Origin of the sequence: Verrucosispora sp. FIM060022 (assembly GCF_003977705.1) — a bacterium.
In the GTDB taxonomy this organism is placed as follows: Bacteria; Actinomycetota; Actinomycetes; order Mycobacteriales; family Micromonosporaceae; genus Micromonospora; species Micromonospora gifhornensis.
Map to the genome: position 1 here is coordinate 402,877 of NZ_RQIV01000004.1, position 50,648 is coordinate 453,524.

The 50,648-nt window shown below is 71.9% G+C and carries 46 protein-coding genes and 1 tRNA gene (1 of these 47 running past the window's edge); 31 read left to right on the forward strand and 16 right to left on the reverse strand.

The window, feature by feature from the left end:
* From eno to EG812_RS15255, 18 genes are all read left to right on the forward strand, one after another.
* Positions 1–1,046 carry the 3' portion of a phosphopyruvate hydratase gene (eno, locus tag EG812_RS15170; protein ID WP_126711883.1) on the forward strand. 238 nt of this gene lie to the left of the window's left edge, so the window shows 1,046 of its 1,284 coding nt (coding positions 239–1,284); its start codon lies beyond the left edge, outside the window; it ends in the stop codon at positions 1,044–1,046.
* Between the two features lie 30 nt (positions 1,047–1,076).
* Entirely contained in the window at positions 1,077–1,715 is a 639-nt protein-coding gene (locus tag EG812_RS15175; RefSeq protein WP_126711884.1) for an FtsB family cell division protein, read from the forward strand.
* 22 nt (positions 1,716–1,737) lie between these two features.
* Complete coding sequence (locus EG812_RS15180; protein ID WP_013731626.1) at positions 1,738–2,295, forward strand: DUF501 domain-containing protein; 558 nt, start codon at positions 1,738–1,740, stop codon at positions 2,293–2,295.
* Positions 2,292–2,825, forward strand: a complete 534-nt coding sequence (locus EG812_RS15185; RefSeq protein WP_013731627.1) for an amino-acid N-acetyltransferase — start codon at positions 2,292–2,294, stop codon at positions 2,823–2,825. Before EG812_RS15180 ends, EG812_RS15185 begins: the two co-directional genes overlap by 4 nt.
* A 112-nt stretch (positions 2,826–2,937) precedes the next feature.
* A complete protein-coding gene (locus EG812_RS15190; protein WP_126711925.1) occupies positions 2,938–3,879 on the forward strand; it encodes a Ppx/GppA phosphatase family protein in 942 nt (313 codons plus the stop codon).
* A gap of 36 nt (positions 3,880–3,915) precedes the next feature.
* Positions 3,916–4,119: a ribbon-helix-helix domain-containing protein gene (locus EG812_RS15195; protein ID WP_126711885.1), complete on the forward strand. Its 204-nt coding sequence runs from the start codon at positions 3,916–3,918 to the stop codon at positions 4,117–4,119.
* A complete protein-coding gene (locus tag EG812_RS15200) occupies positions 4,116–4,493 on the forward strand; it encodes a type II toxin-antitoxin system death-on-curing family toxin (RefSeq protein ID WP_126711886.1) in 378 nt (125 codons plus the stop codon). The genes EG812_RS15195 and EG812_RS15200 overlap by 4 nt, the downstream gene beginning before the upstream one ends.
* 210 nt (positions 4,494–4,703) lie before the next feature.
* On the forward strand, positions 4,704–5,390 hold the full coding sequence (locus EG812_RS15205) for a dienelactone hydrolase family protein (RefSeq protein ID WP_013731634.1): 687 nt from the start codon (positions 4,704–4,706) through the stop codon (positions 5,388–5,390).
* A complete protein-coding gene (locus EG812_RS15210; protein WP_436278290.1) occupies positions 5,383–6,123 on the forward strand; it encodes a uracil-DNA glycosylase in 741 nt (246 codons plus the stop codon). Before EG812_RS15205 ends, EG812_RS15210 begins: the two co-directional genes overlap by 8 nt.
* An 18-nt stretch (positions 6,124–6,141) precedes the next feature.
* Positions 6,142–6,930, forward strand: a complete 789-nt coding sequence (locus EG812_RS15215; RefSeq protein WP_502697191.1) for a DUF4129 domain-containing protein — start codon at positions 6,142–6,144, stop codon at positions 6,928–6,930.
* Positions 6,927–7,511: a hypothetical protein gene (locus EG812_RS15220; protein WP_126711887.1), complete on the forward strand. Its 585-nt coding sequence runs from the start codon at positions 6,927–6,929 to the stop codon at positions 7,509–7,511. Before EG812_RS15215 ends, EG812_RS15220 begins: the two co-directional genes overlap by 4 nt.
* On the forward strand, positions 7,511–8,518 hold the full coding sequence (locus EG812_RS15225; protein WP_013731638.1) for an AAA family ATPase: 1,008 nt from the start codon (positions 7,511–7,513) through the stop codon (positions 8,516–8,518). Before EG812_RS15220 ends, EG812_RS15225 begins: the two co-directional genes overlap by 1 nt.
* A gap of 6 nt (positions 8,519–8,524) precedes the next feature.
* Positions 8,525–9,901 (forward strand): DUF58 domain-containing protein, encoded by a 1,377-nt coding sequence (locus tag EG812_RS15230; RefSeq protein ID WP_013731639.1) that lies wholly within the window; start codon positions 8,525–8,527, stop codon positions 9,899–9,901.
* A 117-nt stretch (positions 9,902–10,018) separates the two neighbouring features.
* Positions 10,019–10,582, forward strand: a complete 564-nt coding sequence (locus EG812_RS15235; protein WP_050814694.1) for a hypothetical protein — start codon at positions 10,019–10,021, stop codon at positions 10,580–10,582.
* Between the two features lie 153 nt (positions 10,583–10,735).
* A complete protein-coding gene (locus EG812_RS15240; protein ID WP_013731641.1) occupies positions 10,736–12,049 on the forward strand; it encodes an NAD(P)/FAD-dependent oxidoreductase in 1,314 nt (437 codons plus the stop codon).
* A gap of 243 nt (positions 12,050–12,292) precedes the next feature.
* Positions 12,293–12,373 (forward strand) — tRNA-Leu (locus EG812_RS15245).
* 103 nt (positions 12,374–12,476) lie between these two features.
* Positions 12,477–13,355, forward strand: coding sequence for a Bax inhibitor-1/YccA family protein (locus tag EG812_RS15250; protein WP_013731642.1), 879 nt, complete (start codon positions 12,477–12,479; stop codon positions 13,353–13,355).
* Between the two features lie 232 nt (positions 13,356–13,587).
* Complete coding sequence (locus EG812_RS15255) at positions 13,588–13,908, forward strand: hypothetical protein (protein WP_126711928.1); 321 nt, start codon at positions 13,588–13,590, stop codon at positions 13,906–13,908.
* A gap of 38 nt (positions 13,909–13,946) precedes the next feature.
* Here the strand turns inward: EG812_RS15255 and EG812_RS15260 are convergent, their stop codons facing one another.
* From EG812_RS15260 to EG812_RS15270, 3 genes are read right to left on the reverse strand one after another with little or no spacing between them, the layout of a single operon-like run.
* Positions 13,947–15,206, reverse strand: a complete 1,260-nt coding sequence (locus tag EG812_RS15260; protein ID WP_126711888.1) for an acetyl-CoA C-acetyltransferase — start codon at positions 15,204–15,206, stop codon at positions 13,947–13,949.
* A 40-nt stretch (positions 15,207–15,246) separates the two neighbouring features.
* On the reverse strand, positions 15,247–16,047 hold the full coding sequence (locus EG812_RS15265) for an SGNH/GDSL hydrolase family protein (RefSeq protein ID WP_126711889.1): 801 nt from the start codon (positions 16,045–16,047) through the stop codon (positions 15,247–15,249).
* Between the two features lie 52 nt (positions 16,048–16,099).
* The gene (locus tag EG812_RS15270; protein WP_013731646.1) at positions 16,100–17,149 is read right to left on the reverse strand and encodes an SGNH/GDSL hydrolase family protein; all 1,050 of its coding nucleotides are present in this window, start codon (positions 17,147–17,149) and stop codon (positions 16,100–16,102) included.
* A gap of 140 nt (positions 17,150–17,289) precedes the next feature.
* Between EG812_RS15270 and EG812_RS15275 the strand changes: the two genes are divergently transcribed.
* Both EG812_RS15275 and EG812_RS15280 read left to right on the forward strand, forming a co-directional pair.
* A complete protein-coding gene (locus tag EG812_RS15275; RefSeq protein WP_013731647.1) occupies positions 17,290–17,646 on the forward strand; it encodes a YkvA family protein in 357 nt (118 codons plus the stop codon).
* A gap of 85 nt (positions 17,647–17,731) precedes the next feature.
* Positions 17,732–19,102 carry a cystathionine beta-synthase gene (locus EG812_RS15280; protein WP_013731648.1) on the forward strand — a complete coding sequence of 457 codons (1,371 nt, stop codon included), beginning with the start codon at positions 17,732–17,734 and terminating at the stop codon, positions 19,100–19,102.
* Between the two features lie 116 nt (positions 19,103–19,218).
* On the opposite strand, the gene EG812_RS15285 is transcribed toward EG812_RS15280, so the two are convergent.
* The 9 genes from EG812_RS15285 to EG812_RS15330 all read right to left on the reverse strand — a co-directional run bounded on the left by EG812_RS15285 (position 19,219) and on the right by EG812_RS15330 (position 30,231).
* Positions 19,219–19,749: a GNAT family N-acetyltransferase gene (locus EG812_RS15285; protein WP_126711890.1), complete on the reverse strand. Its 531-nt coding sequence runs from the start codon at positions 19,747–19,749 to the stop codon at positions 19,219–19,221.
* Positions 19,746–20,675, reverse strand: a complete 930-nt coding sequence (locus tag EG812_RS15290; RefSeq protein WP_126711891.1) for a ribonuclease Z — start codon at positions 20,673–20,675, stop codon at positions 19,746–19,748. The genes EG812_RS15285 and EG812_RS15290 overlap by 4 nt, the downstream gene beginning before the upstream one ends.
* Before the next feature lie 323 nt (positions 20,676–20,998).
* Complete coding sequence (locus EG812_RS15295; protein WP_013731651.1) at positions 20,999–22,192, reverse strand: osmoprotectant NAGGN system M42 family peptidase; 1,194 nt, start codon at positions 22,190–22,192, stop codon at positions 20,999–21,001.
* Positions 22,189–24,069: an N-acetylglutaminylglutamine synthetase gene (ngg, locus tag EG812_RS15300; RefSeq protein ID WP_126711892.1), complete on the reverse strand. Its 1,881-nt coding sequence runs from the start codon at positions 24,067–24,069 to the stop codon at positions 22,189–22,191. The genes EG812_RS15295 and ngg overlap by 4 nt, the downstream gene beginning before the upstream one ends.
* Positions 24,070–24,071: 2 nt before the next feature.
* The gene (locus tag EG812_RS15305) at positions 24,072–25,856 is read right to left on the reverse strand and encodes an N-acetylglutaminylglutamine amidotransferase (RefSeq protein ID WP_126711893.1); all 1,785 of its coding nucleotides are present in this window, start codon (positions 25,854–25,856) and stop codon (positions 24,072–24,074) included.
* 273 nt (positions 25,857–26,129) lie between these two features.
* Complete coding sequence (locus tag EG812_RS15310; RefSeq protein WP_126711894.1) at positions 26,130–26,561, reverse strand: hypothetical protein; 432 nt, start codon at positions 26,559–26,561, stop codon at positions 26,130–26,132.
* A gap of 205 nt (positions 26,562–26,766) precedes the next feature.
* Complete coding sequence (gene msrA / locus EG812_RS15320; protein ID WP_126711895.1) at positions 26,767–27,429, reverse strand: peptide-methionine (S)-S-oxide reductase MsrA; 663 nt, start codon at positions 27,427–27,429, stop codon at positions 26,767–26,769.
* A 175-nt stretch (positions 27,430–27,604) separates the two neighbouring features.
* Positions 27,605–28,030, reverse strand: coding sequence for an HIT family protein (locus tag EG812_RS15325; protein ID WP_126711896.1), 426 nt, complete (start codon positions 28,028–28,030; stop codon positions 27,605–27,607).
* Positions 28,031–28,065: 35 nt separating this feature from the next.
* Complete coding sequence (locus EG812_RS15330; RefSeq protein ID WP_158632511.1) at positions 28,066–30,231, reverse strand: S8 family serine peptidase; 2,166 nt, start codon at positions 30,229–30,231, stop codon at positions 28,066–28,068.
* Between the two features lie 147 nt (positions 30,232–30,378).
* Here EG812_RS15330 and EG812_RS15335 point away from each other — a divergent pair, with 147 nt between their 5' ends.
* From EG812_RS15335 to ilvA, 3 genes are all read left to right on the forward strand, one after another.
* Entirely contained in the window at positions 30,379–31,521 is a 1,143-nt protein-coding gene (locus tag EG812_RS15335; RefSeq protein ID WP_013731657.1) for a cystathionine gamma-synthase, read from the forward strand.
* Positions 31,522–31,536: 15 nt separating this feature from the next.
* Complete coding sequence (locus EG812_RS15340; RefSeq protein ID WP_043719734.1) at positions 31,537–32,952, forward strand: amidase; 1,416 nt, start codon at positions 31,537–31,539, stop codon at positions 32,950–32,952.
* Between the two features lie 112 nt (positions 32,953–33,064).
* On the forward strand, positions 33,065–34,285 hold the full coding sequence (gene ilvA / locus EG812_RS15345) for a threonine ammonia-lyase (RefSeq protein ID WP_126711898.1): 1,221 nt from the start codon (positions 33,065–33,067) through the stop codon (positions 34,283–34,285).
* 60 nt (positions 34,286–34,345) lie between these two features.
* Here the strand turns inward: ilvA and greA are convergent, their stop codons facing one another.
* Both greA and EG812_RS15355 read right to left on the reverse strand, forming a co-directional pair.
* Positions 34,346–34,843 (reverse strand): transcription elongation factor GreA, encoded by a 498-nt coding sequence (gene greA, locus EG812_RS15350; protein WP_013731660.1) that lies wholly within the window; start codon positions 34,841–34,843, stop codon positions 34,346–34,348.
* Between the two features lie 144 nt (positions 34,844–34,987).
* On the reverse strand, positions 34,988–35,422 hold the full coding sequence (locus tag EG812_RS15355) for a DUF4307 domain-containing protein (RefSeq protein ID WP_126711899.1): 435 nt from the start codon (positions 35,420–35,422) through the stop codon (positions 34,988–34,990).
* A 272-nt stretch (positions 35,423–35,694) separates the two neighbouring features.
* Here EG812_RS15355 and mca point away from each other — a divergent pair, with 272 nt between their 5' ends.
* From mca to EG812_RS15395, 8 genes are all read left to right on the forward strand, one after another.
* Entirely contained in the window at positions 35,695–36,576 is an 882-nt protein-coding gene (mca, locus tag EG812_RS15360; protein WP_081476022.1) for a mycothiol conjugate amidase Mca, read from the forward strand.
* Between the two features lie 48 nt (positions 36,577–36,624).
* The gene (locus tag EG812_RS15365; RefSeq protein WP_013731663.1) at positions 36,625–36,918 is read left to right on the forward strand and encodes a hypothetical protein; all 294 of its coding nucleotides are present in this window, start codon (positions 36,625–36,627) and stop codon (positions 36,916–36,918) included.
* 176 nt (positions 36,919–37,094) lie between these two features.
* Positions 37,095–39,623, forward strand: a complete 2,529-nt coding sequence (locus EG812_RS15370; protein WP_502697192.1) for a putative bifunctional diguanylate cyclase/phosphodiesterase — start codon at positions 37,095–37,097, stop codon at positions 39,621–39,623.
* Between the two features lie 75 nt (positions 39,624–39,698).
* Positions 39,699–41,738: a thioredoxin domain-containing protein gene (locus EG812_RS15375; protein ID WP_126711900.1), complete on the forward strand. Its 2,040-nt coding sequence runs from the start codon at positions 39,699–39,701 to the stop codon at positions 41,736–41,738.
* Between the two features lie 51 nt (positions 41,739–41,789).
* Complete coding sequence (locus EG812_RS15380; RefSeq protein WP_126711901.1) at positions 41,790–42,980, forward strand: 5-(carboxyamino)imidazole ribonucleotide synthase; 1,191 nt, start codon at positions 41,790–41,792, stop codon at positions 42,978–42,980.
* Positions 42,977–43,468, forward strand: a complete 492-nt coding sequence (gene purE / locus EG812_RS15385; protein ID WP_102659661.1) for a 5-(carboxyamino)imidazole ribonucleotide mutase — start codon at positions 42,977–42,979, stop codon at positions 43,466–43,468. Before EG812_RS15380 ends, purE begins: the two co-directional genes overlap by 4 nt.
* A gap of 175 nt (positions 43,469–43,643) precedes the next feature.
* Positions 43,644–44,330: a HEAT repeat domain-containing protein gene (locus EG812_RS15390; protein ID WP_013731668.1), complete on the forward strand. Its 687-nt coding sequence runs from the start codon at positions 43,644–43,646 to the stop codon at positions 44,328–44,330.
* A gap of 54 nt (positions 44,331–44,384) precedes the next feature.
* Complete coding sequence (locus EG812_RS15395; RefSeq protein WP_126711902.1) at positions 44,385–45,386, forward strand: MerR family transcriptional regulator; 1,002 nt, start codon at positions 44,385–44,387, stop codon at positions 45,384–45,386.
* A gap of 5 nt (positions 45,387–45,391) precedes the next feature.
* On the opposite strand, the gene EG812_RS15400 is transcribed toward EG812_RS15395, so the two are convergent.
* Together EG812_RS15400 and EG812_RS15405 are read right to left on the reverse strand one after the other, a co-directional pair.
* Complete coding sequence (locus tag EG812_RS15400; RefSeq protein WP_126711903.1) at positions 45,392–50,326, reverse strand: SCO7613 C-terminal domain-containing membrane protein; 4,935 nt, start codon at positions 50,324–50,326, stop codon at positions 45,392–45,394.
* 146 nt (positions 50,327–50,472) lie between these two features.
* A partial coding sequence (locus tag EG812_RS15405; protein ID WP_502697195.1) for a UDP binding domain-containing protein occupies positions 50,473–50,648 on the reverse strand: 176 nt, incomplete at its 5' end.

The window sequence follows — 50,648 nt, forward strand, 5'->3', positions numbered from 1 at the left end:
TCGGCTACGAGGCCAGCGAGCAGCGGGTCATCGACCAGAAGATGCTCGACATCGACGGCACCGACAACAAGGCCGAGCTGGGTGCCAACGCCATCCTCGGCGTCTCGTTGGCGGTGGCCAAGGCCGCGGCCGGCAGCGCCGGGCTGAGCCTGTTCCGCTACCTCGGTGGGCCGAACGCGCACCTGCTGCCGGTGCCGATGATGAACATCCTCAATGGTGGGGCGCACGCCGACAGCAACGTCGACATCCAGGAGTTCATGATCGCGCCGATCGGCGCGCCGAGCTTCCGGGAGGCGCTGCGTTCCGGCGCCGAGGTCTACCACGCGTTGAAGTCGGTGCTGAAGAAGAAGGACCTGTCGACCGGGCTCGGTGACGAGGGTGGCTTCGCCCCGAACCTGCCCACCAACGCCGCCGCGCTGGACCTGATCGCCGAGGCGGTGGAGAAGGCCGGCTACCGGCTCGGCTCCGACATCGTCTTCGCCCTCGACGTGGCGGCCACCGAGTTCTTCTCCGACGGGACGTACACCTTCGAGGGGGTCGCCAAGACCGCCGAGGAGATGAGCGAGTACTACACCAAGCTGGCCGACGCGTACCCGATCGTGTCGATCGAGGACCCGCTGGCCGAGGACGACTGGACCGGCTGGCAGACGCTGACCGCCGCGATCGGTGACCGGATCCAGATCGTCGGCGACGACCTGTTCGTCACCAACCCGCAGCGCATCGCCCGGGGCATCGCCGAGAACGCCGCGAACGCCGTCCTGGTGAAGGTCAACCAGATCGGCTCGCTGACCGAGACGCTGGACGCGGTCGACCTGGCCCACCGGGCCGGCTTCAAGTGCATGATGAGCCACCGTTCCGGCGAGACCGAGGACACCACCATCGCCGACCTCGCGGTGGCCACCGGTTGCGGCCAGATCAAGACCGGTGCCCCGGCCCGCTCGGACCGGGTGGCCAAGTACAACCAGCTGCTGCGGATCGAGGAGGAGCTGGCCGACGCGGCGCGGTACGCCGGCGCGGGCGCTTTCCCGCGCTACCGTTCCGCCTGAGCCGATGCGAGACCTCGGGGGAGGGGTGTGATGCACCAGCGCCGCACGCCGGGTGGTCAGCGACCGGCCCGCCGGCCGGCTCGCCCTGGCACCGGCCGGGGCACGGTCCGCGACGGCGGGGTGCGCGCGCAGCCGCGTACCGCCGGTCGCGCGCCGTCGGCCGCTCGCGGTGCCGAGGGCGTACGCTCCGCCAAGCGGCCTGCCGCCAGGCGGGCGGCGGCCGGCGGGGTGACCCGGCTGGCCGCCCCCCGACCCCGAGGTCTCACCGGACGCGCCACCGTCCTCATCGCGGTGTTGATCGCGTTGGCGCTGGCCTACACCTATCCCGTCCGGGTCTACCTGGATCAGCAGGCCGACATCGAACGGATGGAGGCCGCGCAGGCGGCCCAGCGCGAGTTGATCGCCGAGCTGACCAGCCAGGCCGAGAAGTGGCAGGACGATGCGTACATCGAGACGAAGGCCCGGGAGCGGTTCTTCATGCGTCGGCCCGGCGAGAAGATGGTGATCCTGCTGGAGGATCCGGCCGGGGCGGCCCGGGACGCGGGCGAGAGCGGGCAACCGACGGCACCGGTCGAACCGGACGCCTGGTACGAGACCCTCTGGTCGAGTGTGCGGGCCGCGGACGCCGCGCAGACCGACGCCGAGACCGCCCCGCAGCTGGACGAATGAGCACCGAACGAGAGATGGCACCGTGACTGTCGTACCACCGCCGGAGCCGGCGGCGGCTTCCGTACCCCCGCCCGAGCGTGAGCCGGCCACCGACGCCGACCTGGCCGCGGTGGCCGCGCAGCTCGGCCGCCCGCCCCGGGGGACCCGTGCGGTGGCCCACCGCTGCCCCTGCGGCCTGCCCGACGTGGTGGAGACGACCCCCCGGCTGGCCGACGGCACCCCGTTCCCGACGCTGTACTACCTGACCTGCCCCCGGGCGACCGCCGCGTGCAGCCGACTGGAGTCGGCCGGGCTGATGCGGGAGATGGCGGACCGGCTGGCCACCGACCCGGAACTGGCCGCCCGCTACCGCGCCGCGCACGAGGACTACCTGGCCCGCCGGGACGCCATCGCCGAGGTGCCGGAGATCGCCGGCATCTCGGCCGGCGGCATGCCGGGCCGAGTGAAGTGCCTGCACGTGCACCTCGGCCACGCGCTCGGCGCCGGGCCCGGAGTCAACCCGTTCGGTGACGAGACCCTCGACCTGGTCGAGCCCTGGTGGACGGCCGGGCGCTGCGTCGACGTGCCGGAGAGCGAGTGACCGCCGAGGCGACGCAGGCGGTGCCCGACGACATCGTGATCCGGCGGGCCCGCACCGCCGACGTGCGGGCCATCCGGCGGCTGGTGGACACCTACACCGACGACCGACGGCTGCTCAGCAAGGCCACCGTGACCCTCTACGAGGACGTGCAGGAGTTCCGGGTGGCCACCCGGGTCGGCGACGGCCGGGTGGTGGGCTGCGGCGCGCTGCACGTGATGTGGGAGGACCTGGCCGAGATCCGTACCGTTGCCGTCGACCCGTCCTGCCGGGGACGGCGGATCGGGCACCGGATCGTCGCCGAGCTGATCGACGCGGCCCGCGAGCTGGGCGTGGCCCGGATCTTCGTACTGACCTTCGAGACCAGCTTCTTCGCCTCGTTCGGCTTCACCGAGATCGACGGTGCGCCGGTCCCGCACGCGGTCTACGAGCAGCTGCTGCGCTCCTACGACGAGGGTGTCGCCGAGTTCCTCGACCTGGAGCGGGTCAAGCCGAACACCCTGGGCAACACCCGGATGCTGCTGCGGCTCTGACGCCGGCGAGGCGGCACGCCCGCGAGCGCGGTCAGGTCGGGTCGCGGCCCGTACCGGCGAGCAGGCGTTCGCGGCGCGGCGGCGCTATAGGGTGACCGACGTGACGACGCGTGTGGCCGCCATCGACTGCGGAACCAATTCCATCCGGTTGCTGGTCGCCGACCTGCCCGACCCGTCGGCGGGCTCGACCGCACCCCTGGTCGACCTGACCCGGCGCATGGAGATCGTGCGGCTCGGTCAGGGGGTCGACGCGACCGGCCGGCTGGCGCCGGAGGCCATCGAGCGGACCCGGGTCGCGCTGGCCGACTACGCCGCCGACATCGCGAAGCTGGGCGCCGAGCGGGTGCGGATGTGCGCCACCTCGGCCACCCGGGACGCCGAGAACGCCGCCGACTTCCGGGCCATGGTGGAGCAGACCCTCGGCGTACCGCCCGAAGTGGTAAGCGGCGACGAGGAGGCCCGGCTCTCCTTCACCGGCGCGGTGCGCGGGCTGCCCGCCGACGCGCAGTCACCGTACCTGGTGGTGGACATCGGCGGCGGTTCGACGGAGTTCGTCGTCGGCAGCCGCGACGCGGGTGTGCACGCCGCGATCTCGATGGACATCGGCTGCGTCCGGATGACCGAGCGGCACCTGCACGGCGACCCGCCCAGCCTCGACGAGGTCGCCGCGGCGCAGGCGGACATCGCGGTCGCGGTGGACCGGGCGCTGACCGCCGTGCCGGGACGCGAGGCGTCCACCCTGGTCGGGCTCGCCGGTTCGGTCACCACCGTGGTCGCGATCGCCCAGGACCTCACCGAGTACGACCCGACCCGCATCCACCACGCCCGCGTGTCGTACGACCGGGTGGCCGAGGTGACCGCGCGGCTGCTGACCCTGACCCGGGAGCAGCGGCTGGCCATCCCGGTGATGCACCCCGGCCGGGCCGACGTGATCGGTGCCGGGGCCCTCGTCCTCCGCGTGATCATGGAGCGGGCCGGCATGGATTCGGTGGTCGCCTCCGAGCACGACATCCTCGACGGCATCGCCTGGAGTCTCGCCGGGACCCCAGGATAGGTGGTTCTCCCTGCGTATGGGCGGTATGATTTCCATATGGTCACCACGGTCAATCTGCCTGACGGGCTGCACGAGCGGCTCAAGCAACTCGCCGAGCAGGAGCACCGCTCGATGAATGCCACAATCGTCGTGGCGGTCGAGGAGTATGTCTCGGCCCGCAGTCATCGCGCCCGCGTTCGGGACCTTGCACGGGAGGTTGCCGGGCGCGACGCTGAACTGCTGCGACGGTTGGCGGAGTGATCAACTACCTTGAGGTCGATGACCTCGTGGAGATCGCCTCGATCGTGTTGGGCGAGACACCGCAAGTCCGCGACTTCGGTCTGCTCTCGTCGGCGGTGGTCCGCCCGGCCACCGTCGTGTTCGGCCAAGAGGCTTACCCCGATATCTGGAGCAAGGCCGCCGCGCTACTGCACTCGGTCTGCATGAATCACGCCCTGATCGATGGGAACAAGCGTCTCGCCTGGGCGGCGGCACGTGTGTTCCTGGCCCTCAACGAGGTGCCGATCCAGGATGTCGACGTCGATCAGGCTGAGGCTCTTGTGATGTCGGTGGCCGGCGGCACCCTCACCGAGGTTCCGGACATCGCCCGCGAACTCCGCAAACTTTACGTCTGAACATCGCAGGTTGCGTCGCAGTCATCGATGGCATCGCCTGGAGTCTCGCCGGCTGAGACGTCCTCCGCAGCGGCCAGCGAGGATGCGAACGGGAGGTGAATGCCACTGTTTCGGCATCTTCCGGCAGGAGGTCACCGCGTGGCAGGCTACCGGCACGTAGGACCACTGGGCGACCAGCCAACGATGACTGACCGCTAGGAGGACGGGCCGATGGGCGAAATGGTGACCTACCGTGGCGGTGGCGGTACGGGTGAGGGATACCTCGCGATACCGGCCACCGGTACGGCAAGTCCCGCGGTGATCGTCATCCAGGACTGGTGGGGGCTCGCGCCGCACATCCGGTCGGTGGTGGACCGGTTCGCCGAGGCGGGCTTCGTCGCCCTCGCCCCGGACTTCCGGCACGGTGAGCCGGCCGGCAAACCGAGCGAGCCGCAGCAGATGTTGAACGGGCCGCAGATGGACGAGGCGGCGCGGGAGATCGCCGCGGCCGCCGAGTACCTCGCCGGCCGACACGAGGTCACCGGCAAGATCGGCTGTGCCGGGTTCTGCGCCGGGGCCAGCCTGGCCCTGTGGGCCGGGAACTTCTCCGAGCGGATCGTCGCCACCACCGCGTTCTACCCCCGCCTGCCCTGGGAGGGCATGCGGTCGGAGTGGACGGAGTACGCCGGCAAGGACGCCCTCGTGCACTGCTCCGAGGCGGACGGCACCTCGGCCGACCCGGGGGTGCAGACCGTACGCCGGGCCATCGAGAACGCCGGTGGCACCTGCCACCTGCACGACTACCCGGGCACCGCGCACGCCTTCTTCAACGAGGACCGGCCGGAGCACTTCGACCAGCGCGCCGCCACCAGCGCCTGGGCCCGCAGCCTCGAACTCTTCCGGGCGAAGCTTGGCTGAGTCGCGTACCCCTGCCGAGGTGGTCGCCCGCGCCGCGCGGGCGACCGACCTGGCCGACCTCGACGCAGCGGTGAGCGACTGTTTCGCCTGCCCGAGGTTGGTCCAGTGGCGGGAGGAGGTGGCGCGCACCAAGCGGGCCGCCTTCCGGGACCAGGAGTACTGGGGCCGACCGGTGCCCGGCTTCGGCGACCCGGCGGCGCGGATCGGCATTCTCGGGCTGGCCCCGGCGGCGCACGGCGGCAACCGCACCGGGCGGATCTTCACCGGTGACCGTTCCGGCGACGTCCTCTTCGCCGCCCTGCACCGCGCCGGGCTGGCCAACCAGCCGACAAGCGTGGCCGCCGACGACGGGCTGACCCTGCGGCACACCCGGATCTTCGCCGCCGTCCGCTGCGCCCCACCGGACAACAAGCCCACCCCCGCCGAGCGGGACACCTGCGCGCCCTGGCTGCATCGAGAGGTCGCTCTGATCCGACCGACGCTGCGGGTGGTGGTCGCCCTGGGTGCCTTCGCCTGGGCCGCGTGGTGGCCGGTGTCGCGGGACGTCTATGGCGTCGCCGCGCCCAGCCCGCGACCGTCGTTCGGCCATGGGGCACACTGGTCCGGCACGGCCGTACCGGAACTGCTCGGCTGTTACCACGTCAGCCAGCAGAACACCTTCACGGGACGACTGACACCAGGGATGCTGGACGACGTGTTCACCGAGGCGAAACGGTTGGCCGAGGTGGACTGAGGCTGCGGGGTGGTGGCGATGACGGACAGGACCCCTGACCTGCCCGGCGTACGCCCCGGTGCCCCGGAGGCAGACCGAATGGACCTCGTACGCAGGTGGTGGCCGGTCGCGGTGGTGGCCGCGTTGCTGGCTGCCGTGGCGTTGGCCGCCACCCATTCCTCCATCGGGGCCAGCCGGATCCCGCCCGCCGTGCAGGACGCTCCCTTCGTGCTGGAATACCCGACCGGCGACCCCAGACCCTCCATCCCGGCCGAGCCGCGGCAAGCCGCCGAGCAGGCCAGCACGGCCCTCCCCGCCTGGCTCGGCACGGTGGCCGTGGTGCTGCTCGGGATGGCGCTGCTGGCCGCCCTCAGCTATCTGGGGTGGAGCGTGATGCGGTCGGTGGCCCGGCGGGTCACCCGGCGGCTGCCGGTCGGCGTCACCCGACGCAACGCCGAAGGCACCGCCCGGGAGGTCGTCGCCGCGGTCGAGGCCGGTCTGGTCGAACTGGACGACCGCTCCACCGACCCCCGGACCGCGGTGATCGCCTGCTGGGTACGCCTCGAAGAGGCCGCCGCCGCGGCCGGGGTGCCCCGGCTGACCGGCGACACCCCGACCGACCTGGTCACCCGGCTGCTGCGCGGCGACCCCTCCGCCGGTGTGCCGGCCATCGTCAGCGCCGATGTGCTTGCCGAGTTCGCGAACGTCTACCGGGAGGCCCGCTACGCCACCCGACCGGTCGACGAACACACCCGCGACCAGGCGCGGGCCGCCCTGCGCCGGTTGCGCGGTGAACTCGCCGCCACGGTCGAGCAGGTGACGACATGAGCAGCACCAGCATCGACGACCTGCTCAGCTTCTCCGAGGACCGGCCGGTCCAGCCCGAGCAGCGCCCGGCCGGGTGGGTACGGTCGGTCGTCACCTTCCTCGGTGTCGCCGCCGCCAGCACTGTGGTGCTCGTCGCCGGGCTCCGCGCCGTCGGCCTGCGGGTGTCGTTGCTGGTGCTGGTGGCTGCGGTGGTCACCCTGCTGCTGGTGCGTCGCATCGTCGTCCTGCTGGCCCCGCCGTCGAGGCCCGCGCGTTCCACCTCAGGTGCCGGTGGCGAGGAGGACGGCATGTACAACTGGGATGCCCGGGACGCGTTGCGTACCGCGGTCAAGCGTTGGGAAGTGCCGCTGGAGTGGTCGAAGTCCCGCCCGGAGCGGTTCGGCGAGGTGGTCCTGCCTCGGCTGGCGGAACTGGCCGACGAGCGGCTCCGCCTCAAGCACGGCGTGACCCGTGAGTCGGATCCGACCCGGGCTCGTGTTCTGCTGGGTGACCGCCTGTGGATGTTCCTGGAAACCCCGCCTCGTCGTACCCCCTCACCGCGCGACCTCGCGGTGATCGTCGCCGAACTGGAGAAGATCTGATGAACGACACCGCCCGGACCATGCCCCCCACCGAGGTCGGTCACCTCGCCCGGGCGGTACTGGACGCGGTGGGCCAGGTCGTGGTCGGCAAGCGGGACGCCCTGGAACTGGTGCTCGCCGGCATCCTCGCCGGTGGCCACGTGCTGCTGGAGGACCTGCCCGGCCTGGGCAAGACCCTCACCGCCCGGTGCTTCGCGCAGGCGCTCGGGTTGGACTTCCGGCGCCTGCAGTTCACCCCGGATCTGTTGCCGGCCGATGTCACCGGCTCCTTCCTGTACGACCAGCGCAGCGGGGACTTCACCTTCCGGGCCGGGCCGGTCTTCACCAACCTGCTGCTCGCCGACGAGATCAACCGGACCCCGCCGAAGACCCAGTCGGCCCTGCTGGAGGCGATGCAGGAGAAGCAGGTCTCGGTGGAAGGCGTGACCTACCGGCTCGACGAGCCCTTCCACGTGCTGGCCACCGCGAACCCCATCGAGTACGAGGGCACCTATCCGCTTCCGGAGGCGCAGCTGGACCGGTTCCTGCTGCGGGTGTCCTTCGGCTATCCGCCGCAGGACGAGGAGTGGGAGGTGTTGCGCCGCCGGATGGCCCGCCGCCGCGAGGAGGCCGACATCAAGCCGGTGGTCGATGCGGCGACCCTGCGGGCCATGCAGGCCGCGTTGGAGGACGTCACGGTGGAGGATTCGGTGGGCCGCTACATGGTGGCCTTGACCGCGGCCACCCGCGAACATCCCTCGGTACTGGTCGGCGCCTCGCCGCGTGGCTCGTTGGCGTTGCTGCTGCTGGCCCGGGTACGGGCGGTGCTCTCCGGGCGGGACTTCGTGGTGCCGGAGGACGTCAAGGAGGTGGCGGTGCCGGCCCTGGCCCACCGGATCACCCTGCGACCGGAGATGTGGCTGCGTCGGGTCGATCCGTCCTTCGTGGTCGGTGAGGTCCTCGACCAGACCCCGGCACCGGCCAGCGGGGCACTGCCCAGCTACGCCGCCGGGCGGCAGGGGATCTGACCCGACGTGAGGCTCGCGGATCGATCGGCACCGGCCAACTGGGCGCCCACCTCGGCGCTCGGTCGGGCGGTGCTGCTCACCGGGCTGCTGCTGGTCGCGGCGGTGCTGCTGGGCCGGGTGGACCTGATCGTGCTGGCCGCCCCCTTCGCCCTCGGCACGGCGTACGCGCTGCGCAATCGCCCCACCGAGCTGCCCCGGGTGTGGGTCAGTGTCGACGAGGGGCACCTGGTGGAGGGCGGTGAACTGGTCGGCCGGGTCAGCGTCGGCAACCCGGACGCGACCCCGTACGACGTGGCCGTGCTGCGTACCCGGGTCTCGCCCTGGTTGCGCATCGAGCAGGCCACCCTGGCCGGTGGCGCGGTCAGCGGGCGCAGTGGCGACCGCCGTTCGGTGACCGACCGGCCGTTCGTCACCTCGGTGGACCCGGACACCGCGGTGGATCTGGAACTGACCGGCACCGCCCTGCGCTGGGGGCGGCACCCGTTCGGACCGGCCGGGGCCCGGGTCGCCGCCGCGCAGGGCCTGCTGGTCTCCCGCGCGGTGATCGCCGAACCGGTCGTCAATCGGGTGTACCCGAAAACCGAGCCTTTCGAGGCGGTCAACGCGATGCCGCGGGCGGCCGGGCTGGTCGGCGCCCACCATTCGCGGCGGGCCGGAGAAGGGGGAGAACTGGCCGGGGTACGGGTCTTCGCCCCCGGCGACCGGCTCCGCCGCATCGACTGGCGGGTGTCGCTGCGGGCCCGGCAACTGCACGTGGCCGCCACCCTCTCCGACCGGGACGCCGAGGTGGTCGTCCTGCTGGACGTGCTGGCCGAGGCGGGCCGCTCCGGCGGCATCGCGGGCGCGGCCACGGTGCTGGACACCACCGTCCGGGCTGCCGCCGCCATCGCCGAGCACTACCTGCACCGGGGCGACCGGGTGGCGCTGCTGGAGTACGGCCCGAACGCCCGGCGACTGCGCCCGGCGACCGGCCGGCGGCAGTACCTGACCGTCCTGGAATGGCTGTTGGACGTCAAGGCGCAGCATTCCCCGCACGAGCCGTACGACCAGGTCTTCGGCTCGCAGCTGCTCTCCGCGGACGCGCTGGTGGTGGTGCTCACCCCGCTGCTGGAGGAGCGGTCGGCGCAGATGCTGGCCCGGCTGGCCCGCTCGGGACGGTTCGTGGTCGCCGTGGACACCCTGCCGGCCGACCTGTCGCCCCCCAAGGACCGGGGCTGGGCCGAGGTGGCGTACCGGCTGTGGCGGCTGGACCGGGACACGATGATCGCGCAACTGCGCGAGCACGGCGTGCCGGTCGTACCGTGGGCCGGCGCCGGCAGCCTCGACCAGGTCCTGCGCGACGTGGCCCGCCTCGCCACCGCCCCCCGGGTCGGTGGCCGGTGAGCGCGAGGAACGCAGCGCAGCGGAGTCCCGCAGTCGCGAACGTAAGGTGGGCCCGGTGAGCGCGAGGAACGCAGCGCAGCGGAGTCCCGCAGTCGCGAACGGAGAGCCAGCTCAGTGATCGGAAACCTCACCGGCCGGGTCCGGGGGTTGCAGACGGTGGCGAGCCGGGTCGCGCTGGCCCCGGTGCTGATCCGCCTCGGGATCTTCGTCAGCTCGCTGGCGGGCCTGCTGCTCGCGTACCCGGCCGAGGTCGTCGCGGGGCAGGCCCTGCCGGCGTTGCTCGGGGTCGCGGCGCTGCCCGCGCTGGCGCCGCGCCGGTTCTGGCCGACCTTCGCCGCGCTGGTCACCGTCGGCGGCTGGCTGATGGCCACCGACGGGTACGACCGGCCGGTCGCCCTGTGGCGGTTGACGGCCGTGGCGGTGCTGCTCTACCTCACCCACACCCTCTGCGCCCTGGTGGCGGTGCTGCCGTACGACGCGGTGGTGGACCCGGATCTGATCGTGCGTTGGCTCACGCGTACCGGCGGGGTGTTGCTCGCCACTGCCGTGCTCGGGGTGCTGCTGCTGGAACTGGGCCGCCTGGGGGCGGGCACGGCCGGCTGGCAGTTCGTCACGATCGCCGGTCTCCTCGTCGCGCTGGCGGTGACTGCGACGCTGGCCTGGCTGCTGAAACGCCGCTGACGGCGGGGACGAGCGACCTTTGGGGCGGTCCTACCCGGGTGCCCGAAGTGCCGCGAGTGGCCTGAGTAGTCCAGGTCACACAGAGGTTGTGCTCGGTCACAGAAGGGGGCCGGGAACGGGATTAGCGCCGTCGCTGGGGGAAAGATGGTAGGCGTGAATCCGAAGCGGATCCTTGTGGTGGGTGCCGGGCACGTCGGTCTCTACGCGGCGCTGCGCCTGTCGAAGAAGCTGAGTTCCCGTGAGGCTGAGGTCATCGTCGTCGACCCCCAGCCGCACATGACGTACCAACCGTTCCTGCCGGAGGCGTCCGGCGGCAACATCTCCCCGCGGCACTCCGTGGTGCCGCTGCGGCGGGAGTTGCGCCGGTGCACCGTCGTGTCCGGTGCGGTGACCCGCATCGATCACCACCGCAAGACCGCCACCGTGCAGCCGATCGTCGGCCCGCCCCGGGAGATCGCGTACGACCATGTGGTGGTCGCGCCCGGTTCGGTCTCCCGTACGCTGCCGATCCCCGGTCTGCACGAGCACGGCATCGGCTTCAAGACCATCGGTGAGGCCATCTATCTGCGCAACCACGTGTTGGAGCAGTTGGACGTGGCCGCCGCGACCACCGACCCGCAGGTGCGCCGCCGGGCGCTGACCTTCGTCTTCGTCGGTGGCGGGTACGCCGGCATCGAGGCGCTCGCCGAGATGGAGGACATGGCCCGCGACGCGCTGCGGTACTACCCGGAGCTGAAGGCGTCGGACATGCGGTGGGTGCTTGTCGAAGCCACCCAGCGGGTACTGCCCGAGGTCGACCGGGACATGGGCGCCTACACGGTGCAGCAGTTGCTGAAGCGGGACATGGACATCCGGCTGGACACCCGCCTGGAGTCCTGCGTCGACGGGGTGGTCAAACTCTCCGACGGCGACAGCTTCGCCTCCGACACCATCGTCTGGACCGCCGGGGTGAAGCCCTCGCCGATGCTGGACGCGACGGACTTCCCCCGTGACGACCGGCGGCGGGTCACCTGCCTGCCGACGCTTCAGGTGGTCGACGGCGACCGGGTGGTCGAGGGCGCGTGGAGCGCCGGCGACTGTGCCGCCGTACCGGACCTGACCAAGGCGCCGGGCAACTTCTGCTCGCCGAGCGCACAGCACGCGGTGCGCCAGGCCCAGCGGATGGCCGACAACATCGTCGCGGTGATCCGGGGCCGCGAGCCGGTCGCCTACAAGCACAAGCACGCCGGCAGCGTGGCAAGCCTCGGCCTGCACAAGGGCGTGGCCCAGGTGTACGGCATCAAGATGACCGGCTGGCCGGCCTGGTTCATGCACCGCACGTACCACATGAGCCGGATTCCGTCGTTCAACCGGAAGATCCGAGTGGTGGTCGACTGGACGCTGGCGTTCTTCCTCAAGCGTGAGGTGGTCGCCCTCGGCCAGCTGCACGACCCCCGCGAGGAGTTCGCCGAAGCCTCCCGCAAGTAGGGGACGCAAGTAAGGAAGGGCCCCTTCTTAACGCCTCGCGTAGAGCAGGGGCCCCCTTTTAACACCTGCGCCTATGCCGCATCTAGCAGCGTCCGCCCGGTTGTCGTCCGATTGGGGCCGGGGTGCGTTGACGTGTGTCGTTTCGGATTGGCGCTGGAGTGGTCGGCGCACGGGACGTCGTATCGGCCGGGAAACCGCTACCGTGGCACTGCACCGCCGCGTGTCGGCGCGTCGGGGTCACCCGCCCGGGTGGTGGAACGGCAGACACGGCCGCCTTAAAAGCGGCTGCCGCAAGGCGTGCGGGTTCGACCCCCGCCCCGGGCACTCTCAGCGTTCCCTCAGCCTTCCGACGTCCAACCCCCTGTTCCGGCCGTTTACTCTTATAGGGCGCGTTGACGTGCCACGACCCCCTTAGGGAGGCCAGACAGTGAAGACTTCGAACCCGGTACTCGCTCGGCTCGGCCAGGCGGCCGAGCGGGAGCGTGCCGCCGGGTACGCCCCCACCGGGCCGTACGGACAGCCCGGTTACCCCCAGCAGTACCCGCAGGCCGGTTACCCCCAGCAGCCCGGTTACCCCCAGCAGTACCCGCCGCAGGCGGGCTACCCCGGTGCGCCGGGCTTCCCGGCGGCGCCGCAGGCGGTCACCCCCATGTCGATCGACGACGTGGTGGTCAAGACGGTCATGCTCCTGGCCATCGTCGGCGTCTCCGCCGCAGCGGCCTGGATCCTGGTACCGGACGCACTGCTCGGTGTCGCCTGGATCGGTGCGGCCATCGTCGGCCTGGTGCTCGGCCTGGTCATCTCGTTCTCGAAGATGGCGAATCCGGCGCTGGTCGTCGCGTACGCCGTCGTCGAGGGTGTCCTGGTCGGCGCGATCAGCAAGTTCTTCGAGGCGCGTTACCCGGGCATCGTCATCCAGGCGGTCGTCGCCACCTTCGGTGTCTTCTTCGTGATGACCATGCTCTACAAGGCGCGGGTCATCCGGGCCACGCCGAAGTTCACCAAGGGTTTGATCGCGGTGATGGCCGGCCTCTTCGCGGTCATGCTGATCAACCTGGTGCTGTCGCTGTTCGGTGTCAACACCGGTCTGCGCGACGGTGGTGCGCTCGCCATCGGCTTCAGCCTGGTCTGCATCGTGGTGGCCTCGCTGAGCTTCGTGCTCAGCTTCAAGGAGGTCGAGGACGGCGTCCGGATGGGCCTGCCGCAGCGCTACTCCTGGGTCGCCGCGTTCGGCATCCTGGTCAGCCTGATCTGGCTCTACATCGAGATCCTGCGACTGCTGAGCTACTTCCAGGGCGACGACTGACCTCACCGCCCCACGACCGACCGGCGCCCGCTCCCGCCAGGGAACGGGCGCCGTCGTCATCCCACCCCACCCGTCCCCACCCGTCCCCGCCCCACCCGCCCTCGCTGCCGGCGATCATGCACTTTCTGTCCCGGCAAAAGGTGCACAAGGGGCTATTCGGCGACCGGAAGTGCAAGATCGACGGGTTCCGGAGGGTGGGGTGGGGAGGGTGGGGGTGGGTAGGGTTTTGGGGGTGGGGGATGTGGAGTTGGAGCGGGGCGTGGAGTTGCTGGTGCGGCAGGTGGGGCACTGGCAGCAGGGGCGGTGGTCTGGTGTCGCCTCGGCCAGCGAATTGCCACGGGCCGATCTGGTGTATCGGCTAATTCAGGACATCGCTGATCTGGCGGCCGATGCGGAAGGGCAACCACGGCGGGTCGTCCCTCGGCTCGACAACGACCTGGCTCTGGCCGACCAGCTCCGGGTGGTCGCGGCCGATCTGCTCGCCGCCGGCCCCGCCGACGACGTCCTGGCCCGGGCCACGGCCGAGGTGGCCGCGACCCGAGCCGCGCTCTGACGGAACGCCGCCGAGCAGGCAGGCGAGCCGCGTACTGCTCAGCTGAGGCGTTCCAGCACCATGGCCATGCCCTGACCGCCGCCGACGCACATGGTCTCCAGGCCGATGGTCTTGTCGTGCCACTGCAGGGCGTTGAGCAGGGTTCCGGTGATCCGCGCGCCGGTCATCCCGAACGGGTGGCCGACGGCGATCGCCCCGCCCATCACGTTCAGCTTCTCCTCGGGGATGCCGAGCTGACGGTACGACGGGATGACCTGGGCGGCGAACGCCTCGTTGATCTCGACGAGGTCGACGTCGTCGATGGTCATGCCGGCCCGCTGGAGGGCCTGCCGGCTCGCCTCGACCGGGCCGAGTCCCATGATCTCCGGGGACAGCGCGGTGACGCCGGTGGAGATGATCCGGGCCAGCGGGGTGACGGCCAACTCCTGCGCCCGCTGGGCGCTCATGATGACCACGGCGGCGGCCCCGTCGTTGAGCGGGCAGCAGTTGCCGGCGGTGATCCGGCCGTCCGGCCGGAAGACCGGCTTGAGGGCGGAGACGGCCTCCAGGGTCACTCCGGCACGCGGGCCGTCGTCGGTGCTGACCACCGTGCCGTCCGGGGTGGTCACCGGGGTGATCTCGCGGTCCCAGAAGCCGTCCGCGATCGCCTTCTCGGCCAGGTTCTGGCTGCGTACGCCGAACTCGTCCATGTCCGCGCGGGAGATGTCGTACACCTGGGCCAGGTTTTCCGCGGTCTGCCCCATGGCGAGGTAGACGTCGGGGAGCGCGCCCTCGTCGCGCGGGTCGGTCCAGACCGGTGCCTCGCCCTCGGAGCGGGCCTTGGAGCGCTTGCGCGCCTCGGCGAAGCGCGGGTTCTCCCAGCGGCCCACGAGGGCCTGCGCTTCCGGTGGCAGGCCGTCGGAGCTGCCCCGGGCGTACCGGGAGACGGCCTCGACCCCGGCGGAGATGAACACGTCGCCCTCGCCGGCCCGGATCGCGTGCATCGCCATCCGGGTGGTCTGCAGCGACGAGGCGCAGTAGCGGGTGAGGGTCGCGCCGGGCACCTGGTCCAGGCCCATCAGGATGGTGACCACACGGGCCATGTTGAAGCCCTGCTCGCCGCCGGGCAGACCGCATCCCAGGTAGAGGTCGTCGATCTCCTGCCGGTCGAGCTGGGGGACCTTGTCCAGGGCGGCCTGCACGATGGTGGCGGCGAGGTCGTCGGGGCGGAGGTCACGGAGGGAGCCCTTGTGTGCCCGACCGATGGGCGAGCGGGCGGTGGCGACGATCACGGCATCGCGTGGCGACTCAATCGGCATGACCCAACGTTAACGCGCCAGTAACTTGTGAGGGAAGCGGTCAGCGGCGGGGAGAGACGGCCGCTGCGGCGGCCACCGCCGGCAGGAGCGCGTGCGCCCAGACGCGGTAGCCGTCGGCGGAGGGGTGGTAGCCGTCGTGGCAGAACGTGCCGGGGTCGGCCCGGAACACCTGGCCGGTCTCGGCGGCCAGATCGACCACCGTCCCGCCGGCGTCGAGAACCGCCTTGGTCTGGGCGCGGCCGACCTGACGGCCGACCCAGCCGACGACCTGCCGCAGCGGTGGGGCGATGGCGCGTACCGCGCCGAGGTCCGGGCAGGTGCCGACGACGACCTCGACGCCGGCCTGGCGGAGCCGGTGCACGGCCGCGCCGAGATAGGCGGCGGCGTCGGCCGGGCGGCGCAGGGTGGTGGCGTCGTTCGCCCCGATCAGGATGACCGCCACGTCCGGCTGTTCGCCGAGCAGCGCCCGGGCCACCTGGGTCGCCAGGTCGGTGGAGCGTGACCCGGAGACACCGACGCTTGACAGCCGCACCTGACGCCCGGCCGGGCCTTCCGCGAGAAGCTCGGCCAACTGCCCGCCGATGGTGTCGCCGAGCCGGTCGACGCCGACCCCGAGGGCGGACGAATCACCGAGCAGCACCAGACGCAGCTGCGGGGCCCCGGTGCGGCCGACCGTGGCGCGCAGCGCCAGACCCAGCTCGGGCTGGGCGTAGCGGCGGCTGCGGGCCACCACGGCCTGCCCGGCGAGCACGGCCGCACCGCCGATCGTGCCGGCGAGCAGGGAGGCTGCGGCCGTACGGGCCAGCCAGCCGGCGAGCCGGCCGCCGGGGGTGCTGTTCATCGTGCTGCCCCGGCCCGGGTAGCGCGGGTGAACGGGAGCATCGTCCGCTCGGTCATCTGAGTTCCTCCACTGCGGGTGAGTCGGCACCGGCCGGTTGTGACACCGCACCGACACCGAACAGCCCTCGGCGACGCAGTTGCGCCCAGCGGCCGCCCGGACCGCTCTCGCTGCCACGGACCTGCGTGCCGCTGACCTCCGTCCCCGGATGCCTCGCCGCTTCGTGAGCGGCCTTCGGCAACGACCGTACGCCTTCGACGCGGGTTGGCGAAGGCCTGCGTTCCGCTCCGTGGCCGAGTGCGGCGAGCGCGGTGGGCAGAATGGCGGCGGCTGCCACCGCGTACCCCTCAGCGGAGGGATGGAACCGGTCCCAGGCGAACATTCGCCCCGGCTCGGCGGTGAAACGTGGCCCCAGCAGGTCACCGAGGGAGACCGTCCAGCCGCCGGCCGAGACCACGGCCACGGTCTGGGCGGCGGCGAGCTGGCGGCTCCACCGGCGGGCCAGCCAGCGCAGCGGTGGCTGGATGGGGCGGATCGTGCCCAGGTCAGGGCAGGTGCCGACGACCACCTCGGCCCCGGCCGCACGCAGTGCCCGGACCCCTTCGACGAGGTGTCGCACGGCCAGACCGAGGGGGGCACGGTTCGTCACGTCGTTGCCACCGATCAGGATGACCGCGACGTCCGGGTCGCCCTCCAGGGCCGCCTCGACCTGGAACTTGAGGCCGGCGGAGATGGCACCGACCACCGCGAAGCAGCGCAGCCGCACCGGGCGTTGAAGCCGCCGGGACAGCCCGGTGGCCAGCAGGGAACCGGGCGTCTCCCGGCGGCGGTGCACGCCGTAGCCTGCGGCGGAGGAGTCGCCGAGCACGACCAGGTTGAGCGCCGGGCCGGGGAACTTGGCCCCGTAGACCCCGTCACAGCGCGGTGGCGGTGCCTCGGCCATCGGGATGGTGCGGCGGGCCTGACGGGCCTGACCGAGCAGAATGCCGGTGGCGGCGGCCGCAGCCGCCGCGGTGGCGCCGGTGCCGAACGCGGCCAGTCGGGCCACCCGCCAGGCGCGCTGCAAACGCGGACGGTCCGGTACGACAGAACCAACGGCCCCCATAGGGCGACATTAGCGCGCCGGTACGACGTTCCGCGGTGCTCGCCAACTGCACCGGTGGGCCTGGAAACTGACAGCTCTGGGTATTTGATTGCAGGGTGTTGCGTCGGGTCGTCACGCTGCACGTGGAGAGGAGCAAGACGATGGCTAGGACGTTGAAGCGGGGTGCCGCCTTCGTGGCTCTGGGCAGGGCATTGACTGCCGGTGCGCGGGGCGGACCGTCGCTCGGCGCGCGGATCGGCGCGCTGCCCAGGATGATCGCCGCCACGGCCCGCGGCCGGTACGACGGGGGCCTTCGACTGGCCATGATGACGGCGGCGACGGCGTACATCGTCTCCCCGGTCGACGCGGTCCCGGAGTTGTTCCTGACGGTGTTCGGGTTGATCGACGACGCGGTGATGGTCACCTGGCTGGCCGGGGCCGTCCTTGCCGAGACCGAGCGGTTCCTGGAGTGGGAGGCCCGCACCAGCACCGTGGTCCCTGGCCACGTCGTGCCCTGATCGACGTACCCTTGGCGCGGGAATTTCACGCCAGACACCCCCGCCAGGCCTGCGGCGCCGGCGTCGAAGGAAAGGGCACACCGAGGTGCAGTACTACGACAACGTCGTCGAGTTGATCGGCAACACCCCGCTGGTGCGGCTGCGCAACGTGGCCGAGGGCATCCAGGCCACCGTGTTGGCGAAGGTGGAGTACCTCAACCCCGGCGGGTCGGTGAAGGACCGGATCGCGCTGCGCATGGTGGAGGACGCCGAGGCCGCGGGCATCCTCAAGCCCGGTGGCACGATCGTCGAACCGACCAGCGGCAACACCGGTGTCGGGCTGGCCCTGGTGGCCCAGCTCAAGGGCTACAAGTGCGTCTTCGTCTGCCCGGACAAGGTCAGCCAGGACAAGCAGGATGTGCTGCGGGCGTACGGCGCCGAGGTGGTGGTCTGCCCGACCGCCGTCGCGCCGGAGGACCCCCGCTCGTACTACAACGTCTCCGACCGGCTGGCCCGGGAGATCCCCGGCGCCTGGAAACCCAACCAGTACGCCAACCCGGCCAACCCGCGTTCGCACTACGAGGTGACCGGCCCGGAGCTGTGGAAGCAGACCGAGGGGCGGATCACCCACTTCGTGGCCGGCGTCGGTACCGGCGGCACCATCTCCGGCATCGGCAGGTACCTCAAGGAGGCGTCCGGCGGGACGGTGAAGGTCATCGGCGCGGACCCGGAGGGCTCGGTCTACTCCGGCGGCACCGGTCGGCCGTACCTGGTCGAGGGGGTCGGCGAGGACTTCTGGCCGGAGACGTACGACCGCAGCGTGGCCGACGAGATCATCGAGGTCTCGGACAAGCAGTCCTTCGAGATGACCCGGCGCCTGGCCCGCGAGGAGGGGCTGCTGGTCGGCGGCTCCTGCGGGATGGCGGCGGTGGCCGCGCTGGAGGTGGCCCGTTCCGCCGGCCCGGACGACGTGGTCGTGGTGCTGCTGCCGGACGGCGGCCGGGGCTACCTCTCCAAGATCTTCAACGACACCTGGATGGCCCGGTACGGCTTCCTCGACAACTCCGGCTCCGAGCCGACCGTGGCCGAGGCGCTGGCCGGTAAGCCGGGTGGCCTGCCCGAACTGGTGCACGTCCACCCGACCGAGACGGTCCGGGACGCGGTCGACTACATGCGCGAGTACGGCGTCTCGCAGCTGCCGGTGCTCAAGGCCGAGCCGCCGGTGGTGACCGGCGAGGTGGCCGGCTCGATCGCCGAGCGGGACCTGCTCGACGCGCTGTTCACCGGTCAGGCCCAGCTGCACGACACCATCGAGCGACACATGGCACCGCCGCTGCCGATGGTCGGTGGTGGCCAGCCGGTCAGCGAGGCGGTCAACCTGCTGGAGAAGTCCGACGCCGCCCTGGTGTTGATCGACGGCAAGCCCAAGGGCGTTCTCACCCGCCAGGACCTGCTCGCCCACCTCGGCGCTCGCTGAGGTGTAAGGAAGGGCCCCCTTTTAACGCCCCATGCATAGCAAGGGCCCCTTGTTAACACCCGGCCGCCCGTTGCGGGATCGAGTGTTAACAGGGGGCCCTTCCTCTACTGCAGGCGTTAACAGGGTGCCCTTCCTTGCATCAGGTCGCGGGTGTAGCGGAGTTGGCGCACGGGGAACCGGCCGACCGTCTCGTCGCGTTCCAGCCCGGTCCGTCGCCAGCCGCCGCGCTCGTAGAAGCGGCGGGCGTGTGCGTTGTCGCGCAGCACCCAGAGCACCGCGCGGCGCCAGCCGCGCCGCCCCATCGCGGCCAGCGCGTCGATCATCAAGGCCCGACCGACGCCGTGACCACGCTCGGCCGGCTCCAGGTGGATGGCGTTGAGCAGGCCGGTGTCCGGGTCGTCCTCGTCGTCCGGCCCCAGGTAGCTGAAGCCGACCAGGGTGCCGTCCCGCTCGGCCACGGTCATCCGGTGGTCGGCCTGCTCATAGCTCCACCGGAGCGTCCAGTACTCGGCCAACGCCTGCGGTGTCGGGTCGGCCAGTGCCTCGGGCGGCAGGATCGACGAGTACGCGGCGACCCGCGAACGCTGGTGGAGCCGGCCCACCGCCGCGATATCGTCAGCGGTCGCGGCACGCAGCGTGACAGTCACCCAGCCGAGGGTACCCGCCGGGGTGGGACCTGCACGGTGGTGAGGTCCTCGGCGATCACCAGGTCACCGTCGAAGTGGGCGCGGGCCTCGTCGGCGAAACGGCGCGGGTCGGCGTACCGCTGGGAGAAGTGGGTGAGCACGAGACGGCGTACCCCCGATTCGGCCGCCACCCGCGCGGCCTGGCCGGCGGTCAGGTGGCCGACCTCGGCGGCGAGCGCCGCCTCCGACTCCAGGAAGGTCGACTCGATCACCAGCAGGTCGGCCTGCTCGGCCAGCGCGTACACCCCGTCGCAGAGGCCGGTGTCCATCACGAAGGCGAACCGCTGCCCGGGTCGCGGCACGCTCACCTCGTCGCGGGTGACGCGATGCCCGTCGAGGTCGAGATGGCCGACGCGCTGCAGCTCACCGACCGCCGGCCCCTCGATGCCGTACGCGGCCAGCCGCTCCGGCAGCATCCGGCAGCCGTCCGGTTCCACCAGCCGATAACCGTACGTGTCGATCGGGTGCCGCAGCCGGCGGGCCTCCAGCGTGCCGCAGCGCAACGCGATGCGCTGCCCGTCGGCCTCGATCGGCGTCACCGCCAGCTCGGCGGTCTCGTAGAAGGAACTGGCGTGCCGTAGCCGGGCGAAGTACTCGGCGCCCTCGGCCGGGAAGTGCACCGCCACCGGGCGGGAGACCCGGTCCAGGGAGAGCCGCTGAATGGTGCCGGGCAGGCCGAGGCAGTGATCGCCGTGGAAGTGGGTGACGCAGATCCGGGTCAGGTCGGTGGCGGTGACCGTGGTGTGCAGCAGTTGCCGCTGGCTGCCCTCACCCGGGTCGAAGAGGATCACCTCGTCGTCCCAGCGCAGCACGTACCCGTTGTGGTTGCGGGCCCGGGTCGGGGCCTGGCTGGCCGTACCGAGCACCACCAGCTCACGCATCGACACGGCGGCCTCCCGTGGAATGAAGCGACCCCCGGGGCTTCCGCGCGGACGCGGGCCGACTGGACTGGGTCGGCACCCCGGGGGTCGGGTGGCTTGTCGTGGTTTCGCCGCACCGCTGCCACACGGTCTCGACGACTTCTTACTGCCCGCCTGGGATCAGACGGTCACTGTCGAGGACAGCGGCTAGCGGACAGCCACCTCACGAGTCCGATTGCTATACAAGTCTGGACCACCTCCTTTCCCGTGTACCGCCACGCTATCCAGCGCCGAAGCCGGCGGCAACGGATTTCGATCACAGCCGCCCCGGGAATGCCGGGGCCGGCGGGTCACGAGCCGGGGGCGATGCCGATCGGACCCTCGCGGGGGCCGTCCTCGCTGGCCGGCTGCACCGACAGGGACGGGAAGTTCGCCAGGTCACCCTCGGGCTCGGCGTCCCACTCCGGGAAGACCAGATCGCTCTGCAGGTAGAGGCAGAGCAGTTGGGCCAGCTGCCGCAGCCCCTCCAGGTGGGTGCGTTCGTGGCCGTGGGTGGCGTCGACGCCGAAACCGAGCAGCGCCACCCGGGCGTGCGCGCCGGCCTCCACCGCCGCCGCCACGTCCGAGCGGTAGTAGTCGAAGACGTCGCGGACCAGATCCACGCCGTGCTCCCGGGCGATGGCGGCCAGGTTGCGGGTCAGGTGGTAGTCGAACGGGCCCACCCCGTCGCCCATGGCCAGGGTGGCGGCGTCCTCCCGGGACTGCTGGCCGGGGGCGACCACCGCGGCGTCGACCGAGACGATCTCCGCGACGTCCGGGTCGAGACCGTGCGAGGCACCGTGGCCGATCTCCTCGGTCACGGTGATCAGCAGGTGCGCGGTGACGGCCGGCTGCACCCCCGCGTCGACCATCGCCTTGATCGCGGTGAGCACCGCGGCCACCCCGGCCTTGTCGTCCAGGTGGCGGGACTTGACGTACCCGCTGGGCGTGACCGTCGGGTTGGGCAGGAACGCCACGAAGTCGCCCGCGTCGATGCCGAGCGCCCGCAGGCCGTCGATGTCCTCCACCGGCTCGTCGACGCGTACCTCGACCTGCTCCCAGCCGATGCCCTGCAAGTCGACCGCCTCGTTGTAGCGGTGGCCGCTGGCCTTGAGCGGCAGCACCTGACCGGTGATCACCCGCTCCAGGTCGTCGGTGAAGATCCGGACGTGGGCCCCCTCGGCGAACCGGGCGCTGTGCGTACCGATCGGCTTGAGTTCGAGCCGGCCGTTCTCCTTGAGCCGCTTGACCATTCCGCCGATGGTGTCGGTGTGCACCACGATTGCCCGGTCCGCCCCGTGCTCCCGAGGGCCGGGCAGGCAGGCGCTCAGCGCCCCCCGGCGGGTCAACGTCGACGGGATGCCGAGCGCGGACAACCGCTCGCCGACGTACTGCTGCACGTGGTCGGTACGCCCGGACGGGCTGGGAATGTCCAGCAGTTCGATAAGCACCTGGCGCAGGTACTCCAGGTCGAGCGGCAGCGGAATGGTCTTGCGTACGGTCATGCCCCAGATGGTGCCGCACCCGCCGGGGTCCAGAGCCGTTGCGGTGCCCGCGTCCCGGGAAAGAGGAGATCCACGAACCGTTCCGCGGTGGGTTGCGGCTCATGGTTGGCCAACCCGGGCCGTTCGTTGGCCTCGATGAAGACGTGCTCGGGCTGGTCCGGTGCCGGTACCAGCAGGTCAAGACCGGTGACCGGGATGTCCAGGGCCCGGCTGGCGGCCACGCACGCCTCGGCGATCACCGGATGCAGCTCGCCGGTGACGTCGTGGATGGTGCCGCCGGTGTGCAGGTTCGCGGTGCGCCGTACGGCCAGCACCTGCCCCTCGGGCAGGACGTCGTGCAGTGCGTACCCGGCCTCGGCGACCACGTCACGGGTCATGTCGTCAAGCGGGATGCGGGACTCGCCACCGGTGGCGGCGGCCCGACGACGGCTCTGCCGCTCGATCAGCTCGGCGATGTCGTGCACCCCGTCACCGGTGACCGACGCGGGACGGCGGACCGCGGCGGCCACCACCTCGTGATCGATCATGACCACCCGCAGGTCCTCGCCGGCGCACAACTCCTCCAGCAGCACCTCATGGCAGTACCGTGCGGCCAGCTCGACCGCGGTGGCCAGCGCCTCGGGCGTCCTGACCCCGACGGTGATGCCGTTGCCCTGCTCGCCGCGGGCCGGCTTGACGACCAACTCGCCCACCTCGGCCAGGAACTCGGCGTCGGCGGCGTCCCCGGTGGCGGTGCGTCCGCGTGGCACGGACAGCCCGGCTTCGGCCAGGATCCGGCGGGTGACCCGCTTGTCGTCGCAGCGGCTCATCGCCACCGCCGAGGTCAGCTCGGACAGCGACTCGCGGGTGAGGATCGTCCGGCCACCGGTGGACAGCCGCAGCTCACCCCACTGCGGGTCGGTCACCTCCACCCGGATGCCGCGCCGCATCGCCTCGTCGGCGACGATTTTTGCGTACGGGTTGAGCTGGTCGTACCCCTCGGGCATGGCGGGCAGGAACAGTCGTTCGTTGATCGGGTTCTTGCGTTTCACGCAGAGCGTCGCGGTGCGGTAGAAGCCGAGCCGCTCGTAGAGCCGGATCGCGCCGACGTTCTCGGCGAGCACCGACAGGTCGACGTACGCCCGACCCCGGGCGACCAGCCGGGCGGCCAGCTCGGTGATCAGCGCCTGGCCGGTGCCCGGCGGTGCCTGGTTGAAGTCGACGGTCAGACACCAGAGGCTGGCGCCGTTGTCCGGGTCGTCGAAGACCGCGACGTGGTCGATGCCGGTGATGGTGCCGACGATCTCGCCGGTCGTCACCTCCGCCACCAGGTGCAGGAAGCGGTCGGTGGCGGCGTTGTCCACGAGCACCTCGACCGGTGCGGTGACCATGCCGTTGGACGCGTAGATCCGGTTGACCGCGTCCGCGTCGGCGGCGTCGTGCAGCCGACGGATGCGCACCCCGGGCAGCTCCGGCGGGCCGCCGGTGAGCGCCGGGGTGCCGGCGCTGCCGGTCTGCTCGCCGGTGCCGGTGTCGGCCCGGGGGCCGTACAGCGGCAGCCGGTAGGTCAGCGACGGGTCGATGAACAACTCGTCGGGCAGGCGGGACACCAGCACGTGCGGGTCCCGCAGGTAGATGCAGATGTCGCGGGCGCCGGCCGCCTCGGAGCGCAGGATGTCGGCGACCGCAGCCTGGTCGTGGAAGGTCTGGCCGAAGACCAGCCGCCCCCAGCCGCAGTCGAGCACGACACCTGCGTCGTCGCGCGGGCGTTCGGCGTCCTCGCCGGGGTCGGCGCTGCCGCCTGCGGCGATCGGATCACCGCCCGGGCCGACCCGCTCGTACCGCCGTCCGCGGCCCCGGTCGGTCCGAGCTACCCCGGTGGCCAGGGTGTCGGTCACGGTCAGTCGATTCCGTGGCTCTGGAGCCACATTTCCAGGAGTCCGAGTTGCCACAGTTTGTTTCCGTTCAACGGGGTCAGTTCGGCGTTGGGTGCGTCGAGCAGGGCGTTGACGTAATCGGGGCGGAAAAGGTCGCGGCGACGGGCCTCGGGCGCGTGCAGCGCGTCCCGTACCCGGTCGAGGAGCTTGCCCTCCAGGTGGGTGAGGCCCGGCACCGGGAAGTAACCCTTCGGCCGGTCGATCACCTCGTGCGGCAGCACCCGGCGGCCGATCTCCTTGAGGACGCCCTTGCCGCCCTGGGCGAGCTTCAGCTCGGGCGGGCAGGCGGCGGCCAGTTCCACGAACTCGTGATCCAGGAAAGGCACCCGGGCCTCCAGCCCGTGCGCCATGGTCATGTTGTCGACCCGCTTGACCGGGTCGTCGGTCAGCATGATCTGGGTGTCGATACGCAGGCCGGCGTCGACGGCGGTCTGCGCGCCGGGGGCGGCCAGGTGGGCGGCGACGAACTCCCGCGCCGGGTCCCCCTCGGCCAGCCAGTCCGGGTTGAGCACCTGGGCCAGCCCGGCCGCGTCCCGGTCGAAGAACGCCCGGGCGTACGTGTCGAGGGCCTGCTCGCGGTCGATCCGGTGCAGCGGCGGATACCAGTGGTACCCGCCGAGGATCTCGTCGGCACCCTGGCCGGACTGCACCACCTTGACGTGCCGGGACACCTCCTGACTGAGCAGGTAGAACGCCACGCAGTCGTGGCTGACCATCGGCTCGCTCATGGCCGCGACGGCGGCCTCCAGCGGCGGCACGAGATCCTGGGCGGCGACCCGGATCTGGTGGTGGTCGGTGTCGAAGGTCTTGGCGACCACATCGGAGTAACGGAACTCGTCGCCCTCCCGGCCGCCGACCGCGTCGAAGCCGATGGAGAAGGTGGACAGTCCCCGCTGTCCCTCGCCGGCCAGCAGCGCGACCACCAGGCTGGAGTCCAGGCCACCGGAGAGCAGCACGCCGACCGGCACGTCGGCCACCATCCGTCGGCGTACGGCGGTGGTCAGGGATTCGAGCAGGGCGTCCTGCCAGTCCTTCTCGGACCAGTCGGCGTGCTCGTCGCGGCGCAGGAACGGCGGGTTCCAGTAGATCCGCTCGTGGCTGCGGCCGTCGGGCTCGTAGACCCGGACGGTGGCCGGTGGCAGCTTGCTGACGCCGCGCAGGATGGTGCGCGGCGGCGGCACGATGCTGTGGAAGCTCAGAAAGTGCGCCAGCGCGACCGGGTCGATCGTGGTGTCCACGCCGCCGCCGGCCAGCAGGGCGGGAAGGGTGCTGGCGAACCGCAGCACACCTGCTGATTCGGCGAGGTAGAGCGGCTTGATGCCGAGCCGGTCCCGGGCCAGCACCAGGCGACCGCTGTCCCGCTCGCTGATCGCCACGGCGAACATCCCGATCAGGTGGTCGACGAAGTCGAGCCCCCACTCGGCGTACGCCTTGACCACGACCTCGCTGTCGCCGGTCGAGAAGAACGTGTGGCCCTTGGCCGACAGTTCGGCGCGCAGCTCACGGTAGTTGTAGATGCAGCCGTTGAAGACGGCCGACAGCCCGGTCGTCGAATCCACGATGGGCTGACCGCTGGCCGCCGAAAGGTCGATGATCTTCAGGCGTCGGTGACCGAGCGCGACCGGACCGTTCGACCACACTCCGCTGCCGTCGGGCCCGCGGTCGCACATCGTGGCGGCCATCCGTTCCACCGCGATGACATCTGCGCGCGTCGCGTCCGTTCGGAATTCTCCAGCCAGTCCGCACATGTCAGAACATGCTGCCAGAGGATGTTGCAGTCTGCCTGTTGAGACAATGACAGTCATGTAACAGACTTGCTAGAATCCGCGCCCCGCGTAACCTGCCTGCGCCCTCGTTCGTGACCTCGGGCGTCGGCTGCCGCATCGTGCCCGGATGCCCGAGTCGGCTGGCGCTCCGCCCTGTGACGTACGCCCTAATACCCGGGTCGTGGAAAAGGGCCCGGTCGGCAGGACCGGGCCCTCTGGCTGACTGGCCGTTGATGCGGTACGGAACTCACCCCGTCAAGATCCGTCATCCTGCGGACAGGGCACTGACGTCGGTTCTTCGTCCAGTGGCGCCCCGCTGGGTGACGGATGGATGCCAAACTTTTCGATCATGAACCGCCAGAACAGCGGGACGGCGTCCTCGACCGGGCGTCGGATTCGGTCGTTCCTGCCGTTGTGGGTCAGCGTCTCGACCGTGATCCATGGGGCCTGGTACCGGACAATCACTTCGTCGTACGGCGGGCTGGGCGCCGGTCTCGCGACCACGACCAGGTCCGTCATGGACAACAACCCCGCCAGCTGTGCATCGGCTCCGGAGGAGAGGACACTCCTGACGATGTCGAGCATAGGTCGCATTTGCGGCGAACGGGCGCACCACTCGCCGAGTTGGGCTTCGATCTTCGGCCAGGGCATCTCATGGAACTCGCCGGGGTAGGCCATCGTCCGCACAGCGGAAGCGTGCAGCAATACCGCTTCCGACACAACGCCAGGCCGTCTTGGCCACGCCAACGGGGCAGATCATGCCGTTGGGCCCGTGTTTGCAGTAGCCGTTCGGATTCTTGGACCCTGGCGAACGTGGCGGTACCCCCACTGGGTCCGATGTCTGCGGCCCTACGGCCACCGCCGAGATGGCGGTGGCCGCTCGTCGAAGGGATCAGGCGGTGGTGCGGGCCACGCCCACCGGGCAGCTCATCCCGTTCGGGCCGTGGTTGCAGTAGCCGTTCGGGTTCTTGGTCGGGGCAAGGTACTGCTGGTGATAGTCCTCGGCCAGGTAGTAGTCACCGAGCCGGCCGATCTCCGTGGTGATCTCGCCCTTGCCGGCGCGCGCCACGATCGGCGCGAACGCGTCGCGGGACGCCTCGGCCGTCGCCAACTGGTCGTCGGTGGTGGCGTAGATCGTCGACCGGTACTGGGTGCCCACGTCGTTGCCCTGGCGCATGCCCTGGGTCGGGTCGTGGTTCTCCCAGAAGACCTTGAGCAGGTCCTCGTAGCTGATCCGGGCCGGGTCGTAGACGACCTGGACCACCTCGGCGTGCCCGGTCATCCCGGAGCAGACCTCCTCGTAGGTCGGGTTCGGGGTGTAGCCACCCGCGTAACCGGCCGACGTGGTGAACACGCCCGGCAGGGTCCAGAACAACCGCTCGGCGCCCCAGAAACACCCCATACCGAAGACCGCGACCTGCGACCCCTCGGGGAACGGGCCCTTCAGCGGGGTGCCGAGCACCTCGTGCCGGTCGGCGACCGGCATGGCTATCGGACGGCCGGGCAGCGCCCGGTCAGGGGAGATCATCTCGGCCTTCATGCGGCGGAGGAACACGATGGGACTCCTTTCGTACCCTTCCCCGCGTGCAACACCGGCGGACCGTACTTCCTTACCCGCCCCGCCGCCGGTCAGGCCCGCTCCCGCCGCCAACGTGTCTGCGCGTACCTCTCGAACCGAATTTGTTCGGCAGCGGCGAAGTAACCTGAACGAACAATTTCGGGTGTGGGCGTCAGGCCGGGTCGGTGGGCAGGGCGGTGCGGATCCGGTCGGCGTACGAGGTGGCTTCGGCGTCGTCGGCGTAGCGGGTCCGTGGCCAGAAGAAGCCGCGCAGGCCGTCCCCCTTGGTGCGGGGCACCACGTGGGTGTGCAGGTGCGGGACGGACTGGGACACCTTGCTGTTCATCGCCACGAAGGTGCCGCCCGCGCCCAACCCGGCCTCGACCGCGACGGCCAGCCGCCGGACCAGCCCGAAGTAGTCGGCCAACGACTCGGGCGGCAGGTCAGCCAGGGTGACCAGGTGGGTGTGGGGCACCACCAGCACGTGTCCCTTGAACACCGGCCGGGTGTCGAGGAACGCCACCCCGGCCGGCTCGTCCACGACCCGGAACGCGGGCACCTCGCCCGCTACGATCCCGCAGAACACGCAGCCCGCCACCGCCCCAGGCTAGGGCAACTTTCCGATCCGGTGGCTCACCACAGGCTGGCGGGCATCGGGATGGCAGTGCCACCGGCGAAGTTGTCGTGCCAGCGGCGCAGGTCGGTGAAGTGCGACCCGGTCGAGCGGACGACGTGCACGTGGGCCACCGTCCCCCGGCTGAAGGCGACCAGGTCGGCCCGCCCGTCGCCGGTGAAGTCGCCGGCACCCGGGATCGCGCCGCCGCCGGGGATGGTCCAGGCCCAGCGGGTACGCGGCAGGAAGTGGTTGCCGGCGGAGAGGACCACGTCGGCGTACTGCCCGTTGAGGTTGACCGCGGCCAGATCGTCGCGCCCGTCGCCGTCGAAGTCGCCGACCAGCGGCACCTCGCTGCTGCCCAGGTTGAGGAAGTGGTCGAGCCACTGGTACGCCAGCACGAAACCGCTGCCGGTGGAGAGGCCGACGCTCGCCGCCGTACCGGTGAACCGGTCGACCGCGATGATGTCGTCCCGGCCGTCCCCGTTGACGTCCCCGACCAGCGGGACGTCGTCGTCGCCGACGAAGTTGTCGTGCCAGCGCACGCTGGTGCCGACGAACTGGGTGCCGTTGGAGAGGGCGACGTAGACGTCCCGGACGTTCTCCCGGACGAAGGTCGCGATGTCGGCCCGCCCGTCACCGTTGAAGTCGCCGACCACCGGGGTCTCCTTGAAGGCGGCGAACCAGGTGTGCCAGAGCTGGGAGGGCGCGAAGGAGGTGCCGGTGGAGAGGGCGACGTAGACGTCCGCCGTGGTGCCCCGGGTGAAGGTGATCAGGTCGTCGCGGCCGTCGCCGTTGACGTCGGCGAGCATCGGGAACTCCTGCCCGGCGGCGAAGTAGGTGTGCCAGCGGGTGGCCGTGCCGAAGCTGGCCCCGTTGGACAGCGCCACGTACACCTCGGGCTGAGCGCCCCGGGTGAAGCTGACGATGTCGTCGCGGCCGTCGCCGTTGACGTCGGCGTACCGCCCCGAGAAGCCGTCGTTGCCCGGCCCACCCGGGTCGACGTGCAGCACCAGGTTGGGCGAGCCGGCCGGGTTGGTGATCCGGTCCCGGGTGGCCTCGTCGGCCAGCCGCGTGGCGACGGTCCGGGGCGAGGCGGTGGGGAAGCGTTGCAGGTAGCGGGCCACCGCGCCGGTGACGATGGGCGCCGCCGCCGAGGTGCCGCCGAAACCGGTGGTGGTGGAGGTGTCGCTGGTAGCGGTGACGGTGGGGACCTGTTCACCGAAGGAGAACAGGTCGACGCACGGGCCGAAGTTCGAGTTGGGCAGCCGGTCCCGCAGGGCGTGCACCATACCCACGGTGATCACGTCGGGCACCCGGGCGGGGGAGTAGCCGCAGGCGTTCTGTCCGTGGTTACCGGCGGAGGCGACCACCGGGATGCCGGCGGTGAGCACCGCGTTGACAGCGTCGTCGAGGGCCTGGTTCGCGGTCGTCGCCAGGCTCATGTTCACCACCGCCGGCCGGGCCGCGTTGGCGACGATCCAGTCCAGCGCGGAGATGGCCCAGACGACCTGGCCGGGGGTGCAGCCACCCACCCGCACGGTGTGCAGGCGTACGCCCTTGGCCACCCCGTGCACCGTGCCGCCGATCAGGCCGGCCACCTGGGTGCCGTGCCCGGAGCAGTCGCCGGTGCCCCACTGGTCGATGCCCTGCGGCACGAAGTTCACGTCCCCGGTGGCCCGGCCGCCGAAGTCGGTGTGGGTGTGCCGCATCCCGCTGTCCATGACGTAGACGTGCACGCCCTGGCCGGTGGTGTCGTAGGCGTACGAGCCGTCGAACGCGCCGCCGTGCTGATCGAGGGCGTCGAGGTGCCACGGCGGGTTGGTCTGGGTGGCCTGCGGGAGCAGCAACGAGTTCTGGGCCACGTACGCCACCTGCGGCTCCTGGCTGAGTCGGCGGGCGTCCGCGGTGGACATCCGTACCGCGAAGCCCGGCAGCGCGGACCGGTAGCTGGCGGCCAGCGCGCCGGGGTGGCGGCGTAGCAGCGAGCGTGCGCTGCCGTCGACGTCGCGGGTGGCGTCGCCGCGCAGCACCACGATCCAACTGTCGGCGACTGCGGCACCGGGTGCCGGGGCGAACTTCTCGGCCGCGAACGCGGGTGCCGGCGGTGCCAGCAGCCCACCGGTTGCGGCCAGGAGGCAGACGGCCGCCGCCGCCAGGAAACGGCGGCGCGGGACACGAGCCATGGGTTCTCCTCGGGGTACGGCCGCCGGCCGGGCCAAGATCCGGGCGGCGTCTCCCCGCATGGTGGCAAAGCCACACCATGATCGATATGACCGCCAGGGTGGCGGGTTCCGTCCGTTGGGACGGACTGGACGACTAACGTTCCGGGCATGAGTCACGGCTTCGACACGCTCGCCATCCACGCCGGCCAGGACCCGGAGGCCCGCACCGGCGCGGTGATCCCACCTATTTACCAGACCAGCACGTACGCCCAGGATGCCGTCGGTGCGCCCCGGCAGGGCTACGAATACAGCCGTTCCGGCAACCCGACCCGCGACGCGCTCCAGGAGTGCCTGGCCGCGCTGGAGGGCGGGCCGGTCGGGCTGGCCTTCGCCAGTGGCCTGGCCGCCGAGGACGCCCTGCTGCGTACCGTCTGCGTCCCCGGTGACCACGTGGTCATCCCCGACGACGCGTACGGCGGCACCTACCGGCTCTTCGCCAAGGTGGCCGAGCGGTGGGGCCTGTCGTACACCCCGGCGAAGGTCTCCGACCCGGACGCCGTGCGGGCCGCGATCCGGCCCGGCAGCACCAAGATCGTCTGGTTGGAGACGCCGACCAACCCGCTGCTCGGCATCGCCGACATCGCCACCCTCGCCTCGGTGGCGCACGACGCCGGCGCGCTGCTGGTGGTCGACAACACATTCGCCTCGCCGTACCTGCAGCAGCCGATCGCCCTCGGTGCCGACGTGGTGGTCCACTCCACCACCAAGTACATCGGCGGACACTCCGATGTGGTCGGCGGTGCCCTGGTGGCGGCCGACGCCGCGCTCGGCGAGGAACTGCGCTACCACCAGAACGCGATGGGCGCGGTCAACGGCCCGTTCGACGCCTGGCTGACCCTGCGCGGGATCAAGACCCTCGGCGTACGGATGGACCGGCACTGCGACAACGCCGAGCGGATCGCCGGGTACCTGGACGGGCACGCCAAGGTGGCCCAGGTGCTCTACCCGGGGCTGCCCAGCCACCCTGGACACGAGGTCGCGGCCAAGCAGATGCGCCGGTTCGGCGGGATGATCTCGTTCCGGGCCGCCGGCGGCGAGGAGCACGCCGTCGAGATCTGCAACCGGGCCAAGCTTTTCGTGCTCGCCGAGTCGCTCGGCGGGGTGGAATCCCTGATCGAGCACCCGGGCCGGATGACACACGCGAGTGCTGCCGGCTCGCCGCTTGAAGTTCCCGGCGATCTCGTGCGACTGTCTGTCGGCATCGAGACGGTCGAAGACCTGCTCGCCGATCTGGAGCAGGCGCTGGGCTGACCGCTGGCTGGGAGGGTGGCCGTGCAGGACATCATGCCGACCTGGGTGGGGGCGACCGCCAAACAGATCGCCCGAGGGGTACGCCGAGGAGATGTCTCGGCCACCCAGGTGCTGGCCGACCACCTCGACCACATCGCGAAGGCCGACGCCGACCTCGCCGCGTTCCGTACGGTGCGTGGCGGGGAGGCGGTCACCGAGGCGGAAAAGGTCGACGAGCAGGAGGACCTGGCGAACCTGCCGCTGGCCGGGGTGCCGGTGGCGGTCAAGGAGAACACTCCGGTCGCCGGTGTGCCCACCTGGAACGGCTCCGCGACGGTGCGTACCACCGTGGCCGAGGCCGACCACGAGGTGGTCCGCCGACTGCGTGGTGCCGGCGCGGTGATCCTCGGGGTGACCCGGATGCCCGAACTGGGCCTGTGGGCGGTGACCGACGACGACACGGCGGTCACCCGCAACCCGTGGGACCTGACGCGTACCCCCGGCGGCTCGTCCGGTGGCGCGGCGGCGGCCGTGGCGGCCGGGCTGGTGCCGATCGCGCACGGCAACGACGGGCTCGGTTCGATCCGGATCCCGGCGGCCTGCTGTGGTCTGGTCGGCCTGAAGCCCGGCCGTGGCGTGGTGCCCTGTCAACTCGGCGCGGAGGACTGGTTCGGGCTGACCGAGCACGGCATGCTCAGCACCACAGTCGCCGACGCGGCGGTCGGCTTCCAGGTGCTCGCCGGACGCGCCCAGCAGAAGCTGGTCCCGCCGCAGCGGCTGCGCGTCGGTGTCTCGCTGCGCTCGCCGGTGCGGGGCGTCTCGGCCGACGCTCCGAACCGGGACGCGGTGGCCGCCGCCGGCCGGCTGCTCGCCGCGGCCGGGCACGACACCGTGCCCGCCGACCCGGTCTATCCGACCGCGCTAGGCCTTCAGGGCATCGCCACCTGGTTCGCCGCCGCCGCTGCGGACGTACGGGCCGCCGGAATCGAGCGACGCAGCCTGCAACCGCGCAGCCGGCGGCACGTCGCACTCGGCGAATGGGCCCTGCGACGGGGGTACGTCCGGGAGGCCGACCGGCTCGCCTGGCGTGAGCGTTCCGTCGGCTTCTTCACCGACCACTCGGTGGACCTGCTGCTCACCCCGGCGCTGGCCGCCGCACCGCCGCCGGCCGCCAGCTGGTCGGCCCGGTCCTGGCAGGCGAACATGCTGGCCAGCATCCGGTACGCCCCGTACGCCGCGCCCTGGAACGTGGCCGGGCTGCCCGCCCTGGTGGTGCCGGTGGGCCGCCGCCCGGACGGGCTGCCGCTGGCCGTGCAACTGGTCGGGCCACCCGGCTCGGAGCTGCTCCTGCTCGGCGTCGCCGGCCAGTTCGAGATGGAAGCCCCCTGGTCCCGGCACGCCCCCGGCTACCCCCGGGTCGGCACGGGGTTGCCGGGCGCCGTTTCGCCGTAACGGAGGGATGCGCGGGGGCGGGAAACCGCCGGTACGGCGTAACGGAGTCGATCAACCCCGTCCGGCCCCGGGCGCTGCCGGCAGTCCACCCACCGGGTGGCACGATCGGGGCATGACGGAACTGGTCAGCCTGGACGACGTGCGAGCAGCGCGGGAACTGATCGCCGGCGTCACCCGTACCACCCCGCTGGAGCCGTCGCGTCCGCTGAGCGCCGCGCTCGGCGGACCGGCCTGGCTCAAGTGCGAGAACCTCCAGCGGGCGGGATCGTACAAGGTGCGAGGCGCGTACGTGCGGATCTCGCGGCTGTCGACGGCGGAACGGGAGCGAGGGGTGGTCGCCGCGAGCGCCGGCAACCACGCCCAGGGTGTGGCCCTGGCCGCCGGGCTGGTCGGCACCCGGGCCACGGTCTTCATGCCGGTGAACGCGCCACTGCCGAAGGTCGCCGCCACCAAGGGGTACGGCGCCCAGATCGAACTGGTCGGCGCCAACGTCGACGAGTCCCTGATCGCCGCCCAGGCGTACGCCGAGCGGACCGGAGCGGTGCTGATCCATCCGTTCGACCACCCGGACGTCATCGCCGGGCAGGGCACGGTGGCGTTGGAGATCCTGGAGCAGTGCCCGGAGGTGAAGACGATCGTCACCGGCGTCGGCGGCGGTGGACTGATCTCCGGGATGGCGGTGGCGGTCAAGGCGCTGCGCCCGGACGTGCGGGTGATCGGGGTGCAGGCGGCCGGGGCCGCCGCCTTCCCGCCGTCACTGAAGGCCGGCGAGCCGCTACGCCTGCCCGCCTTCGCGACGATCGCCGACGGCATCGCGGTGGGCTGCCCCGGCGAGATCACCTTCGCCCACGTCCGCAAGCTCGTTGACGAGGTCGTCACGGTGACCGAGGAGGACATCTCCCGGGCGCTGCTGATGCTGCTGGAGCGCGGCAAGCAGGTGGTGGAGCCGGCCGGTGCGGTGGGGGTGGCCGCCCTGCTGGCCGGTGTGGTCGAGGTGCAGGCCCCGGTGGTGGCCGTGCTCTCCGGCGGCAACATCGATCCGCTGCTGATGCTGCGGGTCATCGAGCACGGTCTGGCGGCAGCCGGGCGTTATCTGCGGGTCACGGTGCGCTGCTCGGACCGGCCGGGGCAGTTGGCCTCGCTGCTGAGTGAGATCGCCGAGCACCGGGCCAACGTGGTTGACGTCGTGCACCAGCGGGCCAACCCGCGCCTGAGCCTCGGCGAGGTCGAGGTGGCCCTGTCGGTGGAGACCCGGGGGGCGGAGCACTCCGGGAAGCTGATCGGTGCCCTGCGGGCCAGCGGCTATCAGGTGACCATCGCACCGGAGGCGTGACACCGTGGGGTGTCACGCCTCCGTAATGCGGGTGCCGGCGGTCGCGACGCCGGGTGGGACTCAGCCGGAGAACGGCTCGAAGCTGACCACTGTCACCTTGATGTCCGCGCCGCTGGGCGCGGTGTAGGTGCAGGTCTGGCCGGCCTTGCCGCCCAGGATCGCCTTGCCGAGCGCCGACTCGGGGCTGTAGACCGTGAGGTCGGTGGTCGAGGCGATCTCGCGGGAGCCGAGCAGGAATGTCTCCGTGTCGTCGGCGTCGTCGTCGAAGTAGATCGTCACGACCATCCCGGGGGCCACCGCGTCGGCGGTCGGCGCCTCGCCGACCTGGGCCGTACGGAGCAGCTCCTTCAGGTAGAGAATGCGTCCCTCGGCCTTGCCCTGCTCCTCACGGGCGGCGTGGTAGCCGCCGTTCTCGCGCAGGTCGCCTTCCTCGCGCCGGGCGTTGATCTCGGCGGCGATGATCGGCCGGTTGGCGATCAACTCGTCGAGCTCGGCCTTCAGGCGGTCGTACGCGTCCTGGGACAGCCAGGTGGCGGGCGCCTCGTTGCCATTGGACACAGGCGGTCCTCCTCGGTTGTGCGTGCTGGCTGACAGGTGAACCTTTAAGTTACCAGTGTCGTACGACAAGGAGTGTCGGTGATCACGTCGCCCGGCCTGCCACCGGACGGACCTGACGGGGTCGGCCGGACGGACCCGGTGGCCTCAGGCCGGCGGGCGGCAGCGGACCACTTCGCCGATGAAGGGGCGTGCGGTGGTGGTCAGCCGGTGCCGGACGGTGACCTGGCGTTGTCCTTCGGCCGCAGTCACCGGGATCTCCTCGCGGGCGACCTCCGCGCCGGCGTTGTCGCGGGCGCGCAGCAGACACACCGCCGACCCACCCTCCGGCAGGTTCACCCGGAAGTCGACAACCACCTGGTTGTCCGTGATGTCGGTGTAGGTGATCACCTGGGCGTCGTACGCCGGGTCACCGTACTGCCGGTAGAGCCGGACGGAGACGGCGGTGAGCGCGGCCACCGAGACGACCACCAGGAGGACGGTCAGCAGGGGCCGGCGGCGGCCGGGCTGCCGGCGGCGTCCGTACCGGCCGGGCGGGAACACGGGCGCGCCCGGTGGGATTGTGGCGTGCGTCTCGGTCACCGGCGGGTATCTCCTGGCGTTGTTGTCGGCGGTATGGGCAAGAATGGCGAAGGTTCGTCCTTCTGCCCGGCTCGGTCTTTCATGGCTGCTCGGTTTCTCGTGGCTGCCCGGTTCTTCTTCGGTCCGTGGCGTCAAGAGTGCCTGGTGCCAATGATGGCTGACGTCAAATATGACAGGCTGGCGCGGGCCGGCACCGCGACGGGCAGGAATCCGGCAGGCCACGGTGGCCCGACGGATGGGCGATCACTGGGCAGAGACGAGGAGCGCCGACGTTGGCAGAGCAACTTCGACTCATGGCCGTCCACGCACATCCCGACGACGAGTCGAGCAAGGGCGCCGCGACCACGGCGAAGTACGTCGCCGAGGGTGTGGACGTGCTGGTCGTGACGTGTACCGGCGGCGAGCGCGGCAGTGTGCTCAACCCGAAGCTCGATCGGCCGGAGGTGTGGGCCAACATCGGCGACATCCGCCGGGCCGAGATGGACGCGGCTCGCGCCATCCTCGGCGTCGAGCAGGCCTGGCTGGGCTTCGTCGACTCGGGCCTGCCCGAGGGCGATCCGCTGCCGCCGCTGCCCGAGGGCTGTTTCGCCCTGCAGGATGTCGAGGTGGCCGCCGGTCCGCTGGTGCGCCTGATGCGTGAGTTCCGTCCGCACGTCGTCACCACGTACGACGAGGAGGGCGGCTACCCGCACCCCGACCACATCATGTGCCACAAGATCAGCGTGGCGGCCTTCGAGGCGGCCGGTGACGCGGAGCGCTACCCCGAGCTGGGCGAGCCGTGGCAGCCGCTGAAGCTCTACTACGACATCGGGTTCTCCAAGGGCAAGATCCTGGCGTTGCACGAGGCCATCCTGGCCACCGGGGCCGAGTCCCCGTACGAGGAGTGGCTGATCCGCTGGGAGGACCGCATCGACAAGGGTCCCCGGATCACCACCCGGGTGGAGTGCGCCGAATACTTCCCGGTCCGCGACGACGCGCTGCGGGCCCACGCCACCCAGGTCGACCCGGACGGCTTCTGGTTCCAGGTGCCGATGGAGCTTCAGCAGCAGGCCTGGCCGACGGAGGACTTCCAGCTGGCCCGGTCGCTGGTCGACAGCCCGCTGCCCGAGTCCGACCTGTTCGCGGGCGTACGGCAGACGGCCCATGCGCGCTGATCTGTCGGCCGGTTATCCTGGTCGGATACCGCATTTCGGAGGAATTCCATGCTGACCGCTGTCCAGGTGCTCGCGCAGAACAACTTCGGGGACACCCGGACGGGTGGTCTGGCCGGTCCGATGGGCCTGTTCCTCATCCTGGTGCTGGGCGCCGCGACCGTGCTGTTGATCCGTAACATGAACGCCCGCCTGCGCCGGCTGCCCGACGAGTTCCCCGCCCAGCAGCCCGAAGCCCGCCGGGACGCCGCGGGCCGGATGGTCAGTGATCCGACAGATGGGACCGTCACGGCGGATTCATCCGCGGACGCCGCCAACCGGCACCAGCAGCACCGGGACGGTTGAGCGGGGCATGATTCACGTCGAACCGGATGGTCGCCCCCTGTTGCGACCACCGCGTTTGGCTTAGCCTTCCGCCGGGGGACCGGAAGTCCTCAAGCTGCGCGGGAGGGGGCGTCGATGAGCATCGCAATCGTGTCCGCCGCTCACGTGTCCTTCCGTCGGCCGGCAGGAGGAGGTCGGTGACCTCCGGCAGGGCCGGTCACTCGATCGATCGGCCCGAGGGCCGTGGCACCCCCCTCGGGTTGCATCTGCTCACCGCCGCAGTCCTGTGCACCGCACTCGTCGCCGCCGTCGTCGGGCTGAGCCTCCCCGCGCGGCTACCGGTCGACGATCCGCTCGGTGGGCCGGCCCGGTTCGGCATCGCGGTGGCCGCCTTCGCTCTGTCGCAGCTGGCCCGGTTGCGGTTCCGGGCCGCCGCCGGCGTCGTCAGCGTCACCTGGGCCGAGGCGGCGCTGATCGTCTGCCTCTACCTGGTGCCGCCCGGTTGGCTGCCCGCCGCGGCCATGCTCGGTGTCGCCCTGGCCTGGACGGCCATGACCATCGTGGACGAAGGCCGGACCACCTGGGAGGTCGCCCGCATCGCCGGGGCCCAGACGGCCGCCGTCGCGCTGGCGGTGGCAGTCACCACCGCCATCGGTCAGCCGCTGCTGGCCCCCCTGACGCCGGCACTCGCGCTCGCGGTCACCGCCGGGGCGGTCACCTATCTGCTGGCGGGCGCGGCGCTGGGCGGGTTCATGCTGTCGGTGCGCCACGGCATGTCGATCGGCCGCCCGCTGCTCGCCGCACTGCGCGGCAAGCTGCTGATGTTCGTCGGCAACCTGGTGGTCGGCGTACTCGTCGTGGTGCTCATCGAGATCGACCTGCGGTGGTTGTTGCTGCTGCCCGTCCTGCTCTGGCTGCTGCAGCAGACGTACCGGCAGCGGCTGCGCGACGACCGCGAGCGACGCACGTGGCGGTCGTTCGCCGAGGCCACGGCAGCGCTCAACCAACTCGACGAGCGCGGGGTGGCGGTGGCGGGGGTCACCGGCGCGCTGGCGCTGTTCGAGGCGGAGATCGTCGACGTGGAGGTGGCCCGGGCCGACGGGCGCTGGTGGCGCTACCGGGGCGACCCCGGTGGGCGCCTGGTCGACCGCGAGATACCGCCGCCCAGGGACGTGGCCGACTCGGAAGAACTGGTCCGTGACCTGTCGGTGGGCGACACCCGGGTGGGCCGGCTGCGAGTGCGGCTGCCGCGTACCGCCCCGTCCACTGGGCGGGAACGCGACGCCCTCGCCGCCTACGCCGACGCGCTGGCCGCCGCGCTGCACGACGCGGCGACGCACCGGGAGCTGCGACTGGTCACCGCGCGTTCGTCGTACGAGGCGGTGCACGATCCGTTGACCGGGCTGGTCAACCGGGCCGCCCTGCTCAGCCAGGGTGATCAGGCGCTGCGGCAGCTCGCCCACGATCATCCGGTCGCGCTGCTGCTGCTGGACGTCGACCAGTTCAAAGAGGTCAACGACACGCTCGGGCACGCGGCCGGCGACCAGTTGTTGCGGCTGACCGCCAACCGGCTCACCGCCCTGACCCGCCCCGGTGACCTGCTGGCCCGGCTCGGCGGAGACGAGTTCGCGCTGCTGCTGACGTCGGTGCCGGTGCTGGGGGACCACACCGCTGCGCTGGCGTACGCCCTGCGTCAGGCGCGGGAGGTCGCCGAGCGGCTGGCCGCGCCGGCCGAGGTGGCCGGGGTGCGGATGTCCGTCGAGGTGTCCGTCGGGGTGGTGGTGGCCGCCGCCGGCACCGCCGACCTGACCGAGCTGCTGCGCCGGGCCGACATCGCGATGTACCAGGCCAAGTCGGGTGGCGACAGCGTGGCCACGTACGACAGCACGCGGGATGCGGCCAGCACCGATCAGCTGGCCCTGCTCGCCGAGCTGCGTGAGGCGTTGCAGACCGACGACCAGCTGGTCCTGGTGTTGCAGCCGGCAGTCGACCTGGCCACCGGGGCGCCGACCGGCGTGGAAGCGTTGATCCGCTGGCGACATCCACGCCGGGGCCTGCTCAGCCCTGCTGACTTCATCCGGGCGGTGGAGAACAGCGACCAGCTGGGCAGCTTCACCCGGTACGTACTGGACAAGGCGTTGACGGTGGCCGCCGGTTGGGCCGGCGAGGGTCTCGACATCCCCATCTCCGTCAACCTCTCCGCCCGTAGCCTGCTGGACCCACGGTTGCCCAGCGAGATCGCCGAGGCGTTGTGCCGGCATCAGGTGCCGGCGGACCGGCTGGTTCTGGAGATCACCGAGACGGTGGTGATGAGCGAGCTGGAGGTCATCGACCAGGTGCTTTCCGCCCTGCGGGCGATGGGCGTCCAACTGGCGGTCGACGACTTCGGCACCGGCTTCTCCTCGCTCAGCTTCCTCGCCCGGGTCGCCGTGGACGAGCTCAAGGTCGACCGTTCGTTCGTCCTGCGGATGGGGGATTCGCCGCAGGCCGCCGCGATCGTGCGCCACACCGTCGGGATGGCACACGAGCTGGGCCTGCGCGTGGTGGCCGAGGGCGTGGAGACCGCCGCCCAACGTTCGGCCCTGACCGAGCTGGGCTGCACCGCCGCCCAGGGCTACCACTTCTTCAAGCCGATGCCCGCCGACAAGATCGCGGCCGTGCTCAACTCCCTGGCCCGCCAGACCCCCACCAACGTTCTCCCCCTGCGCGCAGATGGTGCCTCCTGACTCCTGCGTTTCACCGTGTGCCGCCAACCTCATGATCAACGCAACCTGCGGGTGGCGGATGGGTAGGGTCGGGGGGTGAATCGACTCGCCCACGCCACAAGCCCCTACCTGCTCCAGCACGCGGACAATCCGGTGGACTGGTGGCCCTGGTGCGACGAGGCGTTCGCCGAGGCCAAGCGGCGCGACGTGCCAGTGTTGATCTCGGTCGGTTACTCCGCGTGCCACTGGTGTCACGTCATGGCGCACGAGTCGTTCGAGAACGAGGGCGTCGGTCGGCTGCTCAACGAGGGGTTCGTGTCGATCAAGGTGGATCGGGAGGAGCGGCCCGACGTCGACGCCGTGTACATGACCGCCACCCAGGCGATGACCGGCCAGGGCGGCTGGCCGATGACGGTCTTCGCGACCCCGGACGGCACCCCGTTCTACTGCGGAACGTACTTCCCCCGGCAGAACTTCGTCCGGCTGCTGGAGTCGGTCGGCACCGCGTGGCGCGAGCAGCGCGACGCCGTACTGCGGCAGGGCGCCGCGGTGGTCGAGGCGGTTGGTGGGGCCCAGGCCGTCGGCGGCCCCACCGCCCCGCTCACCGCCGACCTGCTCGACGCCGCCGCCACCCAACTGGCCGGCGAGTACGACGAGACCAACGGCGGATTCGGCGGCGCACCGAAGTTCCCGCCGCACCTGAACCTGCTCTTCCTGCTCCGCCACCACCAGCGCACCGGCTCGCCGCAGAGCCTGGAGATGGTCCGGCACACCTGCGAGGCGATGGCCCGGGGCGGCATCCACGACCAGCTCGCCGGCGGCTTCGCCCGGTACTCCGTGGACGGGCACTGGACCGTGCCGCACTTCGAGAAGATGCTCTACGACAACGCCCTGCTGCTGCGGGTCTACACGCAGCTGTGGCGGCTCACCGGCGACGCGCTGGCGCTGCGGGTGGCCCGGGACATCGCCCGGTTCCTCGCCGACGAGCTGCACCGGCCCGGCCAGGGGTTCGCCTCCGCGCTGGACGCCGACACCGAAGGCGTCGAAGGGCTCACCTACGTCTGGACGCCGGCCCAACTCGTCGAGGTGCTGGGTGACGAGGACGGCCGGTGGGCCGCCGACCTGTTCGCCGTCACCGAGAGCGGCACCTTCGAGCACGGCACCAGCGTGCTGAAGCTGGCCCGCGACGTCGACGACGCCGACCCGACCGTACGGGAGCGCTGGCAGGACGTCGTACGCCGGCTGCTCGCCGCCCGGGACACCCGCCCGCAGCCGGCCCGCGACGACAAGGTGGTGGCCGCCTGGAACGGTCTGGCCGTCACCGCGCTCGCCGAGTTCGTCCGGCTGGTCGAGACCTCCGGTCGGATCGGCACCGAGGGGGAGGCCAACCTGCTGGAGGGGGTCACCATCGTCGCCGACGGTGCGATGCGCGACACCGCCGAGTACCTCGCCCGGGTGCACATGGTGGACGGGCGGCTGCGGCGCGCCTCGCGCGACGGCCGGGTCGGCGAGCCGGCCGGTGTGCTGGAGGACTACGGCTGCGTGGCCGAGGCGTTCTGCGCCATGCATCAGGTCACCGGTGAGGGACGTTGGCTGGAGTGGGCCGGGCAGCTGCTGGACACCGCGCTGGCGCACTTCGCCGCCCCCGGTGGGGCGTTCTACGACACTGCCGACGACGCCGAGCAACTGGTGGCCCGCCCCGCCGATCCGACCGACAACGCCACCCCCTCGGGGCGCTCCGCGATCGCCGCCGCGCTTGTGGCGTACTCGGCGTTGACCGGGCAGACCCGCTACCGGGAGGTCGCCGAGGCGGCCCTGTCCACTGTCGCGCCGATCGTCGGGCGGCACGCCCGGTTCACCGGCTACGCGGCGACGGTGGGCGAGGCACTGCTCTCCGGGCCGTACGAGATCGCGGTGGTCACCGCCGACCCCGCCGGTGACCCGCTGGTCGCGGCGGCGCACCGGCACGCCCCGCCCGGCGCGGTGATCGTGGCCGGGCAGCCGGACCAGGCAGGCGTACCGCTGCTGGCCGACCGGCCGTTGCTCGACGGCGAGTCCGCCGCGTACGTCTGCCGGGGTTTCGTCTGCCAGCGGCCGGTCGACACGGTCGAGGACCTGGTGGCGCAGCTGACCTGAGCCGGATCCGCCGGGCAGGGTCCCGACCGGCCCCGATAGGCTGGCGCGGCTATGGATTCCCGTACCGGTCTGCCTGTTGTCGGCATGGTGGGTGGTGGCCAGCTGGCCCGGATGACCCACCAGGCCGCGATCGCCCTCGGCCAGTCGCTGCGCGTTCTCGCGCTCACGCCGGACGACGGGGCGGCCCTGGTCGCCGCCGACGTCCAGTACGGCGACCACACCGACCTGGCCGCGCTGCGCACCTTCGCCAAGGCGTGTGACGTGGTCACCTTCGACCACGAGCACGTCCCGACCGAGCACATCCGCGCCCTGGCCGGCGAGGGGGTGAAGCTCTACCCGCCGGCGGACGCCCTGGTGCACGCACAGGACAAGCGGGTGATGCGGGAACGGCTCGACGCGATGGCCGCGCCGAACCCGGCCTGGCGGCCCGTCGAGTCGACGGCCGACCTGGTGGCCTTCGGCGACGAGGTGGGCTGGCCGGTGATGGTCAAGGCCGCCCGGGGTGGATACGACGGGCGGGGAGTCTGGCCGGTCGGCGACGCCGCGCAGGCCACCGAGCTGGCCGAGACGCTGCTCGCCGGCGGCACCAAGCTGATCGTCGAGGAACGGGTGGCGCTGCGCCGCGAACTGGCCGTGCAGGTGGCCCGGTCCCCGTTCGGGCAGGTCGCCGTCTATCCCGTGGTGGAGACGGTGCAGCGCGACGGGATCTGCGTCGAGGTGCTCGCGCCCGCGCCGGACCTGCCCGAGGAGCTGGCGGTGGCCGCTCAGCAGCTCGGCATCGACCTGGCCACCGCGCTCGGCGTGGTGGGGTTGCTGGCGGTGGAGCTGTTCGAGGTCGCCGAGCCCTCGACGCCCAGCGGCAGCCGACTGCTGGTCAACGAGTTGGCGATGCGCCCGCACAACTCCGGGCACTGGACCATCGAAGGCGCCCGCACCTCGCAGTTCGAGCAGCACCTGCGGGCGGTGCTGGACTACCCGATGGGCGACACCTCGCTGGCCGCCCCGGTGGTGGTGATGGCGAATGTGCTCGGTGGTGAGCCCGGCGGCATGCCGATCGACGAACGGCTGCACCACCTCTTCGCCGCCGAACCGACCGCCCGGGTGCACCTCTACGGCAAGCAGGTCCGCCCCGGCCGCAAGATCGGGCACGTCACCGTGCTCGGCGACGACCTGGACGAGGTACGCGCCCGCGCCGCACGGGCGATGCGCTGGCTGCGCGACGGCACGGAGGGAACGGCGTGAGCACCGTTGGTTTGATCATGGGCAGCGACTCGGACTGGCCGACCATGAAGGCCGCCGCCGAGGTGCTCGCCGAGTTCGAGGTGCCGTACGAGGTCGAGGTCGTCTCCGCGCACCGCACCCCGGTCAAGATGATCGACTACGGACGGGCCGCCGCCGGACGGGGCCTCAAGGTCATCATCGCCGGTGCGGGTGGTGCCGCAGCCCTGCCCGGCATGATCGCCTCGGTCACGCCACTGCCGGTGATCGGGGTCCCGGTGCCGCTGAAGCACCTCGACGGCATGGACTCGCTGCTGTCCATCGTGCAGATGCCGGCCGGTGTGCCGGTGGCCACCGTGTCGATCGGCAACGCCCGCAACGCCGGGCTGCTCGCGGTCCGCATCCTGGGTGCGTCCGACCCGGCGCTGCTCGATCGGATGTCGGCGTACCAGGCTGATCTGGAGCAGTTGGTCGCGGAGAAGGATGCGGCTCTGCGGGCTTCTCTGGCTTAGGTTTTCCGCTGGTTGCGGTGGGGGCTGGGGGGCGACCGTCCCCCCCGTCGCCGTTTCGCCGTAATGGCGGTTTTCTGCTGTTGTGTATCCCGCTGTTTCGGCGTAATGGTGCGGCGGTGATGACCCGTGTGGGGTTGACCTTGACATCGTGAGAAGGGGTGGACTGGGCGCGGGGGTGATTGCAGTGGCCGAGTCGGAGCGGGGTACGCAGGCCGCACAGGGCACGCAGGCGGAGCGGGTGCGGGTGGGGTTGGCGCACGGTAGTTCGTCGGTGCGGTTGCGGATGGCGTTGGCGGCCGGGACGACCCCGGATCCGCAGGTTGTGGACGTGCTTGTCGAGCGGTGCGCGGTCGAGCCGGAGTTCTTCGTGCGCGAGATGCTCACCTGGGCGCTCACCCGACAGCCGGCCTCGGTGACGGTTCCCAGGCTGATCGAGGAACTGCGCTCGGCGTCCGGGCAGGCGCGCAGCCAGGCGTTGCACACGCTGTCCAAGATCGGGGACCGGCGGGCCTGGCCGGCGATCACGCACGAGCTGCTGACCGACGCCGACGACGAGGTGGCGCGCAGCGCCTGGCGGGCTGCGGTCGTACTCGTGCCGGAAGGTGCGGAATCCGGGTTGGTCGCGGTGTTGGCGACGCAGCTCGGGCGCGGCGAGCGGGAGACGCAGTTGAGCCTCAGCCGGGCGCTGGTCGGGCTCGGCGAGGTGATCATGCCGGTGCTGCGCGCCGCGACGACCCACCCCGACCCGCGGGTACGCCAGCACGCGATCGCCACCGAGCAACTCTGGCGCGACCCGGACACCGGCTTCGACTTCGCCGTCGAGGAGGCGAAACGGATCGTCGCCCTCGGCCCAGGAGGCTGACGGCCGGGAAGGGTCACGGCCAGGAAGGGCGACGGGCGGGATGGGGGACGGGCGGTGTTGATCGGTGAGGTGGCCCGCAGGTCCGGGGTCAGTGCCCGGATGCTGCGGCACTACGAGGCGCTCGGGCTGGTGCGGCCGACGGGTCGGACCGGGTCCGGCTATCGGGAGTACGCGGACGAGGACATCCGGCGGATCTTCCACATCGAGAGCCTGCGATCGTTGGGGCTGTCGCTGCGGGAGGTCCGGCGGGCCCTCGACGACCCCGGTTTCACGCCCGCGGCGCTCGTGGACGACCTCATCCGACAGACCCGGGACCGCATCGCGGCCGAGACGGACCTGCTCACCCGACTCCGCCGCGTCGGTGCCGCGGAACCCGCCGACTGGTCGGAGGTGCTCCAGATCGTGGCGCTCCTGCAGGGCTTGCGGTCGGACCGCGCCGGTGAACGCCAACGCGCGGCCCTGGCGTTGCCGCGAGCGGCCGTGATGCCGGTGGAGGCGCTGGTCGAGGCGGTGCTGAGCGAAGAGGACCCGAACGTCGCCGGCGCCCTGCGCTGGGCGTTGGCGCAGTCGGGCGACGGTGGACTGGCGCTGCTGGCGGAGGGCCTCGACGCGCCGACGGCCGAGGTACGCAGACGGGCCGTCGACGCCATCGCCGAGATCCCGAGCGACGCTGCGACCGTACTGTTGCGGGACGCCCTCGCCAACGCGGACCTCGCGGTCGGCCGGTACGCGGCCCTGGCGCTCGGGGCCCGTGGCGTCGCCGACGCGGTTCCCACCCTCGTCGACATGGTCGTCGAGGAGGCCGGCGACGTCGACGCGGCCGACGCGCTGAGCGTGCTCGCCGGGGAGGCCGCCCTGGCGGAGCAGATCGCCGTCCGCCTGGTCGGACGCCTCGACGCCGCCGGCGACGCGGCCACCCGTCGACGGCTGGTGGGGGCGCTGGCGGACATCCCGGGCAACACCGCCGCGCAGGCCCTCGCCGACCTGTCGGCGGACGCCGATCCGGTCGTCGCGCACACCGCCGCGCACCTCCTCCGACTACGCGCGGCGCGGTAACGGCATCAGCGCATGCCCCGCAGCGCGGTCTGGAGGCGTTCCTGGGCGCGTCGGCGACGCTCGTTGCTCGCGCCGAGAATCAGCAGCAGGAAGCCGACCGGGATCAACGCCAGCCAGGGGCCGAGGCTGAACAGGGCGTGCACCGCCGCGATGGCGGTCACCACCGCACCCACGATGACCGGCGCCTGCTGCTGGCTCATCGACCCGAAGACCAGCACGGCCACCGCACCGAGCAGCAGCAGCACCTGACGCAGCGTGCTCGAATCCGTGGCCAGCACGATCGCCAGGGTCGGTACGAAGGCGGCCACCAGGGCCGGACCGTACGCCACCCAACTGCTCATGTCGGCCCGCTGCCGCAGTTCCAGGACGCCGACCAGCAGGGCCAACGCGGCGAACGGCAGCGTGTACGCCTCGGGCAGCGCCACGTCGGCCACCCACATCAGGATCCACCAGGCGGTGATCTCGCAGATCACCACCGCCCAGAACAGGATCCGCCGCTCCACCGGTCGACGCCCCGGCCGCATCGCCGCGACGCCGAGCACCGCACCCCAGCCGGCCAGCAGCGCGGCGATGTGCCGCGGCGAGTCGAAGGCCAGGGCCAGCGCGATCAGGGCGGCGGCGTGGCCGCTCCATTCCACGGTGGCGGCCTCCACCCGTGCCTCGGGGCGACGCAGCCGAGGCAGCCGGGCGGCGAAGACCTGCAACGCGGCACCGACCGCGAGCACCCCGAAGGCGGACCACACCGCAGCGAGCCCGGCCACCAGTCCCACCGTGAGCACGAACAGTTGCGCCATCAGCGAGGCGAACAGCCAGCCGAGGATGCGGGCCCGCGAAGTGGTGCCGAACAACGCCGCCACCACGCCGACCCCGACCGCGCCGCCGAGGCTGAGCAGGGTCAGCTCCCGGGTGGCGAGGCTGCCGGCCAGGCCCGCCCCGCCGGCCGCCAGGCCGATCAGGAAGACGAGTACCCGGGCCAGCCGCAGCGAACGCGCCCGCTCCACGAGGGACGGTGGTGGCGTCAGCGCCAGCCCCAGCATCGAGATGGTGAACACCACGAGGGCCGCCCGGGTGCTCATCGGCCAGCCGCTGCCCAACGCGATCGGGGCGATCAACAGGGTGATCGCGGCGCCCGGCAGCACCACCGGCACCGCCCGGGAGCGTCGACCGGCGCTGAATCCGGTGGCCGCCAGCGCCGCCGTCGCGGTCAGCAGCAACGCGGTCAGCACGTGTGTCGGGTTGACCGCCGCCGCCGGTGGGTCGAGCAACTCCGGCGGGGGGCCCTGCCAGACCCGGCGGAGCGTACGGATCGGGTCGACCAGGGCGGCCGACAACGCCGGCGCGATGGAGATCACCGCCAGCAGGGTCGGCAGGGCGGCGGCGCCCAGCGCACCCGCAGCCGGGCTCACCCGCCAACGGGGACGCAGACCATCGTCGGGCGTCCGCCGGATCGCCCCGTCCAGCAGCACCGTCCAGCGGCGCGGCGGCTGGATCGGATCGGCGGGAGGCTCGGTCGCCTCGCGGACCAGTTCGGCGAGCACCCCGAGCAGGGCGGCCGCGGCCGCGTACACCCCGACCTGCAGACCCAGCGGTACGGCGGCCAGCGCGGTCACCACCGCGCCGCCGACCACACCGGCGCTCGCCCAGGGCAGGTACTGCGGGATCTGCCCGCGGACCCCGGCGACCACGGCCAGGCCGAGGCTGGTGGCGGCCAGACCGGCGGTGAGGATGGCCTGCGGGGGGTGGCCGAACTCGGCGGCCAGCGCGGCCGTGGCACCCGGCAACGCCAGCAACGCGGCTCCCACGGCCGCTCCGCCGATCTGCGCCAGGTGCGGCGGCATCCCCTCGGCCTGGATGTCCTCGACGAGGGAGGCCGACATCGAACGGGCCAGCGCCGCCACCACCGTACCGATCACCACGACGCTGGTCAGCGCCAGCGCGGTGGTCCACGGGCGGACCAGGCCGGCACCGGCGGCGTGCAGGGCGATCACCCCGGCGACGGTGATTCTGGACAGGGCGGCGCGGGGGTCGACGGAGGCGACGGCCGTCATCGCGACCACGGCGGCGACCATGCCGCCGATCACCACCGGCGACCACCAGGCCAGGTCGAACGCAGCCGGGGCACCGATGGTGGCCAGGACCACCGCCACGCCGGCCACGTCGTAGCGCCACGGTGGCGGCAGCAGGATGGCGGCGGAGAGCGCCAGCAGGGCCAACGCGATGGGGGCCTGCCAGGTGGTGCCACCGGTCGGTGCGGCCGGCCACCCGCTGAGGTCACCGTTCCAGATCGGACCGGGGGTGGCCAGGACGCCGACGCCACCGCGCAGCGCCATCCAGCCGGCCAGCAGACCGATCAGCACGCCGCCGACCGCGAGGCCGAGCACCGGACCGCGTCGCCACTGTTCCGGCATCGCCCGCGCGGCGACGGCGACCACCAGGACCAGCGCCGCGGCGACGGCGAGTTGTCCGCCGGGGGCGAGCACCGTGCCGATCCTCAGCAGCGTGGCGACCAGGGCCGCGGTCACCGCCGCGGCGGCCAGGTCGGAGCCGTCCATCGTCAGATCGGAGCGACGTCCGGCGTCGATCGACGGGGCCAGGAAGAGGAGTACGGCGGCGACCAGCAGCAACGCGCTGACCCAGGCGTCAGCCACGGTGGCACCGGGTGCCCCGAATCCGGCAGCCGCGACCACCAGCGCACCGAGGCCGGCCCCCACTGACAGTGGCATCGGAATGTGCCGTTGGGACACCTGGACGATCGCGGCGTAGCCGAGCGTCACGCAGACGGCGAGGAAGCTGGCGGCCAGCACCGGCACGGTCGCCTCGCGCAGGCTCGCCGGAGTCAACGTCGGTTCGCCGTACCGGAGGGCGGCGACGAACGCGGCCACCGCCCCGGGCAGGGCGAAGGCCGCACCGCCGGCTGCCCAGGCGGAGATCTCGTCGGCGGCGGCCGGCGCGAGCCGGATCCGGGGGGCGACGGCGATCAGCACGCCGGCCACGACGAAGGTGAGCAGCACGGCGGCGGTCAGCGCGGGCCGGGCCAACGCCGCTCCGGCACCGGCCAGACCGACGACGGCAGCCGCCACCGCGTGCGCCCGGGCGGCCCGGGTCGTACGGGCGGACAACCCGATCGCACCGATGCCGATCGCGGTCAGCACCATCGGCCACGGCGCGACCGACCAGCTCAACCCGAACGAGGCGGGTACGGCGAGGGCGGTCAACGCGGCACCGGTCACCGCGAACTCGCGGCGGATCTCGGCGGGCAGCGCCACCACCGCCGCCACGGTCAGCAGAAAGGCGCTGGCGGCGAGCTGCCAGCCGGCGGGCCCCGCGGCGGCGGCCAGTTCGGCCGGGTACCGGTCGAGGTTGGCGGCCCAGGCCGGCAGCGCGGCCTCGACGGGTGCGATCCCGGCGCGCAGGGCACTGCCGGCCACCACCACTCCGCTGACCGTGAGCGCTATCGCGGAGGCCAGTTGTGGGCCGCGCCGGGCGGACTCGGGCACCGCCCGCACCACCAGACCGGTCACCGCGATGACGGCCGCGATCAGCAGCAGCGAGCGACCGGGCAACGCCACCGAGGCGACCCGGCCGAGGGCGCCGATGACGGCGAGGGTGAGCACCCCCGCGCCGATGTCGGGCAGCGGCGGGCGGCGCAGCAGCAGCGTGCCGACCAGGCAGACGGTGGCGGCGAGCAGCAGCACCAGCCCGGCGCCGATCGCGCCCGACACGGTGTCGGTGCGCAGCAGGGCGGTCACCGCGTGGCCGAGGGCGAGTACGACGGCGACGCCGTGCAGCGCCCAGGTCAGCTCCCGGAGCCCCGGCACCGGCTGCGCGGGTGCAACGGCCGGGGTGCCGACGACGGGGTCGATCAGCTCACCGGCCTCCTCCGGCGCGCCCTCGGGCCGCCCGTCGGCGGTGCGCTGGCGCGGGGTGGCCGCCCGAGCCGGTGCGGCATCGTCCGACCCGTCGACGGCCGGTCGTTGCACGGTGACCGGAGAGCGTGCCAGCCAGAGGTCGAGCACAGCCACCACTGTCAACACCAGCGCCCAACCGGCGGGACCGCTGATCCGCTCGTACGCCAGCAGTGGCACCACCGGCTGGGCGGCCAGCACGGCGGCGAAGCGGGGAGCGCGGAGCCGGGTCAGCCCGGCGTACCCGACGGAGACGGCGGCGGTCACCGCGAAGATGACACCGGCGAAGAGGGCTCCGGAGCCGCCGCCGATCCGGTCCACCGCCCACAGCGCGTACCCGGCGAGCGGCACCAGCAGCAGTCCCACCGCGGCGATGGTCTCGGCGGTCGAGGTCAGCCCGCGTTTGGTGAGCACCGGCGGGGCGAGCAGCATGAGCACGGTGGCGAGCAACAGGATGCCGAGGCGGGTCAGCGCATCCATCGAGCTGGTCGCGAGGACGGCGAAGACCACGGCGGCCACGCCGAGCAGCAGCGCGCCGAGGCCGAGGGGGATGTTCTGGACCTCCCGCGAGGAGGCCTCCGGCGGATGCTCCGGGTTGTCGGCGTCCAGCCAGATCGGCGTGGTCGGCGGCAGTTCCTCGGCACCGTCGGTGGCGCCCTGCCGGGGCACCCGTGGTGGTGGTGGAGCACCGTCGCTCGGCTTGTGCCGGGTCGGTGGGACGGTGCCGGCACCCGGCGACTTGTAGGCCGGTCGGCGGCGCAGCACGCGGCGGGGCCGACCGGCCTGCCGGGTCCGACCGTCACCGACGTTACCGGCGTGTGCCAGGGTGTCCCGCTGGAAGATGGCGGCCTGCATCTTGGACGCGAGCTGCCGTTGTTCGCTGGCGATCGCGGCCTCGCGCGCCTTCATCTCCGCGATGGACCGCTCGATCTCCGCCAGGTGCTCGGCCCACTGTGGCTGGTGCGCGCCGCAGCGCGGGCAACGGACCGCCGGCTTGATCTCCTGCTCGCACGAGGAGCACTGAAAGGTCGCCACGACACCCCTCCACCCACACTGTGGATTCCCACTGTCGCAGCATGCCCAATGCGGCCCCGGAATTCGACACTTGTCGGCGGGTCACCCCCACGGGTGGGCTCCCCCGGAAAACCCACCCCGAGAACCCACCCCGCCAAACCAGAAGGTCAGGGACGACCCAACCCCCGGTACTCCCACCCCGCCTGCGTCCACAGCGTCGAGTCGAGGCAGTTGCGGGCGTCGACCACCCGCCGTCCGGCGACGAGTTCGCCGAGGACGGTCGGGTCGGCGTTGCGGAAGTCGGCCCATTCGGTGAGTACGCAGACCAGGTCGGCGTCGGTCA

What these genes read in the sequence shown, in the direction of transcription:
- EG812_RS15265 (WP_126711889.1), bottom strand. Translation starts at nt 16,047, where the DNA reads ATGAACAGCACCCCCGGCGGCCGGCTCGCCGGCTGGCTGGCCCGTACG.
- EG812_RS15195 (WP_126711885.1), top strand. Translation starts at nt 3,916, where the DNA reads ATGGTCACCACGGTCAATCTGCCTGACGGGCTGCACGAGCGGCTCAAG.
- EG812_RS15205 (WP_013731634.1), top strand. Translation starts at nt 4,704, where the DNA reads ATGGGCGAAATGGTGACCTACCGTGGCGGTGGCGGTACGGGTGAGGGA.
- EG812_RS15220 (WP_126711887.1), top strand. Translation starts at nt 6,927, where the DNA reads ATGAGCAGCACCAGCATCGACGACCTGCTCAGCTTCTCCGAGGACCGG.
- EG812_RS15335 (WP_013731657.1), top strand. Translation starts at nt 30,379, where the DNA reads ATGAGTCACGGCTTCGACACGCTCGCCATCCACGCCGGCCAGGACCCG.
- EG812_RS15270 (WP_013731646.1), bottom strand. Translation starts at nt 17,149, where the DNA reads ATGGGGGCCGTTGGTTCTGTCGTACCGGACCGTCCGCGTTTGCAGCGC.
- EG812_RS15330 (WP_158632511.1), bottom strand. Translation starts at nt 30,231, where the DNA reads ATGGCTCGTGTCCCGCGCCGCCGTTTCCTGGCGGCGGCGGCCGTCTGC.
- ilvA (WP_126711898.1), top strand. Translation starts at nt 33,065, where the DNA reads ATGACGGAACTGGTCAGCCTGGACGACGTGCGAGCAGCGCGGGAACTG.
- EG812_RS15295 (WP_013731651.1), bottom strand. Translation starts at nt 22,192, where the DNA reads ATGACCGTACGCAAGACCATTCCGCTGCCGCTCGACCTGGAGTACCTG.
- EG812_RS15305 (WP_126711893.1), bottom strand. Translation starts at nt 25,856, where the DNA reads ATGTGCGGACTGGCTGGAGAATTCCGAACGGACGCGACGCGCGCAGAT.
- EG812_RS15260 (WP_126711888.1), bottom strand. Translation starts at nt 15,206, where the DNA reads ATGCCGATTGAGTCGCCACGCGATGCCGTGATCGTCGCCACCGCCCGC.
- EG812_RS15215 (WP_502697191.1), top strand. Translation starts at nt 6,142, where the DNA reads ATGACGGACAGGACCCCTGACCTGCCCGGCGTACGCCCCGGTGCCCCG.
- EG812_RS15225 (WP_013731638.1), top strand. Translation starts at nt 7,511, where the DNA reads ATGAACGACACCGCCCGGACCATGCCCCCCACCGAGGTCGGTCACCTC.
- EG812_RS15365 (WP_013731663.1), top strand. Translation starts at nt 36,625, where the DNA reads ATGCTGACCGCTGTCCAGGTGCTCGCGCAGAACAACTTCGGGGACACC.
- EG812_RS15275 (WP_013731647.1), top strand. Translation starts at nt 17,290, where the DNA reads ATGGCTAGGACGTTGAAGCGGGGTGCCGCCTTCGTGGCTCTGGGCAGG.
- EG812_RS15175 (WP_126711884.1), top strand. Translation starts at nt 1,077, where the DNA reads ATGCACCAGCGCCGCACGCCGGGTGGTCAGCGACCGGCCCGCCGGCCG.
- EG812_RS15380 (WP_126711901.1), top strand. Translation starts at nt 41,790, where the DNA reads ATGGATTCCCGTACCGGTCTGCCTGTTGTCGGCATGGTGGGTGGTGGC.